This is a genomic window from Pseudomonas sp. 43(2021), assembly GCF_017490805.1.
Lineage (GTDB): Bacteria > Pseudomonadota > Gammaproteobacteria > Pseudomonadales > Pseudomonadaceae > Aquipseudomonas.
In genome coordinates, this window is the sequence record NZ_JAFGYJ010000001.1 from 229831 (window position 1) to 287072 (window position 57242).

Annotated in this window: 51 protein-coding genes and 2 tRNA genes (2 of these 53 only partly in view); 40 read left to right on the plus strand and 13 right to left on the minus strand. The window is 62.8% G+C overall.

The features are described 5' to 3' along the window. The 4 genes from J5M71_RS00975 to J5M71_RS00990 form a co-directional block, all read left to right on the plus strand. Positions 1 to 549: the 3' portion of an esterase-like activity of phytase family protein gene (locus J5M71_RS00975; RefSeq protein ID WP_207828656.1), read on the plus strand. It extends 438 nt beyond the left edge of the window; only the last 549 of its 987 coding nucleotides appear in the window; its start codon lies off the left edge, out of view; it ends in the stop codon at positions 547 to 549. Beyond that, entirely contained in the window at positions 546 to 1064 is a 519-nt protein-coding gene (locus tag J5M71_RS00980) for a TIGR02281 family clan AA aspartic protease (protein ID WP_207828658.1), read from the plus strand. The genes J5M71_RS00975 and J5M71_RS00980 overlap by 4 nt, the downstream gene beginning before the upstream one ends. A 10-nt stretch (positions 1065 to 1074) precedes the next feature. Continuing rightward, positions 1075 to 3333, plus strand: a complete 2259-nt coding sequence (parC, locus tag J5M71_RS00985; protein WP_207828660.1) for a DNA topoisomerase IV subunit A — start codon at positions 1075 to 1077, stop codon at positions 3331 to 3333. Between the two features lie 172 nt (positions 3334 to 3505). After that, on the plus strand, positions 3506 to 4216 hold the full coding sequence (locus J5M71_RS00990) for a PqiC family protein (protein WP_063911940.1): 711 nt from the start codon (positions 3506 to 3508) through the stop codon (positions 4214 to 4216). A 160-nt stretch (positions 4217 to 4376) separates the two neighbouring features. Here the strand turns inward: J5M71_RS00990 and J5M71_RS00995 are convergent, their stop codons facing one another. Continuing rightward, positions 4377 to 5834, minus strand: a complete 1458-nt coding sequence (locus tag J5M71_RS00995; RefSeq protein ID WP_207828663.1) for an AhpA/YtjB family protein — start codon at positions 5832 to 5834, stop codon at positions 4377 to 4379. A gap of 135 nt (positions 5835 to 5969) precedes the next feature. On the opposite strand from J5M71_RS00995, the gene serB reads away from it, so the two are divergent. Further along, a complete protein-coding gene (serB, locus tag J5M71_RS01000; protein WP_063911938.1) occupies positions 5970 to 7184 on the plus strand; it encodes a phosphoserine phosphatase SerB in 1215 nt (404 codons plus the stop codon). Positions 7185 to 7281: 97 nt separating this feature from the next. Here serB and asd read toward each other — a convergent pair whose 3' ends face one another. From asd to J5M71_RS01010, 3 genes are read right to left on the minus strand one after another with little or no spacing between them, the layout of a single operon-like run. Further along, positions 7282 to 8145 carry an archaetidylserine decarboxylase gene (gene asd / locus J5M71_RS29175; RefSeq protein WP_063911937.1) on the minus strand — a complete coding sequence of 288 codons (864 nt, stop codon included), beginning with the start codon at positions 8143 to 8145 and terminating at the stop codon, positions 7282 to 7284. Between the two features lie 9 nt (positions 8146 to 8154). Further along, positions 8155 to 8964 carry a rhodanese-like domain-containing protein gene (locus J5M71_RS29180; protein ID WP_233687336.1) on the minus strand — a complete coding sequence of 270 codons (810 nt, stop codon included), beginning with the start codon at positions 8962 to 8964 and terminating at the stop codon, positions 8155 to 8157. A gap of 44 nt (positions 8965 to 9008) precedes the next feature. Next, positions 9009 to 10544 (minus strand): HDOD domain-containing protein, encoded by a 1536-nt coding sequence (locus tag J5M71_RS01010; RefSeq protein ID WP_207828671.1) that lies wholly within the window; start codon positions 10542 to 10544, stop codon positions 9009 to 9011. Positions 10545 to 10674: 130 nt separating this feature from the next. Between J5M71_RS01010 and motA the strand changes: the two genes are divergently transcribed. Both motA and motB read left to right on the plus strand, forming a co-directional pair. Further along, the gene (motA, locus tag J5M71_RS01015; RefSeq protein ID WP_015272014.1) at positions 10675 to 11526 is read left to right on the plus strand and encodes a flagellar motor stator protein MotA; all 852 of its coding nucleotides are present in this window, start codon (positions 10675 to 10677) and stop codon (positions 11524 to 11526) included. Positions 11527 to 11529: 3 nt separating this feature from the next. Next, positions 11530 to 12543: a flagellar motor protein MotB gene (gene motB / locus J5M71_RS01020; protein ID WP_207828673.1), complete on the plus strand. Its 1014-nt coding sequence runs from the start codon at positions 11530 to 11532 to the stop codon at positions 12541 to 12543. 159 nt (positions 12544 to 12702) lie between these two features. Here motB and rsgA read toward each other — a convergent pair whose 3' ends face one another. Then, positions 12703 to 13734, minus strand: coding sequence for a small ribosomal subunit biogenesis GTPase RsgA (gene rsgA / locus J5M71_RS01025; protein ID WP_063911933.1), 1032 nt, complete (start codon positions 13732 to 13734; stop codon positions 12703 to 12705). Positions 13735 to 13879: 145 nt separating this feature from the next. On the opposite strand from rsgA, the gene orn reads away from it, so the two are divergent. Continuing rightward, entirely contained in the window at positions 13880 to 14422 is a 543-nt protein-coding gene (gene orn / locus J5M71_RS01030; protein ID WP_003258152.1) for an oligoribonuclease, read from the plus strand. Between the two features lie 100 nt (positions 14423 to 14522). Beyond that, positions 14523 to 15134, plus strand: coding sequence for a trimeric intracellular cation channel family protein (locus J5M71_RS01035; RefSeq protein WP_063911932.1), 612 nt, complete (start codon positions 14523 to 14525; stop codon positions 15132 to 15134). 297 nt (positions 15135 to 15431) lie between these two features. On the opposite strand, the gene queG is transcribed toward J5M71_RS01035, so the two are convergent. Then, a complete protein-coding gene (gene queG / locus J5M71_RS01040; protein WP_207828675.1) occupies positions 15432 to 16496 on the minus strand; it encodes a tRNA epoxyqueuosine(34) reductase QueG in 1065 nt (354 codons plus the stop codon). 65 nt (positions 16497 to 16561) lie between these two features. On the opposite strand from queG, the gene J5M71_RS01045 reads away from it, so the two are divergent. The 17 genes from J5M71_RS01045 to J5M71_RS01125 all read left to right on the plus strand — a co-directional run bounded on the left by J5M71_RS01045 (position 16562) and on the right by J5M71_RS01125 (position 34920). Then, positions 16562 to 17422, plus strand: coding sequence for an NAD(P)H-hydrate dehydratase (locus J5M71_RS01045; RefSeq protein ID WP_207828677.1), 861 nt, complete (start codon positions 16562 to 16564; stop codon positions 17420 to 17422). Continuing rightward, positions 17410 to 17883: a tRNA (adenosine(37)-N6)-threonylcarbamoyltransferase complex ATPase subunit type 1 TsaE gene (gene tsaE, locus J5M71_RS01050; protein ID WP_063911929.1), complete on the plus strand. Its 474-nt coding sequence runs from the start codon at positions 17410 to 17412 to the stop codon at positions 17881 to 17883. The genes J5M71_RS01045 and tsaE overlap by 13 nt, the downstream gene beginning before the upstream one ends. 11 nt (positions 17884 to 17894) lie before the next feature. Further along, a complete protein-coding gene (locus tag J5M71_RS01055; RefSeq protein ID WP_063911928.1) occupies positions 17895 to 19331 on the plus strand; it encodes an N-acetylmuramoyl-L-alanine amidase in 1437 nt (478 codons plus the stop codon). Continuing rightward, entirely contained in the window at positions 19328 to 21226 is a 1899-nt protein-coding gene (gene mutL / locus J5M71_RS01060) for a DNA mismatch repair endonuclease MutL (RefSeq protein WP_207828679.1), read from the plus strand. Before J5M71_RS01055 ends, mutL begins: the two co-directional genes overlap by 4 nt. Position 21227: 1 nt before the next feature. Next, on the plus strand, positions 21228 to 22199 hold the full coding sequence (gene miaA / locus J5M71_RS01065) for a tRNA (adenosine(37)-N6)-dimethylallyltransferase MiaA (protein WP_063911926.1): 972 nt from the start codon (positions 21228 to 21230) through the stop codon (positions 22197 to 22199). 94 nt (positions 22200 to 22293) lie between these two features. Further along, complete coding sequence (hfq, locus tag J5M71_RS01070; protein WP_003258160.1) at positions 22294 to 22554, plus strand: RNA chaperone Hfq; 261 nt, start codon at positions 22294 to 22296, stop codon at positions 22552 to 22554. A 12-nt stretch (positions 22555 to 22566) separates the two neighbouring features. Next, a complete protein-coding gene (gene hflX / locus J5M71_RS01075) occupies positions 22567 to 23868 on the plus strand; it encodes a ribosome rescue GTPase HflX (protein WP_015272005.1) in 1302 nt (433 codons plus the stop codon). Between the two features lie 96 nt (positions 23869 to 23964). Next, positions 23965 to 25146, plus strand: a complete 1182-nt coding sequence (hflK, locus tag J5M71_RS01080) for an FtsH protease activity modulator HflK (RefSeq protein WP_063911925.1) — start codon at positions 23965 to 23967, stop codon at positions 25144 to 25146. Further along, positions 25146 to 26015 carry a protease modulator HflC gene (hflC, locus tag J5M71_RS01085; protein WP_063911924.1) on the plus strand — a complete coding sequence of 290 codons (870 nt, stop codon included), beginning with the start codon at positions 25146 to 25148 and terminating at the stop codon, positions 26013 to 26015. Before hflK ends, hflC begins: the two co-directional genes overlap by 1 nt. A gap of 302 nt (positions 26016 to 26317) precedes the next feature. Continuing rightward, entirely contained in the window at positions 26318 to 27505 is a 1188-nt protein-coding gene (locus J5M71_RS01090; RefSeq protein WP_207828681.1) for an ATP phosphoribosyltransferase regulatory subunit, read from the plus strand. 56 nt (positions 27506 to 27561) lie between these two features. After that, positions 27562 to 28854, plus strand: a complete 1293-nt coding sequence (locus tag J5M71_RS01095; RefSeq protein WP_063911922.1) for an adenylosuccinate synthase — start codon at positions 27562 to 27564, stop codon at positions 28852 to 28854. 214 nt (positions 28855 to 29068) lie between these two features. Beyond that, complete coding sequence (locus J5M71_RS01100) at positions 29069 to 31003, plus strand: methyl-accepting chemotaxis protein (RefSeq protein ID WP_207828684.1); 1935 nt, start codon at positions 29069 to 29071, stop codon at positions 31001 to 31003. A 98-nt stretch (positions 31004 to 31101) separates the two neighbouring features. Next, the gene (locus tag J5M71_RS01105) at positions 31102 to 31593 is read left to right on the plus strand and encodes a DUF2867 domain-containing protein (RefSeq protein WP_207828686.1); all 492 of its coding nucleotides are present in this window, start codon (positions 31102 to 31104) and stop codon (positions 31591 to 31593) included. Between the two features lie 231 nt (positions 31594 to 31824). Continuing rightward, on the plus strand, positions 31825 to 32313 hold the full coding sequence (locus J5M71_RS01110; protein ID WP_207828688.1) for a type VI secretion system tube protein Hcp: 489 nt from the start codon (positions 31825 to 31827) through the stop codon (positions 32311 to 32313). 9 nt (positions 32314 to 32322) lie between these two features. Next, a complete protein-coding gene (locus tag J5M71_RS01115) occupies positions 32323 to 33297 on the plus strand; it encodes a hypothetical protein (protein ID WP_207828697.1) in 975 nt (324 codons plus the stop codon). Further along, positions 33294 to 33671 carry a hypothetical protein gene (locus tag J5M71_RS01120; protein WP_207828699.1) on the plus strand — a complete coding sequence of 126 codons (378 nt, stop codon included), beginning with the start codon at positions 33294 to 33296 and terminating at the stop codon, positions 33669 to 33671. Before J5M71_RS01115 ends, J5M71_RS01120 begins: the two co-directional genes overlap by 4 nt. A 592-nt stretch (positions 33672 to 34263) precedes the next feature. Then, on the plus strand, positions 34264 to 34920 hold the full coding sequence (locus tag J5M71_RS01125) for a Bax inhibitor-1 family protein (protein ID WP_207828700.1): 657 nt from the start codon (positions 34264 to 34266) through the stop codon (positions 34918 to 34920). Between the two features lie 50 nt (positions 34921 to 34970). Here J5M71_RS01125 and J5M71_RS01130 read toward each other — a convergent pair whose 3' ends face one another. From J5M71_RS01130 to J5M71_RS01145, 4 genes are all read right to left on the minus strand, one after another. Further along, positions 34971 to 36536 (minus strand): iron ABC transporter permease, encoded by a 1566-nt coding sequence (locus J5M71_RS01130; protein WP_207828709.1) that lies wholly within the window; start codon positions 36534 to 36536, stop codon positions 34971 to 34973. Next, entirely contained in the window at positions 36536 to 37549 is a 1014-nt protein-coding gene (locus J5M71_RS01135) for an extracellular solute-binding protein (RefSeq protein ID WP_207828719.1), read from the minus strand. Before J5M71_RS01135 ends, J5M71_RS01130 begins: the two co-directional genes overlap by 1 nt. A gap of 426 nt (positions 37550 to 37975) precedes the next feature. After that, positions 37976 to 38062: transfer RNA gene (locus tag J5M71_RS01140), tRNA-Leu, on the minus strand. Between the two features lie 88 nt (positions 38063 to 38150). Then, a tRNA-Leu gene (locus tag J5M71_RS01145) sits at positions 38151 to 38237 on the minus strand. Between the two features lie 271 nt (positions 38238 to 38508). On the opposite strand from J5M71_RS01145, the gene rnr reads away from it, so the two are divergent. The 8 genes from rnr to J5M71_RS01185 all read left to right on the plus strand — a co-directional run bounded on the left by rnr (position 38509) and on the right by J5M71_RS01185 (position 48195). Next, the gene (rnr, locus tag J5M71_RS01150) at positions 38509 to 41085 is read left to right on the plus strand and encodes a ribonuclease R (protein WP_207828728.1); all 2577 of its coding nucleotides are present in this window, start codon (positions 38509 to 38511) and stop codon (positions 41083 to 41085) included. Then, positions 41082 to 41828, plus strand: a complete 747-nt coding sequence (gene rlmB / locus J5M71_RS01155) for a 23S rRNA (guanosine(2251)-2'-O)-methyltransferase RlmB (RefSeq protein WP_063911916.1) — start codon at positions 41082 to 41084, stop codon at positions 41826 to 41828. The genes rnr and rlmB overlap by 4 nt, the downstream gene beginning before the upstream one ends. A gap of 305 nt (positions 41829 to 42133) precedes the next feature. Further along, complete coding sequence (gene rpsF, locus J5M71_RS01160; protein ID WP_013974420.1) at positions 42134 to 42559, plus strand: 30S ribosomal protein S6; 426 nt, start codon at positions 42134 to 42136, stop codon at positions 42557 to 42559. Between the two features lie 28 nt (positions 42560 to 42587). Next, positions 42588 to 42818, plus strand: coding sequence for a 30S ribosomal protein S18 (rpsR, locus tag J5M71_RS01165; RefSeq protein ID WP_003249563.1), 231 nt, complete (start codon positions 42588 to 42590; stop codon positions 42816 to 42818). A gap of 33 nt (positions 42819 to 42851) precedes the next feature. Then, positions 42852 to 43715 (plus strand): hypothetical protein, encoded by an 864-nt coding sequence (locus tag J5M71_RS01170; protein WP_063911915.1) that lies wholly within the window; start codon positions 42852 to 42854, stop codon positions 43713 to 43715. A 20-nt stretch (positions 43716 to 43735) separates the two neighbouring features. Continuing rightward, positions 43736 to 44182, plus strand: a complete 447-nt coding sequence (gene rplI / locus J5M71_RS01175; protein WP_003249568.1) for a 50S ribosomal protein L9 — start codon at positions 43736 to 43738, stop codon at positions 44180 to 44182. 112 nt (positions 44183 to 44294) lie between these two features. Beyond that, positions 44295 to 45692: a replicative DNA helicase gene (gene dnaB / locus J5M71_RS01180; RefSeq protein WP_015271992.1), complete on the plus strand. Its 1398-nt coding sequence runs from the start codon at positions 44295 to 44297 to the stop codon at positions 45690 to 45692. A gap of 202 nt (positions 45693 to 45894) precedes the next feature. Beyond that, on the plus strand, positions 45895 to 48195 hold the full coding sequence (locus tag J5M71_RS01185; protein WP_207828736.1) for a YgiQ family radical SAM protein: 2301 nt from the start codon (positions 45895 to 45897) through the stop codon (positions 48193 to 48195). A 135-nt stretch (positions 48196 to 48330) separates the two neighbouring features. On the opposite strand, the gene J5M71_RS01190 is transcribed toward J5M71_RS01185, so the two are convergent. Next, positions 48331 to 48918, minus strand: coding sequence for a TIGR00730 family Rossman fold protein (locus J5M71_RS01190; RefSeq protein ID WP_207828744.1), 588 nt, complete (start codon positions 48916 to 48918; stop codon positions 48331 to 48333). 349 nt (positions 48919 to 49267) lie between these two features. On the opposite strand from J5M71_RS01190, the gene azu reads away from it, so the two are divergent. Next, positions 49268 to 49717 (plus strand): azurin, encoded by a 450-nt coding sequence (azu, locus tag J5M71_RS01195; protein ID WP_233687342.1) that lies wholly within the window; start codon positions 49268 to 49270, stop codon positions 49715 to 49717. A gap of 111 nt (positions 49718 to 49828) precedes the next feature. Here azu and nadE read toward each other — a convergent pair whose 3' ends face one another. Together nadE and pncB are read right to left on the minus strand one after the other, a co-directional pair. Next, positions 49829 to 50656 (minus strand): ammonia-dependent NAD(+) synthetase, encoded by an 828-nt coding sequence (nadE, locus tag J5M71_RS01200; protein ID WP_063911911.1) that lies wholly within the window; start codon positions 50654 to 50656, stop codon positions 49829 to 49831. A 3-nt stretch (positions 50657 to 50659) separates the two neighbouring features. Continuing rightward, positions 50660 to 51865: a nicotinate phosphoribosyltransferase gene (gene pncB / locus J5M71_RS01205; RefSeq protein ID WP_207828748.1), complete on the minus strand. Its 1206-nt coding sequence runs from the start codon at positions 51863 to 51865 to the stop codon at positions 50660 to 50662. 467 nt (positions 51866 to 52332) lie between these two features. On the opposite strand from pncB, the gene J5M71_RS01210 reads away from it, so the two are divergent. The 5 genes from J5M71_RS01210 to J5M71_RS01230 all read left to right on the plus strand — a co-directional run. After that, positions 52333 to 53469, plus strand: coding sequence for a branched-chain amino acid ABC transporter substrate-binding protein (locus J5M71_RS01210; RefSeq protein ID WP_063911909.1), 1137 nt, complete (start codon positions 52333 to 52335; stop codon positions 53467 to 53469). A gap of 155 nt (positions 53470 to 53624) precedes the next feature. Next, complete coding sequence (locus J5M71_RS01215; protein WP_207828751.1) at positions 53625 to 54539, plus strand: branched-chain amino acid ABC transporter permease LivH; 915 nt, start codon at positions 53625 to 53627, stop codon at positions 54537 to 54539. A 2-nt stretch (positions 54540 to 54541) separates the two neighbouring features. Next, entirely contained in the window at positions 54542 to 55843 is a 1302-nt protein-coding gene (gene livM / locus J5M71_RS01220; protein ID WP_063911907.1) for a high-affinity branched-chain amino acid ABC transporter permease LivM, read from the plus strand. Next, positions 55840 to 56715 carry an ATP-binding cassette domain-containing protein gene (locus J5M71_RS01225; RefSeq protein ID WP_207828759.1) on the plus strand — a complete coding sequence of 292 codons (876 nt, stop codon included), beginning with the start codon at positions 55840 to 55842 and terminating at the stop codon, positions 56713 to 56715. Before livM ends, J5M71_RS01225 begins: the two co-directional genes overlap by 4 nt. Beyond that, positions 56712 to 57242: the 5' portion of an ABC transporter ATP-binding protein gene (locus tag J5M71_RS01230; protein ID WP_016712243.1), read on the plus strand. The gene runs 186 nt beyond the window's last position; 531 of the gene's 717 nt are visible here — the first part of the coding sequence; it begins with the start codon at positions 56712 to 56714; its stop codon lies beyond the right edge, outside the window. The genes J5M71_RS01225 and J5M71_RS01230 overlap by 4 nt, the downstream gene beginning before the upstream one ends.

Here is a 57242-nt window from a genome sequence, read left to right on the forward strand (position 1 = left end):
CCTGCCATGGTTCGTCAGGCCCGGGCCAGCGGCATGCTGCTGAACTTCAACGCCTTGTTCGAAGGCCTGGCGATCAACCCGGCGGGCGACCGCCTGTGGCTGGCCGCCGAGCGCGAACGCCGTGGCCTGGTGGCCATCGAACGCCAGCAATCGGTGTGGACCTGCGGACGCAGCTGTGTGCTGCTGAGCGAGGCTGGCGTCGAAATGCAGCCGGCGCAGATGCCCAATGCCCAGGCACTGTCGCGCGACTTCGCCGACCTGGCCTGGTTCGAGGGCAAGTTGTTCACCCTGGAACGCAACGCCTACCGGGTCTGCCGGCGGGATACCGACAGCGGCAAGGTCGAGCGCTGCTGGTCGTTCGCTGCCGATGCCCTGGTCGAGTCGCGCCGCTATCAACAGCCGTTTGGCCTGGCCGAGGCCCTGGTGATCGACGCCAAGGGCGCCTGGATCGGTGTGGACAACAACAACGGCGCCCGCGCCGATGGCGAGACACGCCCGATCGTCTGGCGCTTCGACGCGCCGGAAGGCGGATGGAGCGCCAAGCCATGAGCCAGGCACCGGGCAAGCGGGCTGGCAAGGTATTGATGATCGTCGCCTGGGCGGCGGCGCTGTTTCTTGCCACGCGCTTCTTCGGCCAATGGGAAGACAGCCAGCGCAACCCCAATGCCCAGGTGCAGTCGTCGCATGGCGAAGGCTTTATCGAGGTGCGCCTGCTGGGCAACGGCCAGGGCCACTTCGTGGTGGATGGCGCGATCAACGGCCAGATGGTGCATTTCATGCTCGACACCGGGGCTACCGACGTGGCCATCCCCGAGGCGTTGGGCCGCGAGCTGGGCCTGGAGCGCGGCAGCCCGGTGCAGCTCAGTACCGCCAACGGCCGTACCGAAGGCTACCGCACGCGCCTGGCCAGCCTGCAGCTGGGGGATATCCGCCTGCAGGACGTGCGCGCCATCGTGGTGCCGGGCCTGGACGGGCAGACTGTATTGCTGGGCATGAGTGCCTTGAAACAACTTGAATTTACCCAGCGCGGCGGCACCATGCTGCTGCGCCAGAACCTGAAATGACGAGGCCCGCATGAGCGACTCACTGGAACTCAGCCTGGACGGCGTAGAACGCCGCTCGCTGGCTGACTTCACCGAACAGGCCTACCTCAACTACTCCATGTACGTGATCATGGACCGCGCCCTGCCGCACATCGGCGACGGCCTGAAGCCGGTGCAGCGACGCATCGTCTACGCCATGAGCGAGTTGGGGCTCGATGCCGATGCCAAGCACAAGAAGTCGGCGCGTACCGTCGGTGACGTGCTCGGCAAGTTCCACCCCCACGGCGACTCGGCCTGCTACGAGGCCATGGTGCTGATGGCGCAGCCGTTCAGCTACCGCTACACCCTGGTCGACGGCCAGGGCAACTGGGGTGCGCCGGACGATCCGAAATCGTTCGCCGCCATGCGTTATACCGAAGCGCGTCTGTCGCGCTACGCCGAAGTGCTGCTCAGCGAAGTCGGCCAGGGCACCGTGGACTGGGTGCCGAACTTCGACGGCACCTTGCAGGAGCCGGCCGTGCTGCCGGCGCGCCTGCCCAATATCCTGCTCAACGGCACCACGGGTATTGCCGTGGGCATGGCCACCGACGTGCCGCCGCACAACCTGCGTGAAGTGGCCGCGGCCTGTGTGCGCCTGCTCGACGAGCCCAAGGCCAGCATCGAGCAGCTGTGCGAGCACATCCAGGGGCCGGACTACCCGACCGAGGCCGAGATCGTCACGCCGCGGGCAGAAATCCTCAAGATGTACGAAAGCGGCCGTGGCTCTATCCGCATGCGCGCCGTGTACCGCGTCGAGGATGGCGACATCGTCGTCACCGCGCTGCCGCACCAGGTCTCCGGGGCCAAGGTGCTGGAGCAGATTGCCGCGCAGATGCAGGCCAAGAAGCTGCCGATGGTCGCCGACCTGCGTGACGAGTCGGACCACGAGAACCCGTGCCGCATCGTCATCATCCCGCGCTCCAACCGCGTGGACGCCGATGAACTGATGCAGCACCTGTTCGCCACCACCGACCTTGAGAGCAGCTACCGGGTCAACGTCAACATCATCGGCCTGGACGGCCGGCCACAGCTGAAGAACCTGCGTGCGCTGCTGCTGGAGTGGCTGGAGTTCCGTACCACTACCGTTCGTCGCCGTCTGCAGCACCGCCTGGACAAGGTGGAGAAGCGCCTGCACCTGCTGGAAGGTTTGCTGACCGCGTTCCTCAACCTGGATGAGGTTATCCACATCATCCGTACCGAGGACCAGCCCAAGCAGGCCCTGATTGCCCGTTTCGACCTGACCGAGATCCAGGCCGACTACATCCTCGAGACCCGCCTGCGGCAGCTGGCGCGCCTGGAAGAGATGAAGATCCGCGGCGAGCAGGATGAACTGCTGAAAGAGCAGGCCAAACTGCTCGCCCTGCTGGGCAGCGATGCCAAGCTGCGCAAACTGGTACGCAGCGAGCTGATCAAGGATGCCGAAACCTATGGCGACGACCGCCGCTCGCCGATCGTCGAGCGTGCCGAAGCCAAGGCCCTGTCGGAAAACGAGCTGATGCCGACCGAGCCGGTCACCGTGGTGCTGTCGGAGAAGGGCTGGGTGCGCTGCGCCAAGGGCCACGATATCGATGCCACCGGCCTGTCATACAAGGCCGGCGATGGCTTCAAGGCTGCCGCCGCCGGGCGCTCCAACCAGTTTGCCGTGCTCATCGACTCCACCGGTCGCAGCTACTCGCTGGCCGCCCATAGCCTGCCTTCGGCGCGTGGCCAGGGCGAACCGCTGACCGGGCGCCTGACGCCTCCACCGGGGGCCACCTTCGAGTGCGTGCTGTTGCCGGACGACGACGCGCTGTACGTGGTGGCCTCGGACGCCGGCTACGGCTTCGTGGTCAAGGGTGAAGACCTGCAGGCCAAGAACAAGGCCGGCAAGGGCTTGCTCAGCCTGCCCAACGGCGCCAAGGTCATGACCCCGCGCCCGGTGGCCAACCGCGAGCAGGACTGGCTGGCGGCGGTGACCACCGAAGGCCGTCTGCTGGTGTTCAAGGTCAGCGACTTGCCCCAGTTGGGCAAAGGCAAGGGCAACAAGATCATCGGTGTGCCGGGCGACCGGGTGGCCAGCCGTGAAGAATTTGTTACCGATCTGGCCGTGATTGCCGAAGGCGCGACACTTGTATTGCAAGCCGGCAAGCGTACCCTATCTCTGAAAGCTGACGACCTGGAGCATTACAAGGGCGAGCGAGGACGGCGCGGCAGCAAGCTGCCACGTGGGTTCCAGCGGGTCGATGGGTTGCAGGTGGAAGTGCCGGCGTAACCGGTAGAAATGTCTGGAACGGCAATTTCAGCGTCGTTCCGGGCAGAAATGCTGGAGTCGGACGGTTATTTCGCGGATGATATGGCCCTTGCGGTGCCGGCGTGGCCGTGTGCCCGTTTGAATCTACATGTATCACTGCGGTTGGCCTGATGGCGACCGCCTGGATGGGATGATGAAATTTCTGCGCCTTCCATTTGCGCTGTTGATGACTGGCCTGCTGGGCCTTGGCGGGTGCACCATGCACCAGCCGGTTGCCCTGTACCAGCTCGACAGTGGTGATCCTGGCCAGCCTTCGCAGAGTGCAGGCATGGCCGTGGTACTCGGCCCGGTATCGGTGGCCGATTACCTGCAACGCGAGACGTTCCTGCAGCGTCAGGCCGACGGCAGCCTGACTTCGGCGACCGACGGTCGTTGGGCTGGCAGCCTTTCGTCGGATATCGACCAGCTGCTGGTGCGCCAGCTCGCCTGGCGCCTGGACAGCCAGCGCGTGGTGCTGGCCCCGGCGGCTGCCGGTTTCAACCCGGATGTACAAGTGCTGCTGTCGATCACTCGCCTGGACTCGGGCAAGGACCAGCCGGCCATTCTGGATGCCCAGTGGCGCCTTCTGGACCGCCGTGGCCATGTGCGTGACAACCGCATCGTTCACCTTGAGCAGCCGCACGCGGGCAGCGAGGCGTCGCAGGTGCAGGCCCAGGGCCAATTGCTGCAGAAGCTGGCCGAACAGCTGAGCACGGCGGTCAAGCCGCTGGCCAACCAGCCAGCGATTGCCGAAGAGTCGCCTAAGAAGCCAGCTGCGCCGGTACAGGTGAAGAAGACGCCAGAGAAATCCAAGATCCCGATGGCTGCACCAATTCGTACCGATATGGAAGTCTATCGGTTCTGATTGGACTGCCAGATACGAAAAAGCCCGCATTGCTGCGGGCTTTTTCGTATCTGCTGTTTTTGTACTGCCTGTAGCGGCCTCTTCGCGGGTAAACCCGCTCCCACAGGTTCGGCGCAGGTCCTGTGGGAGCGGGTTTACCCGCGAAGAGGCCAGCCCGGTATCAGGCCCGGCGTTCGTGCATCCGCGCCAACTGCCGCTCCAGCATCGACGGGTAGGGCTCCATCAGGCGCTCCACGCAGCAGGCGCCTTCCGGGCTGGCAATCGGGCGAATGCGGGCGCGCTGGCGAATCAGCGTGTCATCGCTGATCTGCCGCTCCACCAGCAACAGGTTGCGGCTGTGCTGCGACAGCGCCAGGGCGTCCTGGGCCTTCTCGGCCATCAGCAGGTCCACCAGCTCCAGCCCTTGCAGGTCGTTGCCCAGGGCCAGGCCCAGTTGCAACTGCAGGGTAATGCCGCTGTCCGCCACCTCGATCTGCAGGGCATGGCCCAGGGCGCGCAACAGTTCGCCGCAGCAGATGGCGTTGGTCAGGTAGTCCTCGCCACAGTCGCGGCTGTGGAACAGCACCAGGGTGCTGCCGTCGTTGAGCGTGTGGGTTTCACCGTCGTAGAGCGAGGCCGCGTGCTCCAGGCAATCGCGGTAGCGCTCGGTCAGTTCGGTCAGGCGCGTGCGTGGCAGGCGGCGCAGCTGCTCCTGCGACCCCAGTTGCACGGCGAGCACGGCGCTGTACTGCGGTTCGTCGGATTCGACCACGGTGGCCTTGGGCGCGCTGTCGTCGTCCAGCAGGCCGGCGAAGGCTTGTTCGTCATCCTCGTCTGCCTGGGCGGCAAACTTGGCGCGCGGTGCGGTCTTGGCTGCCGGAGTGGCATCGTGCAGGTCGTCGTACTGCTCGTCGTCCTCTTCCTCAGGCTCTGGCTCAGGTGGCGGCGGAGGGGCCAGGCGCGCATGCAGCTGGCGAGCGATGTCGCCGATCTCGTCCTGGCGGTCGGTGGCCGGGGTATAGGGTTGCGGGTCGCGCAGCCACACCCGCAGCTGCAGCAGCGGCAGTGTGATGAAGCGGCCTTGGCGCAGGCTCAGGGTCAGCGCCAGTACCAGCAGGATGGCGGCAAGGATGCCCATGCTCTGCAGGCTGATCAGCATCGGCTGCTGGAACTGGCTCATGTCCAGGCTGATGCGCAGTTGCCCGGCAGTCACGTCCTGGAAGGTGATCTTGGTCTGGTACAGGCCTTCGGCCTCGCCCAGCAGGCTGTTGCGCGGGCGCTGGCCGGCCTCGGCGAGGATGCGGTTGTCCACGCTGTAGATCGCCGCATGGGCCACCAGCGGGTTCTTCACCAGATTGCCGAGCAGCACGTTGAGGCTGAGGATGTCGTTGGCCACCAGCAGCTCGGTCGCCGAGGTGGCGGTCTGGGTGGTCAGGCTCTGGCCCAGGGCATCGGCCTGCTCGTGCATGGCCTGCTTGAACTGCAGGCCCATTACACAGGCGTAGATCACCAACGCCAGCGCCACCAGGAATATGTTGGTGCAGGCGATGCGCAGTGCCAGTGGCACGCGACGTTGACTCAGGGCGCGATAGATCATCAGGAAGAAGTTGTCTGCTTTGACGGGCGTGGGCCGGTTCACTGAGCTCGGCTCTTAATGGCATGAAAGTGTGGGGCAGTATAGCGAGCCGGGTTTTGTCGGCAAAGTATCGTTGGCGCCCGATGGTCACGGAAAATCGGTAGAATGCGCATTTTTCATCGAAGTCGGAGCCAGGTTGTGCGCGAAATCGTCCTGATCAACATCACCGGTGAGGACCGTCCCGGTCTCACTGCGGCTATCACCGGCGTCCTGCTGCAGGGCGGTGTGAGCATCCTCGACATTGGCCTGGCAGTCATGCACGGTACCTTGTCGTTCGGCATTCTGGTCGATATCCCGGACAACGAAGTGGCTACCGCCCTGCTGCAAAGCGTGCAGGCCAAGGCCCACGAACTGAACCTGCAGGCCCGCTACACGCCGATTTCCGAGGCGGACTACCAGCACTGGGCCGATGGCCAGGGCGAGGCGCGCCACATCGTCACCCTGCTCAGCCGCAAGATTACCCCCGAGCAGCTGCAGCGGGTGAGTGCAGTGATCAGCCATTATGGCCTGACCATCGAGCGTATCGAGCGCCTGTCGGCCCGTGTGGCGCTGGATGCCGAGACCGACAAGGGCAAGGCGGCCATCGAGATCTCCGTGCGTGGCGTGCCAAGTGACTCCCAGGCTCTGCGTGCCGATTTCTTCGCCTTGGCTGAAGAGCTGAGCGTCGACATTGCCTTCCAGAAAGATGACCTGTTCCGCCGAAACCGCCGCTTGGCGGTGTTCGACATGGACTCGACGCTGATCGAAGCCGAAGTCATCGACGAGCTGGCCAAGGCCGCTGGCGTGGGCGAGCAGGTGGCTGCGATTACCGAGCGCGCCATGCGCGGCGAACTGGACTTCCGCGCCAGCTTCAAGGAGCGCATGGCGCTGCTCAAGGGCCTGGATGTGGGCGTGCTGGACGAGATCGGTGCATCGCTGCGCCTGACCGAGGGGGCCGAGAACCTGTTTGCCGAGCTCAAGCGCCTGGGTTACAAGACTGCGATCCTGTCTGGTGGCTTTACCTACTTTGCTCGCCAGGTGCAGGCGCGGCTGGGTATCGACTATGTGTTCGCCAACGAGCTGGAAGTGGTTGATGGCAAGGTGACCGGCGTGGCCGTGGAGCCGATCGTCGATGCCCAGCGCAAGGCCGAGCTGCTACAGAAGCTGGCCAGCGAAGAAGGCTTGCAGCTGGAGCAGACCATTGCCGTGGGTGACGGTGCCAACGACCTGCCGATGCTGTCGCTGGCCGGCCTGGGCGTGGCGTTCCGTGCCAAGCCGCTGGTGCGCCAGTCGGCCAAGCAGGCTATTTCCACCCTGGGGCTTGATGGCGTGCTGTACCTGCTGGGCTTGCGCGACCGCGACGCGCGCGGCTGATCGGGACTTTGGGGCTGCTGTGCAGCCCTTCGCGGGCACGCACAGCGGACCCAATAAAAAGGCCCTGCAATGCAGGGCCTCTTTCATACTGCTCGAATCAAGCCTGCGCAGGCGCCGCCAACTGCTGCCCCATGCGCACCGCAGAACCAGCACCCAGGTTCTCAGCCCACTTCACCTGCTCCGGCCCGAACAGCACGATAGCGGTCGAACCCAGCTTGAAACGGCCCAGTTCGGCACCTTTCTCCAGATGGATCGGCGCGCGGCTGGCCTCGTCGTAACGGAAGGTCTTCAGCTCACGCTTGGGCGGCGTCACCAGCCCTGCCCACACGGTTTCGATCGAAGCGACGATCATCGCGCCAACCAGCACCACGGCCATCGGCCCGCGTTCGGTATCGAACAGGCAGACCACGCGCTCGTTGCGGGCGAACAGCTCGGGGACGTTCTCCGCGGTGGTCTGGTTGACCGAGAACAGGCGGCCCGGCACGTAGACCATTTCACGCAGGGTACCGGCCAGCGGCATGTGCACGCGGTGGTAGTCCTTGGGCGACAGGTAGATGGTGGCGAACTCGCCGCCCATGAACGGCGCGGCCATGGCCGGGTCACCGCCCAGCAGTTCCTGCGCGCTGAAGCCGTGGCCCTTGGCCTGGAAGATGCGGCCGTGCTCGATCGGGCCAAGCTGGCTGACGGCACCGTCGGCCGGGCACAGGATCGCGCCCGGGGTCTCGTCCAGCGGGCGGGCACCTGGCTTCAGGGCACGGGTGAAGAATGCATTGAAGTGCTCGTAGGCGCTCAGGTCTTCGACCATGGCTTCGGCCATGTTCACCTGGTAGCGCTTGGCGAACCAGGCGGTGAAGGCGTTCTTGAACCAGCGCACGCGGCACTCGGCAATGCAGCCGGCCAGCCGTGACAGCAGGTGGTGCGGCAGCAGGTACTGGCTGATGATGAACAAACGGGATTTCATGCAGGTTCCTTAGACTTCTACAGGCGTGTCCGGGTGGTTGCCCCATTCGCTCCACGAGCCGGCGTAAGCCTTGACGCGTGGGTAGCCGAGGGCCTTGGCCACCAGGTAAGTGAAACCGGAGCGGCGGTGGGTCTGGCAGTGGGTGATCACTTCCTTGTCGGGGGTGATGCCCAGGTTCTGCAGGACTTCGGCGATGTCCTGGCGGATGCGCAGGTGGTCGTTGAGGTCCATGCCGGCGGTCCACTCGAAGTTGATCGCGCCGGGGATGTGGCCGCCTTTGGCTGCCAGCACTTTCTCGCCGCTGAATTCCTGCGGGCCACGGGCGTCCCAGATGACCAGATCGTCGGCGCCCAGGCGGCTTTGCAGGTACTCGCGAGTAGCGGTGGGCTCACTGTCGATGCGCAGGTGCACAGGCGTGTTGCCGCTGGCGGGTACTTCGGTGGAGAGCTTGTCGGCCGGCCAGGCCTGGATGCCGCCATTGAGGTAGTGGTAACGCTTGTGGCCGATCACGTCGAGCAGCCAGATGAAGCGCCCGGCCCAGCCGCCACCTTCATCGTCATACACCACATACACGGCATCGTCGCGGTGGCCGAGTTCGCTGAACAGTTTTTCCAGCTCGCCCAGGGCCGGCAGCAGGCCGGGCGCGGGGGGCTGGCCGAGCTGGGTACGCTTGCCTTCGACGAAGCGTGCGCCGGGAATATGCCCGCTGACATAGCGGTTGGTGCTGCTCAGGTCGACCAGGATCAGCTGTGGCGAATCCAGGCGTTGCAGCAGGTCCGCGGCTTCGATTACCAGGGGCAGGCCGGAAAAGTCAGTCATCCACGGTCTCCAGTGTGGAAAGAGGGCCGATTGTAGCGCAAGGCTCAGGCCTTGCGGTTGGCAAACACCGACAGCGCCCGCTCGGTGCATTGTGCGGTCTTGCCGAAGGCTTGCACGCTGATATCGGCCAGTGGCCGGCAGCCCTGGTCAGCCACCATCAGCATCAGCACCTGGTCGTTCACCGCCAGCGAGCGCAGCAGCACGTGCTCGCTGCGGAACAAGGCGCGCAGCGGGGCCGGCAGCAGGGCCGAGAACTGGCTGTGGTTTTCCGGGGTGATGCGCAGTTGTCCAGCCTGGGCCAGCAGCTTTTGCAGCAGTTTGTTCTGCGATACCTGCAGGGCCAGGGCCCCGGCCTCCTTGGGCAGGCCGGCGAGTTGCTGTACTCGCAGGTAGTCGCTGGCCTTGTCCAGGCTCAGCAGCAGGATGCGCTGCATGCCGCAGGCCAGCAGGGCTTCGATGGCCTGGGTGGCCAGGTGCACGGTGTTGGTGAACGGGCTGGGCTGGGCCAGCAGGTGCTGGCACAGCTTGCGCCAGCGCGCCAGGTCGTCGCTGCTGGGCGGTGGCGGTGCCAGCATGTCCGGGTGCGGGCGACGCTGGTGCCAGGGCCAGATCAGCGCTTCGGCCGGGTGGAACAAGGCATGCTGGGCATGGCGGCGGGCGCTGGCCGCAGCCTGCTGGTGCACTTGCTGCTGCACGTCATCCAGCGAGGTCTGCAGGTACAGCGCGGTCAGCAGTTGCCAGCGCAGCAGGTGCGGGTTGTCCCAGCCCACCTGGGCCGCAAGGGCCAGGTTATTGGCCAGCAGCACGGTGTTGGCCGGCTGGTTGAACCAGCGGCGCAGGCCGGGCTCGGCATCCAGGCGGTGTTGCTGGCTGAGCAGGTCCTGGTCACGGGCGATATTGAGCACCTGGGCCAGCTGTTCGCGTTCTTCCAGCAGCAGGCGGTATCCCTGGGTCACCCATTGTGGCAGGCGCCAGTACTCCGCCATGGTCTGGCACAGCGCGATGATGCGCACGCCAAACAGCTCTTCCTCGACATGGGTGGCGTCCTCGCCCTTGTGGATAACCCGCAGCTCCCAGGTGTCGAGCAGCTTGGGGTAGGCCAGCGCCAGCGGCCAGAGTGGCGACAGGAACAGCAGGCTACCCCAGTGGATCTCCTGCCACAGCCGTGCCAGGCGGCTGGCGAACAGGCCGCTGGCCTGCTGCGAAGCGTGCTGGCTGATCAGCTGGAACTGGCACAGTACCGGCGGGATCTCTTCGACGGGTACCGCAGGCAGGCGCTTGAGCAACTGTTCGCTGCGCTCCAGACCCAGGCGGTTGAGGGCGACTTCCAGGCTTTCGGCTGGCTCGGCCAGGCTGGCATTGGTGGGGTGATTGGCTTCGCGCATCACCGACAGCACCAGTGCCGGGCTGTCCTGCATCAGTTCGGCGATATCGCGCAGCGAGCGGCGGCTATCGTGGATGGCGGCCATGACCCGGTCGTAGCTGTGCTTCGGCACGGGGATGCGAACACTCTCGAGCAGCTTTACCCAGGCCTCTAGCGTACGTGGAGCCTGAGCGGGCACCTTGGTTTCAATTGGCATTTTGACATCAGTCCGAACTGGCTTTTCGCATTGAGTGGCTATAGTCTGGCGCAGTTCTGCCGATAAGTAGAAGAAGAGTTTTAAAGCTCCCGCCTCTTCCCCTGACCACGACAGCAAGTGCTTTGAACCTATGGCTAAAATTATCGGCATCATCGTCGTATTCGCGAGCGTGCTCGGCGGATACGTGCTCTCCCACGGCAAGATCGCAGCGCTGATCCAGCCGTTCGAAGTACTGATCATCGGCGGTGCGGCCTTTGGTGCATTCCTGCAGGCCAACCCTGGCCACATGACCATGCACGTCATCAAGAAGTCGATGAAGATGTTCGGCTCGCGCTTTACTCACGCCTTCTACCTGGAAGTGCTGGGCCTGGTGTACGAGATCCTCAACAAGAGCCGTCGTGAAGGCATGATGGCCATCGAGGCCGACATCGAAGACGCCGCCGCCAGTCCGATCTTCGCCAAGTACCCGACGGTGCTCGCCGATGAGCGCATGACCGCGTTCGTCTGCGACTACCTGCGCATCATGTCCACCGGCAACATGGCCCCGCACGAGCTCGAGGGCCTGTTCGACATGGAACTGCTGAGCATGAAGGAAGAGCTGGAGCACCCCTCCCATGCGGTGACCGGCATTGCCGACGGCATGCCCGGCTTCGGTATCGTTGCGGCGGTACTGGGTATCGTGGTGACCATGGCCTCGCTCGGTGATGGTGACCAGGCCTCCATCGGCCTCCATGTGGGTGCGGCGCTGGTGGGTACCTTCTTCGGTATTCTGGCGGCCTACGGCTTCTTCGGCCCGTTGGCCAAGTGCCTGGAGCACGATGCCAAGGAAGAGCTGAACCTCTACGAATCGATCAAGGCTTCGCTGGTAGCCTCGGCCTCGGGCATGCCGCCTTCGCTGGCGGTCGAGTTCGGGCGCAAGGTGCTGTACCCCAAGCACCGCCCAAGCTTCGCCGAGCTGGAACAAGCGGTTCGCGGTCGCTGAGTCATGGAGAACAATCAGCCCATCATCGTCAAGCGCGTCAAGCGCTTTGGCGGCGGCCACCACGGCGGCGCCTGGAAAATCGCCTTCGCCGACTTCGCCACGGCGATGATGGCGTTCTTCCTGGTGCTGTGGCTGTTGTCCACGGCCACGCCGGAGCAGAAGATCGCCATTGCCGGCTATTTCAAGGACCCGATCGGCTTCTCGGAAAGCGGCACGCCCTACGTCATCGACCTGGGCGGCTCGCCTCAGCTGGCGCCGGAAAAGACCATCAACCCCGAAGCCAAGTCCGAGCCGACGCCCGATACCAGCATCCAGCTGGACAAGGACCAGGTGGAGACCATGGCCGAGCAGGTCGAGCGTGAGCGCCTGGAGTTGCTGCTGCAGGAACTGCAGAACAAGGTGGAAGAGAACCCGCAACTGCAGAAGTTCAAGGACCAGATCCTGTTCGAGATCACCCAGGACGGCCTGCGCATCCAGATCATGGACGCCGAGAACCGGCCGATGTTCGACATTGGCAGCGCGCGCCTGCAGCCGTACTTCGAGGACATCCTGCTGGCCATGGCAGACACCATCAAGGCGGTGCCGAACAAGATCAGCATCAGTGGCCACACCGACGCCAAGCCGTATGCCGGCAGTGGCGAGTTCGGCAACTGGGAACTGTCGGCCAACCGTGCCAACGCCGCGCGCCGTGCGCTGGTGGCCGGTGGCTACCCGGATGGCCAGGTGGCACGGGTGGTGGGTTACGCGTCGTCGTCGCTGTTCGACCGCAAGAACCCGTTCAACCCGGTCAACCGCCGCATCGACATCATCGTGCTGACCAAGAAGGCCCAGCGCAACATCGAGGGTGAGCAGGGGACGCCGGAAGCACCGGCTGCTACGCCCGCAGCGCCGGGCGCTGCTGCACCGGCTGCGCCAGGGGAGACCGAGCAGGCACCCATGCAGCCGCGCGAGCTGCGCCAGAAGCTGAACATCTTCGAAGAGGGGACGCTGAAGATGGATGAGGCCAAGGACCAGTAAACCCTCTTTCGTCCTGCGCGGTCCCTTGTGGGAGCGGGCTTGCCCGCGAACACGGGCGAAGCCCGTGCCAACCACCGAGGTGCCTGCTTCGCGGGCACGCCCGCTCCCACAGGATTGGCGTAGCCCTCGAGCCTTGTGCAGAGCCTGTGGAGCAGGCGGTCAGTAGGCGTCTTCGGGCAAACTGGCAATGATCGAGCGGTAGCTGTTCATCCGTTGCTGCTTGATACGCCCCTCGTCCAGCGCCTTGAGCAGTGCACAGCCCGGTTCGCGATCATGCTTGCAGTCGCGGAAGCGGCACGTGCCGAACAGGTCGCGGAACTCGATGAAGCCATCCTCCACATCACTGCGGCTGACGTGACCCAGGCCGAACTCGCGGATGCCCGGTGAGTCGATCAGGTCGCCACCGTTGGGGAAGTGGTACAGCCGCGCGGTGGTGGTGGTATGGGTACCCTGGCCAGACCATTCCGACAGGTCGCCGACACGGGTGCCGGCGTCCGGCAGCAGGCTGTTGACCAGCGACGACTTGCCCACCCCCGACTGGCCGACGAACACGCTGATGTGGCCGTCAAGCATCTGCTGCAGGCGTTGCATGCCGTCACCGTGGTGCGCTGAAACCTCCAGCAGCGGGTAGCCCAGCTCGCGGTACACCTCTAGCAGCGCATGCAGGCCCGGGCCGTTCTCGTCGTTGATCAGGTCGGCCTTGTTCAGCAGCAGCAGCGGGCGAATGCCGGCATGTTCCGCCGCCACCAGGTAACGGTCGATCAGGTTGGGGTGCGGTTCGGGCGCGGGGGCGAAGACGATCACGATCAGGTCGACGTTGGCCGCCACCGGCTTCAGCTGGCCGTGGTTGTTCGGCCGGCACAGCTCGGTGCTGCGCGGCATCTGCGCGACGATCACGCCAATGCCCTGATTGCCCGCACGCCATACCACGCGGTCGCCGGTAACCAGCGCCGGCAGGTTGGCGCGCAAGTGGCAGCGGAACACCTGGCCGGCGACTTCGCCGTCCTGGGCTTCCACTTCTACCTGCACGCCGAAGTGCGCAATCACCAGGCCCAACTGCTCCGGCCCCAGGTCGCCACCCTCCAGTTCCTGCAGTACGTGCTGTTCGCGTTTGGCCGCACGCGCGGCGCGCTCGTTCTGGATTTTTTCGATGCGCCAGTTCTGGCGGCGATTGAGCTGGCGTTTGGCCATGAAGGTTCCGTGCGTGGAGGGGCAGGTTGAAAACGGCAAGCAGTTTAGCACGCCAGGCGCCGGACCATTTCGCTTACCTTCGTGCCGTGAATGGGCGTGCCTTGGCCACTACGCTAATATGACGGCCTATACGAGGAGCCCCCGCATGCAAAACCCACAGAATCTGATCTGGATCGACCTGGAAATGACCGGCCTGGATCCGGACAGCGACGTCATCATCGAGATGGCCACCATCGTCACCGACAGCGAGCTGAATACCTTGGCCGAAGGCCCGGTGATCGCCATCCACCACAGTGATGAAGTGCTGGCGCGCATGGACGAGTGGAACACCCGCACCCATGGCGCTTCGGGGCTGACCCAGCGCGTACGCGAGAGCAAGGTCGGCATGGCCGAAGCCGAGGCGCAGACCATTGCGTTTCTCGAGCAGTGGGTGCCGAAAGGCAAGTCGCCGATCTGCGGCAACAGCATCTGCCAGGACCGCCGCTTCCTCTACCGCCACATGCGCAACCTGGAAAACTACTTCCACTACCGCAACCTGGATGTCTCGACCTTGAAGGAGCTGGCCGCACGCTGGGCGCCTGACGTGCGTGACAGCTTCAAGAAGGGCAACACCCACCTGGCACTGGATGACATCCGCGAATCGATTGCCGAACTGCGCCACTATCGCGAGCACTTCATCAAGGTGTGAGCCGAAAGGGCGCAGATATTGTATCTGCGCCCCCTTTTGGTGCCATGGGCAACTGGTTAGACTGCGCGCCTTTCTCGCTCGCCCGCACGGACCCCGCACCATGTTGTTGATGCTCTACCTTATCGCCATCACCGCCGAAGCCATGACCGGCGCGTTGTCTGCTGGCCGCCGCGGCATGGACTGGTTCGGCGTGGTGCTGATTGCCTGCGTCACCGCCCTGGGTGGCGGCTCGGTGCGTGACGTGCTGCTCGGGCATTACCCGCTGACCTGGGTGAAGCATCCGGAATACCTGGTGCTGACCAGCTGTGCGGCGCTGCTGACCATTTTCATCGCACCGATGATGCGCCGACTGCGCTCGCTGTTCCTGGTGCTCGATGCCCTGGGGCTGGTGGCCTTTACCCTGATTGGCTGCATGACTGCACTGGAGATGGGGCAGGGCATGCTGGTGGCGTCGATCAGCGGGGTGATCACCGGGGTATTTGGCGGGATCCTGCGGGATATCTTCTGTAACGACATTCCCCTGGTGTTCCGCCGCGAGCTGTACGCCAGTGTCTCGTTCGCTGCGGCGTGGTTCTACCTGGGCTGCGTGTACTTCAAGGTGCCGGCAGAGCAGGCGATGCTGCTGACCTTGTTTGGCGGGTTCCTGCTGCGGTTGCTGGCGATTCGGTTCCATTGGGAAATGCCCAAGTTCCACTACAACGACCAGCAGTAGCCTTGACATGCGTTCCCTGTGGGAGCGGGTTCACCCGCGAACACGGGCGCAGCCCGTGCCATCCACCGTGGTGGCTTCTTCGCGGGTAAACCGCTCTCATGCTGCACATTACTCGTTGAATTAGCAGGGACCCTGTGGGAGCGGCTTTAGCCGCGAACACCGGCGTAGCCGGTGCCATGCACCGCGTTGGATTCTTCGCGGCTAAAGCCGCTCCCACAGGGTACGAGGATCGCTTGCGAATTCAGTTGTCTGTGCAACAGCGCAGCCTAAAGCGCTGGGCAATCTCCCACAGGGGGGCTACGAAATGCCGTGCTGCGCCAGCGCCCACTCCACATGCTCGCGCACCAGCTCCGATGCATCCTCGCGTCGCGCCTTCAGCGCTTCGATCACCGGGATCGTCGAAGGCGCATTGCCCAACCCTATCGCCAGGTTGCGCAACCAGCGCTCATAGCCGGCCCGGCGCAGCGGCCCGCCTTCGGTCTTGCGCAGGAAGGTCCGTTCATCCCACAGGAACATCTCTGCCAACTCGGCATTCTCCAGCCCGTGCCGTGGCTGGAAGTCCTGTTCCTGGCTGTGCCTGGCAAAGCGGTTCCACGGGCAGACGATCTGGCAGTCATCGCAACCGAACACCCGGTTGCCCATCTTCGAACGCAACTCGACGGGGATCGGCCCCCGCAGTTCGATGGTCAGGTACGAGATGCAGCGCCGTGCATCCAGCACATAGGGCCCGACGAAGGCCTGGGTCGGGCAGATGTCCAGGCAGGCCTGGCAACGCCCGCAATGTTCGCTGGTGGTGGCTTCGTCCACCGGCAGTGGCAGGTCGACGAACAGCTCGGCGAGGAAGAAGTAGCTGCCCGCCTTGCGGTTGAGCAGCAGGGTGTTCTTGCCGATCCAGCCCAGCCCGGCCTGCTCGGCCAAGGCCTTTTCCAGCACCGGAGCGCTGTCGACAAAGGCGCGGTAACCGAACGGGCCGATAGCCTCCTGAATGCGATCGGCCAGGAACTGCACGCGCTTGCGCACCAGCTTGTGGTAATCCCGGCCCAGGGCGTAGCGCGACACGTAGGCTTTTTCCGGCTGTGCCAGGCGCTGCGCCATCTGTGTGTCGCCGGGCAGGTAGTCCATGCGCAGCGATACCACGCGCACCGTGCCGGGGATCAGTTGCTCTGGGTGTGCGCGCTTGCTGCCGTGGGCGCCCAGGTATTCCATCTCGCCCTGGTAGCCGGCGTCGAGCCAGCGCTGCAGGTGGTGTTCGTGTTCGCCAAGGTCGACCCCGGCGATGCCGACGTGGGCAAAACCGAGTTCTTGGCCCCAGATCTTGATCGATTGGGCCAGTTGGGCGAGGTCAGGCGTACAGGCGGACATGGATGGGCAAGGCAATACGGGCTCAGGTGCGTATAATTCTGCCAGACATTGGAGCCTTTGACCCCATGCCGCAGACCAAACACCCCAGCCATACCCCACAATTGCTCAGCAGCGTGACTGTCGCGCACCTGCCGGCACGGCATGCGCATGCCCATAAAGGCGACTTCGGCCATGTGCTGGTGGTCGGTGGCGACCTCGGTACCGGTGGCGCCGTGCTGCTCAGTGCCGAAGCCGCCTTGCGCTGTGGTGCCGGACTGGTCAGCGTGGCGACCCGGCCCGAGCACGTGGCCGCCAGCCTGGCGCGCCTGCCCGAGGTCATGTGCCTGGGCGCCAGTTCGGCCAACCAGCTGATGGGCGTGCTGGAGCGCGCTTCGGTGCTGGTGGTCGGTCCCGGTCTGGGCCAGGCAGCCTGGGGTCGCAGCCTGCTTTCGGCGGTGGCCAATGCCGAGCGCCCGCAGGTGTGGGACGCCGATGCCCTGAACTTGCTGGCGCGTACCCCGCTGGCCCTGCCCAGTGGCAGCATCCTTACCCCGCACCCGGGGGAGGCGGCGCGGCTGCTGGGCATTTCCACCGAGGCTGTGCAGGCGGACCGCCCGGGGGCTGCTCGCAAACTGGCGCGCCGTTACAACAGCGTCTGCGTGCTCAAGGGGGCCGGCACTCTGGTCGCCGACCCGGCCGGGCAACTGCTGCTGTGCGAACGCGGCCACCCGGCCATGGCCGGCGCCGGCCTGGGCGATGTGCTGACCGGTGTGTTGGCGGCGCTGCTGGCCCAGGGCCTGGATGCCTGGCATGCCGCGGGGCTGGGGGTATGGCTGCACGCCTGTGCCGGCGAGCGTCTGGGCGTTAAAGGTAGAGGCCTGGCTGCCAGCGATCTGGCGCCGGTCATTCGTGAGTTGTTGGAGGAGCATTCTGCGTGTCTGGCTTAAACCTGTTTCTGGCCGATGAAGCGGCCACGGTCAAATTCGGCGCACACCTGGCCGAGGTGACCGGCGGTCACGGCGTGATTTTTCTGGAGGGTGACCTGGGTGCGGGCAAAACCACGCTGTCGCGTGGCCTGATTCGTGGCCTGGGCCATACTGGTGCAGTGAAAAGCCCGACCTTCACGGTGGTCGAGCCTTACGAAATCGGTGAGGTGCGGGCGTTCCATTTCGACCTGTATCGCCTGGTCGATCCGGAAGAGCTGGAGTTCATGGGCATTCGTGACTATTTCGAGGGCGACCCGCTGTGCCTGTTCGAGTGGCCACAAAAGGGTGCGGGCGTTTTGCCAAAGCCCGACCTGACCATTACCATAAGCCCCCAAGCGGGCGGACGCTCGCTGATCCTTTCGCCGCAGGGGGCTCGCGGCGAGGCCTGGTGCGTTGCACTGGCCGAACACTATAAACAGTAAGTGGGGTAGGTATGCGCATACGCGCACTGGTCGCCATCGTTGGGCTGCTGCTGACAACGGTGACCGTTGACGCTCTGGCCGTCACTCAAGTCAAGAGCATGCGCCTGTGGCGCGCGCCCGACAACACGCGGCTGGTCTTCGACCTGTCTGGCCCTGTGCAGCACAGCGTCTTCACTCTGAGCGCACCTGATCGCCTGGTTATCGACATCAATGGCGCGACCTTGGCCGCGCCGCTGAACGTGGCTACCTCCAATACGCCGATCAGCAGCGTGCGTTCGGCCCAGCGCACCCCGACCGACCTGCGCGTGGTGGTCGACCTGAAGAAGTCGGTCACCCCCAAAAGCTTCACCCTGGCGCCCAATGCCCAGTACGGCAACCGCCTGGTGGTCGACCTGTACGACCAGGAAGCCGACGCCGTCGCGGCCAGCGCGCCGCCTCCGGCACCGGTACCAACGCCTGCAACCACGCCTGCTACCACCCCGGCAGTGCCGGTGACCCCGGCCCAGCCCGCCATCAAGCTGCCGCCGGTACCCAGCGGCAAGCGTGACATCGTGGTTGCCATCGACGCCGGCCACGGCGGCGAAGACCCGGGTGCGTCCGGCTCGCGTGGCCAGCATGAAAAAGACATCGTGCTGCAGATCGCCAAGGAACTGCAGCGCCAGATCAACAGCGAGAAAGGCTTCCGGGCCGAGCTGACCCGTACCGGCGACTACTTCATCCCGCTGCGCAAGCGCACGGAAATCGCCCGCAAGAAGGGGGCCGACCTGTTCATCTCGATCCATGCCGACGCCGCGCCATCCCGCGCCGCCTTTGGTGCCTCGGTGTTCGCCCTGTCCGACCGTGGCGCCACCTCCGAGACCGCGCGCTGGCTGGCCGACACGGAAAACCGTTCCGACCTGATCGGTGGTGCCGGTAACGTCAGCCTCGACGACAAGGACCGCATGCTGGCCGGCGTGCTGCTCGACCTGTCGATGACCGCCACGCTCAGCTCCAGCCTCAATGTCGGGCAGAAGGTGCTGGGCAACATGGGCCGCATTACCTCGCTGCACAAGCAGCGGGTGGAACAGGCCGGCTTCATGGTACTGAAGTCGCCGGATATCCCGTCGATCCTCGTTGAAACTGGGTTCATCTCGAACAACAACGAAGCCGCCAAGCTGGCCACCGCCAGCCATCAGCAGGCCCTGGCTCGCTCGATCCACACCGGTGTGCGCCAGTACTTCCAGCAGAACCCGCCGCCTGGCACCTATATCGCCTGGTTGCGCGACACCGGCAAGATCGCCGCCGGGCCGCGTGAGCACACGGTGCGCCCTGGCGAAACCCTGGCGATGCTCGCCGTGCGCTATCAGGTCAGCGCGGCCAGCCTGCGTAGCACCAACGGCCTCAAGACCGATGAGCTCAAGGTTGGCCAGCGCCTCGATATCCCTGCCACCACATTGGCCTCGCAATGAGTGGTGGCTCGCGCATCCAGCTGCTCAGCCCGCGGCTGGCCAACCAGATTGCCGCCGGCGAGGTTGTCGAGCGGCCGGCCTCTGTCGCCAAGGAGTTGCTGGAGAACAGCCTGGACTCCGGCGCCCGGCGTATCGACGTGGAGGTGGAGCAGGGCGGCGTCAAGCTGTTGCGGGTGCGGGACGATGGCAGCGGCATTTCCGCCGACGACCTGCCGCTGGCCCTGGCCCGTCACGCCACCAGCAAGATCCGCGAGCTGGAAGACCTCGAAGGGGTATTGAGCCTGGGCTTCCGGGGTGAGGCCCTGGCCTCGATCAGCTCGGTGGCGCGCCTGACCCTGACTTCGCGTACCGCCAGCGCTACCGAGGCCTGGCAGGTGGAAACCGAAGGCCGCGACATGACCCCGCGGGTGCAGCCGGCGGCACACCCGGTGGGGACTTCGGTGGAAGTGCGCGACCTGTTCTTCAACACCCCGGCCCGGCGCAAGTTCCTCAAGGCCGAGAAGACCGAATTCGATCACCTGCAGGAAGTCATCCGGCGCCTGGCGCTGGCGCGCTTCGATGTCGGCTTCCACCTGCGTCACAACGGCAAGAGCATCCTCAGCCTGCACGAGGCCCACGATGAAACTGCCCGTGCGCGGCGAGTGGGCGCCATCTGTGGCCCGGGCTTCATGGAGCAGGCGCTGCCGATCGACGTGGAACGCAACGGCCTGCGCCTGTGGGGCTGGGTCGGCCTGCCAACCTTCTCGCGCAGCCAGGCAGACCTGCAGTACTTCTTCGTCAACGGCCGTGCGGTGCGCGACAAGCTGGTCGCCCATGCCGTGCGCCAGGCCTACCGCGATGTGCTGTTCAATGGCCGCCACCCGACCTTCGTGCTGTTCCTGGAGCTGGAGCCCAACGGCGTCGACGTCAACGTGCACCCGACCAAGCACGAAGTGCGTTTCCGCGAGGGGCGCTCGGTGCACGACTTCCTGTATGGCACCCTGCATCGCGCCTTGGCCGATGTGCGCCCGGAAGACCAGTTGGCTGCGCCTGTCGCCGTGCCCGAGATGGTCCGCCCCACGGGCCAGCAGGCCGGCGAGTTCGGCCCCCAGGGCGAAATGCGCCTGGCCTCGCCGGTGCTTGAACAGCCGCGTGCCCCGCAGCAGTCGTTTTCCAATGGCGGCAGTGGCGCGGGTTACCAATACCAGTACACCCCACGCCCCTCGCAGCCGCTGCCGGCCGCCGAGGCACAGGCGGTGTATCGCGAGTTTTACAAGCCGCTGGATGAAGGCGCGGCGCCGACGACGGCGTTGCCCGAAAGCCAGGGTGACATTCCCCCGCTGGGCTACGCGCTGGCGCAGCTCAAGGGCATCTACATCCTGGCCGAGAACGCCATCGGCCTGGTGCTGGTAGATATGCACGCCGCTCACGAGCGCATCATGTACGAGCGCCTGAAGGTGGCCATGGCCAGCGAAGGCCTGAGCGGGCAGCCGCTGCTGGTGCCGGAGACCCTGGCCTTGAGCCAGCGTGAAGCAGACTGCGCCGAAGAGCACGCGCAGTGGTTCCAGCGGCTGGGCTTCGAACTGCAGCGCCTGGGCCCCGAGACCCTGGCCATCCGCCAGATCCCGGCTTTGCTCAAGCAGGCCGAGGCCAACCGGCTGGTGCAGGATGTACTCGCAGACCTGATGGAATACGGCACCAGCGACCGTATCCAGGCGCACCTCAACGAGCTGCTCGGTACCATGGCCTGTCACGGTGCCGTGCGCGCCAACCGGCGCCTGGCGATCCCCGAGATGAATGCCCTGCTGCGTGACATGGAAAACACCGAGCGCAGCGGCCAGTGCAACCATGGTCGCCCCACCTGGACCCAGATGGGCCTGGACGACCTGGACAAACTCTTCCTGCGCGGTCGATGAAATGAGTGGCAAGCCCCCTGCAATATTCCTGATGGGCCCGACAGCGGCCGGCAAGACCGACCTGGCCATCGAGCTGACCAAAGTACTGCCGTGCGAGCTGATCAGCGTCGATTCGGCGCTGGTTTACCGCGGCATGGATATCGGCTCGGCCAAGCCGTCGAAAGAAATCCTCGCCGCTCACCCGCACCGGTTGATCGATATTCGCGACCCCGCCGAAAGCTATTCGGCTGCGCAGTTCCGTACCGATGCCCTGGAGGCCATGGCCGAAATCACCGCGCGCGGCAAGATCCCGCTGCTGGTGGGCGGCACCATGCTCTATTACAAGGCGTTGATCGATGGCCTTGCCGACATGCCGGCGGCCGATGCCGCGGTGCGTGCCGAGCTGGAGGCACAGGCCGAAGCCCTGGGCCTGGCCGAGTTGCACCGCCAGTTGGCCGAGGTCGACCCCGAGTCGGCGGCGCGTATCCACCCCAACGACCCGCAGCGGTTGATCCGGGCTCTGGAGGTGTACCGGGTGAGTGGCGAGAGCATGACAGCACATCGCCAACGTCAATTCGCGGAAAGTCGCGGCGCAGACGCAGGCGCTGGCGGGCATTTGCCCTATACTGTCGCGAGTTTGGCGATTGCTCCTACAGATCGTCACATTTTGCATCATCGAATTGCGTTACGATTTTCACAGATGCTGGAACAGGGCTTCGTCGACGAGGTCCGATCGCTGCGAGCCAGAAGTGACTTGCACGCCGGGCTGCCGTCTATACGGGCAGTGGGGTATCGGCAGGTCTGGGACTACCTCGACGGCAAGCTGACCGAGAATGAGATGCGTGAGCGCGGTATCATTGCTACCAGGCAGTTGGCCAAGCGGCAGTTCACATGGTTGCGTGGCTGGCCTGAAGTACACTGGCTTGACAGCCTGGCCTGCGACAATCTGTCCCGCACCTTGAAATACCTTGGGGCCATCTCCATATTGGGCTGAGTCCCTGCTGATTGCCGTCTATTCTTGCGAAGGGGCGGCCTAATTTATCGATTTTCTTGATTTTCTATTATTTATCCTTACAGGAGTGCGGCATATGTCAAAAGGGCATTCGCTACAAGACCCTTACTTGAACACCTTGAGAAAAGAAAAGGTCCCGGTATCCATCTACCTGGTCAACGGCATCAAACTGCAGGGTTCGATCGAGTCCTTCGACCAGTTCGTGGTACTGCTGAAGAACACCGTCAGCCAGATGGTCTACAAGCACGCCATCTCGACTGTGGTTCCTGCCCGTCCGGTTCGCCTGCCAAGCCCGTCCGATTCCGAACACGGCGACAGCGAGCCAGGCAACGCCTGATAGGAGCCTGCATTGTTCTTTGAGCGCCACGGTGGTGGTGAGCGGGCGTTGCTCGTTCACTTGGAAGGTCAGAACCCTGAGGCGCGCGAAGACCCGCAGGAGTTCCAGGAGCTTGCATTGTCGGCCGGTGCCGACATCGTCTCGCTGGTCACGGTGGCAAGGCATCAGCCTTCCGCCAAATACCTGATTGGCAGTGGCAAGGTCGAAGAGTTGCACGACCTGGTCCATGCCGAACAGGTAGACCTGGTGATTTTCAATCACACCCTCACGCCCAGTCAGGAGCGCAACCTTGAACGTGTGTTCGAGTGTCGTGTGCTCGACCGTACCGGGCTGATCCTCGATATCTTTGCCCAAAGGGCGCGTACCCATGAAGGCAAGCTGCAGGTCGAACTGGCCCAGCTCGAGCACATGAGCACGCGGCTGGTGCGCGGCTGGACCCACCTTGAGCGTCAGAAGGGGGGTATCGGCCTGCGCGGCCCGGGTGAAACCCAGCTGGAAACCGACCGCCGCCTGTTGCGGGTGCGCATTCGCCAGATCAAGTCACGCCTGGAGAAGGTGCGCAGCCAGCGCGAGCAGGCGCGCCGCGGGCGCAAGCGCGCGGATATCCCGTCGGTGTCGCTGGTGGGTTATACCAACGCCGGCAAGTCCACGCTGTTCAACGCCCTGACCGAATCCGAGGTGTATGCCGCGGACCAGCTGTTCGCCACCCTCGACCCGACCCTGCGCCGGCTCGAGCTGAACGACCTGGGGCCGATCGTGCTGGCCGACACCGTGGGCTTCATTCGCCACCTGCCGCACAAGCTGGTCGAGGCATTTCGGGCTACGCTCGAAGAGTCGAGCAACTCCGACTTGCTGCTGCATGTGATCGACGCCCATGAGCCGGAGCGCATGGAGCAGATCGAGCAGGTGCTGGCGGTGTTGGGCGAGATTGGTGCCGAAGGGTTGCCGATCCTCGAGGTGTATAACAAACTCGACCTGCTCGAAGATGTCGAGCCGCAGATCCAGCGCAATGCCGATGGCAAACCGGAACGGGTCTGGGTATCGGCACGCGATGGGCGTGGCCTGGAGCTGGTCGGCCAGGCGATTGCCGAGTTGCTGGGGGATGATCTGTTTGTCGGTACCTTGTGTCTGGAGCAGCGTTTTGCCCGCTTGCGCGCGCAATTCTTTGCCCTGGGTGCCGTGCAGAGTGAAGAGCATGATGAAGAAGGGCGCAGCCTGCTGAGCGTGCGACTGCCCATGGTCGAACTGAATCGCCTGGTCAGCCGCGAAGGCATGGAGCCGCAAGTGTTTGTCGAGCAACACACTTTGCAATAAATGCTCGTCGAGGTCGCCGGGCAGCAATGACAGGCATTCTGTAGCATTGGACGGCGCGCCGTGGGCGCGTCTTTGCTTTATCAGATGGAGAGCGCTATGGCTTGGAACGAGCCGGGTGGCAACTCGAACAATCAGGATCCCTGGGGCGGCCGCCGGAATGGCGGTGGCGGCGGTGGTGACAAGAAAGGTCCACCGGACCTGGACGAGGCCTTCCGCAAATTGCAGGACAGCCTGAACGGCATGTTCGGCAGTGGCAAGAAACGTGGCGGCGGTGACCGCAATGTCGGCAAGGGCGGTGGCCTGGGCCTGCTGGGCATCGGCCTGGCGGTACTGGCTGCGATCTGGCTGTACAGCGCCGTGTACGTGGTCGACGAGCAGGAGCAGGCCGTGGTGCTGCGCTTCGGCAAGTACTATGAAACGGTCGGCCCCGGCCTGAACATCTACTTCCCGCCGATCGATCGCAAGTACATGGAGAACGTCACGCGCGAGCGTGCCTACACCAAGCAGGGCCAGATGCTGACCGAAGACGAGAACATCGTCGAGGTGCCGCTGACCGTCCAGTACAAGATCAGCAACCTGCAGGACTTCGTGCTCAACGTCGACCAGCCTGAGGTCAGCCTGCAGCACGCGACCGAGAGTGCCCTGCGCCACGTGGTGGGTTCCACCTCGATGGACCAGGTGCTGACCGAAGGCCGCGAGCAGATGGCCGTGGATATCCGCGAACGCCTGCAGCGCTTCCTCGACACCTACCGTACCGGTATCACTGTTACCCAGGTCAACGTCCAGAGCGCGGCAGCCCCGCGTGAAGTGCAGGAAGCCTTCGACGACGTGATCCGTGCCCGCGAAGATGAGCAGCGTGCCCGCAACCAGGCCGAGTCCTACGCCAATGGCGTGGTGCCGGAAGCCCGTGGTCAGGCCCAGCGCATCATCGAGGACGCCAACGGTTACCGCGACGAAGTCATCGCCCGTGCCAAGGGTGAAGCCGACCGCTTCACCAAGCTGGTCGCCGAGTACCGCAAGGCACCTGACGTGACCCGTCAGCGCCTGTACCTGGAAACCATGCAAGAGGTCTACAGCAATTCGAGCAAGGTCATGGTGGCAACCAAGGACGGGCAGAACAACCTGCTCTACCTGCCGCTGGACAAGATGGTCGAAGGCAGCCGCAACCCGTCCGCGCCGACCACTGGCGTGTCGCCATCGGTCAACGATGCGGCCGCCCGTGCGGCGCAGGACCTGCAACAGCAACAGCAGCCGCTGCGCACTAGGGAGAGCCGCTGATGAGCAACAGATCGCTGATCGCCCTGATCGCCGCCGTGGTCCTGGCCATCGTGGCCTGGAACAGCTTCTACATCGTGTCCCAGACCGAGCGTGCGGTATTGCTGCGCTTCGGTAAGGTAGTCCAGGCGGATGTACAGCCGGGCATGCACGTGAAGATTCCGTACGTGAACCAGGTGCGCAAGTTCGACGCCCGCCTGATGACCCTCGACGCCCCGACCCAGCGGTTCCTGACCCTGGAGAAGAAAGCGGTGATGGTCGACGCTTACGCCAAGTGGCGCGTCAAGGACGCCGAACGCTTCTACACCGCCACGTCCGGCATGAAGCAGATTGCCGACGAGCGTCTGTCGCGTCGTCTGGAAAGCGGCCTGCGTGACCAGTTCGGTAAACGTACCCTGCACGAAGTGGTTTCCGGTGAACGTGACGCGCTGATGGCTGACATCACTGCTTCGCTGAACCGCATGGCTGCCAAGGAGCTGGGTATCGAGGTGGTCGATGTGCGCGTCAAGGCCATCGACCTGCCGAAGGAAGTCAACCGCAGCGTGTTCGACCGCATGAGCACCGAGCGTGAGCGTGAAGCCCGCGAGCACCGCGCCAAGGGTAACGAGCTGGCTGAAGGTATCCGTGCCGATGCCGACCGTCAGCGCCGCGTATTGCTGGCTGAGGCCTATCGCGAAGCAGAGGAAACCCGCGGTGACGGCGACGCCCAGGCGGCCGCCATCTACGCCAAGGCCTACACTCAGGACCCTGATTTCTACGCGTTCTACCGTAGCCTGCAGGCGTACCGCGAGAGCTTCTCGAGCAAGAGCGACGTGCTGGTCCTGGACCCGAAGAACGAGTTCTTCCGCTTCCTGGACAAGAGCAGGCCGTGATGCTCAGGCCCTGATTCTCATGCAGCGGCGCCCCGCCTGGCAGCTAAAACACCAGGCGGGGTGCATCCTGAATGAAAAGGGGTGTATGATGAGGCAGCCGGGAAATTTCCCGGCTTTTTTGCGTCTGCAAGGTTGATTGGCAAACCGCCAGTTGACGGTTTGGTCAGGTCGCAAGGCAATTCGAGGGTGTCGGGTACGGTGGCTGCGCTGGGATCAGTGCTGCCCGCTGCTGTGCGCGATACCGGCTTTACTGACGGCTCGCCTGCTTGGCAAGCCGCCCGGACCAGAGGGGAAATGGCGTAATGGCAACGGTAGACCGCTGGCTGCTGCCAGATGGCATCGAGGAAGTACTGCCACCTGAGGCTGCGCGCATCGAGATCGCGCGCCGCCAGGTGTTGGACCTGTTCCAGAGTTGGGGCTACGAACTGGTCGTCACCCCGCATATCGAGTACCTGGAGTCGCTGCTTACCGGCGCCGGCCAGGACCTGGACCAGCGCACCTTCAAGGTAGTGGACCCGCAGTCCGGCCGCCTGATGGGCTTCCGCGCCGACTTCACCCCGCAGGTGGCGCGCATCGACGCCCACACCCTGCGCCGTGAAGGCCCTAGCCGCCTGTGCTATGCCGGCAGCGTGCTGCACGCCCAGCCGCGAGCCCTGTCCACCTCGCGCAGCCCGATCCAGCTGGGCGCCGAGCTGTACGGCGACGCCAGCCCCACCAGCGATGTCGAAGTCATCAGCCTGATGCTCGCCACGCTGCAACTGACCGATGTGCCGGATGTGCACATGGACCTCGGCCATGTCGGCATCTACCGCGGCCTGGCCCGTGCTGCCGGCCTGTCCGGTGCGGTCGAGCAGCAGCTGTTCGACGCCCTGCAGCGCAAGGCCGTGGATGAAGTGCAGGTGCTGACCGCCGACCTGCCGAAGGACCTGGGCAACATGCTGCGCGCGCTGGTCGAACTGTGCGGTGGCCGCGAAGTGCTGGCCGAAGCCCGCGTGCGCCTGGGGCGTGCCCCGGCCAGCGTGCTGGCGGCGCTGGACGACCTGCTGGCGATCGCCGATCGTCTGGCGGCGCGCTTCCCGGACCTGCCGCTGTACTTCGACCTCGGCGAGCTGCGCGGTTACCACTACCACACGGGCGTGGTGTTCGCCGTGTTCGTGCCGGGCGAGGGTCAATCGATCGCCCAGGGCGGGCGCTATGACGACATCGGCGCCGATTTCGGCCGGGCCCGCCCGGCCACCGGTTTCTCCACGGATTTGAAGACCCTGGTCACACTGGGGCGAGCGGAGGTCGTATTGCCAACTGGCGGCATCTGGATGCCGGACAGTGGCGACGCGGCCCTCTGGCAGCAAGTCTGCCAGTTGCGCAGCGAGGGCCAGCGTGTGGTCCAGGCCCTGCCTGGCCAGCCGTTGAGTGCTGCTCTCGAGGCGGATTGTGATCGGCAATTGATTCAGCAAGACGGGCGCTGGCAGGTTCTGCCGCTGGCCCAGTGAGTTTCTGCGCCGGCAACAGGCCGGCAACCAAGTTTGCGTGAATGAGGACCAATGTAATGGGTAAGAATGTCGTCGTCCTGGGCACCCAGTGGGGTGATGAGGGCAAAGGCAAGATCGTCGATCTGCTGACCGAACATGCTGCCGCCGTAGTGCGCTACCAAGGTGGCCACAACGCGGGTCACACCCTGGTGATCAACGGTGAGAAGACCGTTCTGCACCTGATTCCGTCCGGTATCCTGCGTGAAGGCGTACAGTGCCTGATCGGCAACGGCGTGGTCGTTGCCCCGGATGCCCTGATGCGTGAAATCACCAAGCTGGAAGAGAAGGGCGTACCGGTGCGCGAGCGCCTGCGCATCAGCCCGGCCGCGCCGCTGATCCTGTCGTACCACGTTGCCCTGGACCAGGCCCGCGAAAAAGCCCGTGGCGAAGCCAAGATCGGCACCACCGGCCGTGGTATCGGCCCAGCCTACGAAGACAAGGTCGCACGCCGCGGCCTGCGCGTGGGCGACCTGTTCCACCGCGAGCGTTTCGCCGCCAAGCTGGGTGAGCTGCTGGACTACCACAACTTCCAGCTGGTGAATTACTACAAAGAGCCGGCCATCGACTTCCAGCAGACCCTGGACGAATGCATGGCCTACGCCGAACAGCTCAAGCCGATGATGCTCGACGTCACCGCCGAGCTGCACAACCTGCGTCGTGCCGGCAAGGACATCATGTTCGAAGGTGCCCAGGGCTCGCTGCTGGACATCGACCACGGTACCTACCCGTACGTCACCAGCTCCAACACCACTGCTGGCGGTATCTCCACCGGTTCCGGCGTTGGCCCGATGTACCTGGACTACATCCTGGGTATCACCAAGGCCTACACCACTCGCGTAGGTTCCGGTCCGTTCCCGACTGAACTGTTCGACGAGACTGGCGCGACCCTGGCCAAGCGTGGCCATGAGTTCGGTTCCACCACCGGCCGTGCGCGCCGTTGCGGCTGGTTCGATGCCGTGATCCTGCGCCGCGCCATCGACGTCAACAGCATCTCGGGCATCTGCCTGACCAAGCTGGACGTACTGGACGGCCTGGAAACCATCAACATCTGCGTTGGCTACAAGAACGAGAACGGTGCCGTCATCGACGCGCCTTCCGATGCCGACAGCTACATCGGCCTGGAGCCGGTGTACGAAGAGATGCCAGGCTGGAGCGAATCGACCCTGGGCGTGAAAACCCTGGAAGAGCTGCCGGCCAACGCTCGCGCCTACATCAAGCGCATCGAAGCGCTGATCGGCGCACCGATCGATATCATCTCCACCGGCCCGGACCGCAACGAGACCATCGTGCTGCGTCATCCGTTCGCCTGATCTGCCTTCCAGGCTGATCTGACGCCGTGGCCCTGAAAGGGGCTGCGGCGTTTTCATTTGTGGGGTATGCCTGTCCCGGCGATAGGGCCAGTACCGGAAAACCCATTGCTAAACCTTGGCACTTATCCCTGCTGCCCCCGGCACAACCCTTGCTGTAAGAAGTTTCTGAAGATGCCATCAAAATAGTGGCGCCAGAAAACACGAGGGTTACACCGTGTCTGCCATTCTCTCACTGTTACGAAGCCGCCTTTTGCGGCCTGTGTTTGTTGCCCTTGGTATCGCTCTTTTGGTGCAGGTGCTGGTTGCCGTTGCGCTTACCCGAAGCACGGTCACCGCCCTGGAGGCCGACCTGGGTGAACGCCTGGGCAATGACAGCCGCCAACTCGCCAGTGAACTGGAGCAAGCCGGGCAAGATGTGCGCTCTGGTCTCGACGGCCTCTCCAGCAGTACCCGCCAGCGCCTGAGCGCAGGCTTGTCGGCGCGCCTGCAAAGTGAGCAGCAGCAACTGCGCAGCACGCTGGAAAAGAACCTCAAGGACTCCGCCAACGACATGGCCGAGCTGCTGGCCTCGGTCGCCCCACGGGCGATCTGGGACAACGACGTGCCGGTGCTCTCCGACTTCGCCCGGCGTGCCCAGCGCAACCCCAACGTGCTGTTCGTGATTTACGACGATGCCCAGGGCCAGCACCTGACCCGCTACCTGAACCGGCAAAACCCGATCAACCAGGCATTGATGGACAAGGGCCAGGGCGAGCGTGCGCTGGACAAGGTGATCGACGCGGCCCGGCGCGACCCGGCGGTGTACTTCGTCGAGGCCTCGATCAACCCCAATGGTGCAGAAATCGGTAAGGTGGTGATGGGCGTTTCCACTGCCGGCATCGATCAGGAGCTCAAGGCCCTCGACCAGCGCTTTGCTGCCCTGATCGCCAGCGGCGAGCAATTGGTCGGCGACAGCCTGGTCGGTGCTGCAGCCGACAGCGGCAAGACCCTGCGCGAGCGCCTGGAGAAGGCGCAGGGCAGTGCTGCCGCGATGCAGGCCAATACCGCACAGACCGTGCGTGATGCTGCCGCCGAACTGCGCTGGCGCATCGGCCTGGGCCTGATGCTGGTCGGCCTGGGTGTGCTGGTGGTGGTGGCTGTGGTGCTTGGCCGCCGGGTGCTGAGCAAGCTGCGCCTGCTGATTGCCGCCCTCGATGACCTGGCGGCTGGCGAAGGCGACCTGACCAAGCGTGTGCCTCTCGACAGCCGCGACGAAATTGGTGACATGGCTTCGGCGGTGAACCGTTTTGTCGACAAGTTGCAGCCGATCGTGCGCGAGGCGGGCGAGGTGGCGCAGCGCACCGGCGTGGAGATTGGCGCGATGGCCCAGCGCAATGCCGGCGCCGATGCTGCCGCTGCGCTGCAACGCGATGAAGTGGCGGCCAGCCTGCGCGACCTGTCGAGCATGGCCGACGAGGCCCAGGCTGAAAGCCACGCGATGCAGGCAGCCCTGCAGCAGGTGGTGGATATCCGCCAGGCAACTGACGAGAACAGCCGCACCTCGACCCAGCTAGCCGGTCTGATCGAGAACCTGGCCGGGCAGGTGGAGGCCGGCTCCCAGGTGATCGAGCGCCTGGCCAAGCAGAGCGAGCAGATCGAAGTGGTGCTGACGGTTATCCACGGCATCGCCGAACAGACCAACCTGCTGGCCTTGAACGCGGCCATCGAAGCCGCCCGTGCTGGCGAAACCGGGCGCGGGTTTGCCGTGGTGGCCGATGAGGTGCGGGCGCTGGCGAGCAAGACGCAAAGCTCCACGGGTGATATCCAGGCGCATATTGCCGCGTTGCAGAAGGGCGCCAAGGAGGCCGTGGCCACCATCAGTCAGGCAGGGCTGAAGGCCAGCGAGGGGCTTCTGGTGTTGCGTGACAACGAGCGCCGCCAGCAGTCGGTGCAGGCGGCAGTGGAGCAAGTACACGCAGCCATCGGCCTGGCCACCCGGGCGGCCGAGCAGCAGGCGAGCGGGGCGCAGGCCGTGCGTGGACGGGTGGAAACCATACACGCCCAGGCCGAACGCTCGGCCGAGGTGGTGATGCAGACCACCGCCAGCAGCAAGGTGCTGGATGACCTGGCTGCACAGCTGCGTGCCAGCCTGGGCCAGTTCAGAGCCTGATGCGGTCCCTGTAGGAGCGGCCTTGTGTCGCGAAAGGCCGTTCCTACAGCGAGTCATGTTGCTAAGCTGTCGGCGACACATGACAAAGGGAGTTGCTCATGTCCGCCCAACTGGTCGCCGCCAAGGCATGCCTGGATTTTCTCCACACTGACAGCGTGCAGCTGACGGTACCGCTGACCGCCCTGCAAGCCTACTGCGCCATGACCTCGGACGTCCCCGGCTGGCTGGCCTTGGCTTTTCACATTCGCGACTTCATCTCACGTCGTTTCAATGTCGACGATATCCACGGCTTCACTCGCCGCGATCCAGAGCATGTACCAGCCGTCGGCGAGGGGCTGGACTTCTTCACTGTCGAGGCCATCTGCGACCAGCAACTGGTGCTGACCTCGCGCGATACGCACCTGGCCGTCATGGTCTGCATGGATGTGTCGACAGGGGAGTGCGGCTTCCCGCAGTTGGACGTGACCACCTCGGTGAAGTGCTTCAACACCTTTGGGCGTTTGTACATGGTGCCGGTTGGATGGGTTCATGGCCTGATCGTGCGGCGGATGCTGAGCAACTTGCAGGGCCATCGTTTCGAGCGTCGATAAGCAGCAGATTCTTACCTGATAAATCAGAATTTTTACCTGATGTTGTAGGTAATTTCCCAAAGTTTGCTTTGGTTGGTGCGTGCTATTGCGTGGCTTGGCACCGGGAGCTAGTGTCAACCGCGCCTCGAGGCGATAGCGCTAAACCGCCGTGAGTTTTTCAGGCACAGCCGCAAGATGACAATGTCAGAGCGTTGTCGTTATCAGTCCAAACATTACCAGGGAGAGGTAAGCATGGCTTTCGATGCTTATATTCAAATCACCGGAATCGCTGGTGAAGCGCTGGACGAGCAGTTCACTAACTGGATCGAGATCGCTGGCTATAAGTTTGGTGCCAACCAGAGCACCTCTGCCACCGCCAGTTCTGCGGGCGGCGCATCATCAGGCCGCACCACCCTCACCAACTTCTCTTTCACCAAACACCTGGACAGCGCCAGCTGCAAGCTGCTGGAAGCCAGCTGTGCCGGCCAGCACCTGAAAGAAGTGAAGTTGGTGCTGTGCCGAGCGGGCGGCGACAAGCTCAAGTACTACGAAGTCGTCCTCGAAGAAGTGATCATCGCCGACTACACCCAGAGCGCCAGTGCTGGCGTGCCGATGGAGGTGGTGCAACTGAACTATGGCCGTATCAAGACCACTTACACACGGCAGAAGCGCCTCGATGGAAGCGCGGGCGGTAACGTGACCGGCGGCTGGGATCGCATCAGCAACAAGAAATATGCGTGAGGTGCGACCATGTCCGAGGCACGTAGCTTTATCAATCCCCAAGCGCAATCGTATGAGTCGCTGAAGGCCGGCACGCCGATGTCGGCCAATCAGCGGGCCAAGTTTGATGTGTTGAATGCGCATATTGCCAATAGCGTCGTTTTCCCTGGCGAACTCGTGATCGTGGGTGATCCAAGCACCCCCTCCTGCACTAGTCATGAAGCTTTTCTCATGGGTAAGGCGGTTGGAATACACCATGACATCGAAATCAACGGCGGAGGTGTTGACGGATTTTTTTTGGATAATTTCGAGATGCTTAAGAGTGTGTTAGCTCATGCCTCTATGGGGGTTGGCGCGGCTAGCGATGCCTGGAGCAGGAGTTTGAGTTTCATCAAAGGGACGCTAGAAGAGATTGAGCAACTACATCGCACATATATGGGAAGTGGGACGTTGAATGCGCGCGACCAGTTTTATGCCATGCGCACAGCACTATTCACGAAGCTGGAGGAGCAACTCGATAAAGTGACTGCCCATGGCGCAGGGCTTAAAAATCAGAGCTCTATAAAGAGAATGTTAGAAATTTCCACTAAGAGCTACCTTCGGACAGGGGAAATTTCGAGGTATGCGGAAAAAGTAACCGGTGTCGCGCGAGCTGCAAACCTGATAAAGCGAGGTGCGTACATAGGAACCGCGCTGGATGTTGCATCAGCAGGTTTGGAAATACATAGGGCTTGTGTAATTGGGCGTGAGGATGATTGTCGTAGGGTGAAATATGTTGAGGGAAGCGCCTTGGTGGGTAGTGTGGTGGTAAGTGGGTACGGTGGTACCGTTGGTGCATTTATAGGGACTACAGTATGTGCTGTTGTTCTCGGTATTCCAACCGGTGGGACCGGGGCATTGGCATGCGTCGTTGTAGGTGGTGCGGCGGGAGGAGTAGTGGGCGGAGAGATTGGAAGCATGGCAGGGGAGAGGGTTGGGACGATTTTGTATGAGAATACACGATGACGGATAATCAAGAGGCAGCGATTTGGCTATTTTTGTTCACAATCGTAATTTCTACTATGCTTGCTTGGCTTTATATCGGCTGGCGGTATGCTGAATACATTGAATCTTTTTTTTCTGAAAGCTCCTTTGTGTTGGGGAATAAAAAAATGTATTCCAGTGCTGGCTTGTTTGGCAAAGTTATGCGCGTTGGTTCTGTTGCACTGATGTTGTCTATGGCTGCGTTATATGTGCGTAGAGGTTTGGTGAGCGCTTCGGAAGTGCTAGCGTTCCCCGTTGGTGTCAAACGTACGTTGGTGGGTCTTTGGCTGGTTCATGTGTTAGTGTTTGGTGTTCTTATAATGTTTTATTTTTGGGTCGGACTTTGTCGAAGCTAAGTTTGGCAGGTTCTGTGTGGTTGATTGGTTGGGTCGGTAGCGTAGTGCCTATGTCAACCTGCTGTCGCTTTATCTTGTTAGTGGTTGCTGTTAAGAGCTTAATTGGTGCTGGGTTAAGTTGAGCGTTTGATAAGGGGATAAAAAGCCAGCTTGTGATCGGAGGTGCTCTTGGTGGTGCTGCTGGCGATGCCATGGGAGGTGGTGTAGGGGAAATGTCAGGTGAATTGTTGTATGGGGTGACACAGTGATCGGCTTTGATACAAGGTGGTTAGGCATTCCTCTGATGGGGCGATCCTTTTGGTCATTTGCATATGGGTCTATGTTTCCATTCGCTACGTGGGCTACATTGAGTCGCTGCTTTCGAACAGTTCCATGGTTTCCGGTAATAAAAAGATTTTCATTCGGGCGGTTTTGCTTGGGAAGTCATGCGTACGGGCTCGGCCTCCGTCATGCTCTCAGCCAGTAAATACACTGATAATCCTGAAGTCACGATTAACAACACCGCATAAGGCACCTCCATCGCGAAATAGCAGCCTTGAGCGCGCGATCGCGCTTGGTACTTGTAGAAATGGATCCAGGGGGCATAATAGATATGCTGGAGAACGAAACCTTCAATCGACTCGGAAGCAATCATAAAATATCGGCGAGCATCTACAATCTGATCCTCGGCGCAGTACTGCTGTGGGGTTTCTTCGTCAACTGGTATCTGGTAATTACGGTGCCGCCCGATATTGTTCGGTCCATCCCCATGATGCTGTTCCTGGTTGGCTACTTGATCACCGCGTTAGCGGGTGTCGCGATCATCTTCAAATCTGAAAAGCCGTTGTACAGTTTCCTCGGCTACAACCTGATCGTGATTCCGGTCGGGTTGCTGCTTGTCATCGTCCTCCCAAAGTACTCACATGAAAACATTGTGAATGCCTTGCAGGCGACCGTCTTGCTAACCGTTACCATGATGTTGCTGGGGGCTGCATTCCCCCGCTTCTTCAAGCGCATCAAGGCGTCATTATGTATAGCTTTGATAGCTGTGATCTTCGTTGAGTTGGCGCAGGTTTGGTTATTCGGTATCCATCTCGCGGTAATGGATTGGATCACTGCACTGATATTCTGTGGCTATATCGGGGTCGATTGGGGGCGTGCGAACCAGATCGAGCGGACCGTGGATAATGCGATAGACAGCGCTGCATCGCTGTATCTGGACATTATCAATCTGTTTCTGCGGGTCTTACGGATCGTATCCAGGAAGTGAATTGCCCTAGTGGCGTAATACCCAGGCCGTATGGCGGCCTGGGCAAGCTTTCAAGCCTTATTCAAATACATCCGGGTAGTCAGCAGATAAACCGGCAACCCCGAAACCACAATCAGCAACGCCGCATAAGGCGCCGCCGCCGCGAACTCGACGTTGGCCGTATGCGCCCACACCTCTGTGGCCAGGGTGGTCATGCCGGTCGGGCTGAGCAGCAAGGTGGCAGTCAACTCCTTCATGGCGTCCAGGAACACCAGGGCAAAGGCTGCCGCCATGGCCGGGAAGATGATCGGCAGGGTCACCCGGCAGAACGCGGCAAAGCTGCTCGCGCCCAAGGTCCGTGCCGCTTCCTCCAGGGTAGGTGAAGCCTTGTTCAGTGCGGTGCGCACCGGCGACTGCGCCAGCGGCAGGAACAGCAGCGCATAGGCCAGCAGCAACAGTGCCGTGGTCTGGTACAGCGCCGGCACGTAATGCAGGGCGAAGAACACCAGGGTCAGGGCAATCACCAGGCCTGGCAGGGCGTGCAACAGGTATGGCAGGCGCTCGGCCCAAATTGCCAGGCGGCCCTTGTAGCGCACCACCAGGAAGCTGATTGGCAGGGCTAGCAGCACGCAGAAACCGGCACCCCCCAGCGACACCGACAGCGAGGTGAGCAGCGCCTTGGAAATGGCTGCCACAGGGAATGCCGCCGATGAACCCACGCTCAACCAGTAGCCGAGCATGGCCAGCGGAATACCGCTGCCCAACACCGCCAGGCCCACGCAGAACAGTTGCGCCAGCACTGCCCAGCCACGCAGCCGCACCGGTTGTGCTCGCCGCGCCACACCCTGGCCGATGCGCACATGGCGGGCCTTGCCACGTACCCGCAACTCAAGCCACAGCATCACCAGGCACATCGCCAACAGTACGGCGGACAGCATGGCGGCGTTGGCATTGCTGAACTCCAGTTCGAACTGCTGGTAAATCGCCGTGGTGAAGGTTTGCAAGCCGAGGATCGACAAGGCGCCGAACTCCACCAGCATGTGCAGGGCGATCAGCAGCGCGCCGCCCAGCATCGATGGCCACAGCAGCGGCAGGGTGACCTTGATGAATACGCCCCAGCGGCTGCAGCCCAGCGTACGTGCCGATTCCTCCAGTGAGGTATCGAGGTTGCGCAGGGTTGCCGCCACCGGCAGGAACACCAGCGGGTACTTGGACAGGGCCATGACCATGATTGCCCCGCCCAGCCCTTCGAAGTCCGAGCTCAGCGACACCCAGGTGAAGCTGCTGACGAACGACGGCACGGCGAACGGCAGGCACAGCACCACGCCCCACAGCCGACGACCGGCCAGGTTGCTGCGCTCCAGCAGCCAGGCCAGGGCCATGCCGACCACCATGCAGGTCAGCGTCACCCCGGCCATCAACATCAGGGTGTTGCGCATCAGCCCCCAGACAAACGGCCGCCACAGCAGGTGCAAGGCTTCGCGCCAGCCGGCTTCCCAGGCTTTCATGGCAACGTACAGCAATGGCAGCAAGCTCATGGCCACCAGGAACAGCACAGGCAGCACCACCCAGATCGAGGGGCGCTTGCGGCGCGGTACGAAGCGTACCGGCACCGGCTCGGACAGGGCGGCAGTCATCAGAGCAGGCCGACCTCGCGCTCAAGCTCGATCGCTTCCTCGGCATTGCCCAGGTCGGCTGGCGAGATCTTCGGCGGGCGCAGGTCTTCGAACGGCTTCAGGCCACGGTCGGAGACCATGCCTTTATGCAGCGGGTACTCGGCGGTGGTCTGGGTGATCACGCGCTGGCCTTCTTCGCTGGCCATCCAGTTGAGCAGGGCCTGGGCTTCTTTCGGGTGCTTGCTGGCCTTGACCACGGCTGCGCCGGAAATGGTGACCAGGTTGCCGGCATCGCCATCGGCCAGGTAGTAGAGCTTGGTGTCCAGCTTGCCGCGCTCGCGCTCAAGCGCATACCAGTAGTAGTTGTTCACCAGTACCGCAGCCACTTCGCCTTTTTCCACGGCTTTCAGGGCGACCATGTTGTTGGTGTAGGGCTTGCCGAATGCCTTCAGGCCGGTCAGCCATTCTTCGGTGGCTTCTCGCCCGTGCATCTTCAGGATGGCCACGGCCTGCTCCTGGAAGGCGCCGCTGGTGGGCACATAGCCGACGCGCCCTTCCCACTCGGGGTTGGCGAAGTCCATCACTGTGGTCGGCAAGTCTTTCTCGTCGACCTTCTTCGGGTTGAACACGACGATGCGCGTACGGGCGGTGATGCCCATCCAGGTGCCGTTGGCGCCAACGTACTCCTTGGGCATCATGTTCGCGGTGGCGTCGTCGATTTTCGCCAGCAGGCCCAGCTCACCCAGGTTGTTCAGGGGAGGGGACTCTTCGGTATAGATGATGTCGGCCGGCGAGCGTTCGCCTTCCTCGATGATCTGGCTGGCCAGCTGGTTGCTGCTGCCCTTGCGGATATCGATATGAATGCCGGTCTTGGCCTCGTAGGCCTGGGCGATGGCTTCGCCGATTTCCTTGTGCTGACCGTTGTACATGGTCAGGGTGACCGGTGCGTCTGCCATGGCGGCCGGAGCGCCGATGGCCAGGCTCAGCACGGCGGCGGCCAAGGTACGCATCAGCGGTTGCGGGCGGATCGTCATGCGGGTACTTCCTCGCTTACGGCTACATATTTGGAAACAATGGTAAACGAAATCGTTTCTCAAGTGGCCGGGTGACGAGAAATTCATGGTCGGATTGCCTTGGGCCTTTTTGCGCCTGTGAGATCGAGCGCCGCCCGCGCGGCGCATCGCGGCTAAAGCCGCTCCTACATTTGTTGCAACGTGCCGAACCTGTTACGCCATGGTTGCCAGCCCTGGCTCATGACTTGAACCATGCAAACAAGGCTGACAACCATGGCTTCACAGGCATGGCCACGTTGCAACAAATGTAGGAGCGAATTTATTCGCGATGCGCCGCGCGGGCGGCGCTCGATCTCATAGACGCCAGAGCAGTCCGGGCAGGCGAGGAGGGAGAGACAAAAATCGCAGGCAAGAAAAAACCCACTAGCAAGCTAGTGGGTTTTTGTATGGTGCCCAGGAGAAGACTCGAACTTCCACGACCGTTAAGTCACTGATACCTGAAACCAGCGCGTCTACCAATTCCGCCACCTGGGCAAAGCTTTACATCATCTGGAGAAGGCGACTATCGTTCGCTTTCACACAGTAGTAACAGATCCTTGGTCATCTGTTACTTGAAAATATTTGGTGCCCAGGAGAAGACTCGAACTTCCACGGCCGTTAAGCCACTGATACCTGAAACCAGCGCGTCTACCAATTCCGCCACCTGGGCACACATTCGAGATTACTTGATGCTTTACAGCGCCGCTCATCTCTACTACAACTTCGGGGTTGTCCGTCGTTGTGGTGCGCACTATACGGACGGTCCGGGGGGCTGTAAACCCCCCAAGCGAAAAAAATTTCAAAAAATTCAACTTGTTGATTCCGCAGGCCTATTCCGGCTCGCCGGAGACGCCGGTGGGGCTGTCCAAGGCTGACATTTCCGGTTTCAATACGCCTATGCCAGAATTCCTATCTATATACCCCAAGGTGAACCCCTTCTGATGGCCGATTGGCAATCCCTCGATCCCGAGGCCGCTCGCGAAGCGGAAAAATACGACAACCCCATTCCCAGCCGTGAGCTGATCCTGCAGCGCCTTGCCGACCGTGGCGAACCGGCCGCACGCGAGGAGCTGGCGGCCGAGTTCGGTCTGTACGACGAAGACCAGATCGAAGCCCTGCGCCGCCGCCTGCGTGCCATGGAGCGTGATGGCCAGCTTATCTATACCCGGCGCGGCACTTATGCCCCGGTAGACAAGCTGGACCTGATCTGCGGCCGCGTCGCCGGTCACCGCGACGGTTTCGGCTTCCTTATTCCGGACGACGGCAGCGAAGACCTGTTCCTCAGCCCGTCGCAGATGCGCCTGGTGTTCGACGGCGACCGCGGCCTGGCCCGCGTCTCTGGCGTCGACCGCCGTGGCCGCCGTGAAGGCGTGCTGGTCGAAATCATCTCCCGTGCCCACGAAAGCGTGGTCGGCCGTTACTTCGAAGAAGGCGGTATCGGCTACGTGACCCCGGACAACCCGAAGATCCAGCAGGAAGTGCTGGTCACCGCCGGGCGCAACGGCGGCGCCAAGATTGGCCAGTTCGTCGAGATCAAGATCACCCACTGGCCGACCCCGCGCTTCCAGCCGCAGGGCGATGTGGTCGAGGTTATCGGCAACTACATGGCGCCGGGCATGGAAATCGACGTTGCCCTGCGCAGCTACGATATCCCGCACGTCTGGCCCAAGGACGTGATCAAGGAAGCGCGCAAGTTCCGCTCCGAAGTCGAAGAGAAGGACAAGGAGAAGCGCGTCGACCTGCGCCACCTGCCGTTCGTCACCATCGACGGCGAGGATGCCCGCGACTTCGACGACGCCGTCTATTGCGAGCCGCTGGGCAAGCTGCGTCTGTTCTCCGGTGGCTGGCGCCTTTATGTGGCCATCGCCGACGTGTCCAGCTACGTGCGCCTGGGCTCGGCCCTGGACGTCGAGGCCCAGCAGCGCGGCAACTCGGTGTACTTCCCCGAGCGCGTGGTGCCGATGCTCCCCGAAGAGCTGTCCAACGGCCTGTGCTCGCTGAACCCGCATGTCGATCGCCTGGCCATGGTCTGCGAAATGACCATGAACAAAGCCGGCCAGATGGTCGACTACCAGTTCTACGAAGGCGTCATCCACTCCCACGCCCGCCTGACCTACAACAAGGTCAGCAGCATGCTCGAGCACTCCCGCACCCGTGAGGGCAAGGCGCTGCGCGAGGAGTACAAGGCAGTCGTGCCGGACCTGAAGAACCTGTACAACCTGTACAAGGTGCTGCTGGATGCCCGTCACGCCCGGGGTGCCATCGACTTCGAAACCCAGGAAACCCGCATCATCTTCGGTGACGAGCGCAAGATCGCGGAAATCCGCCCGACCGTGCGCAACGATGCCCACAAGCTGATCGAGGAGTGCATGCTGGCGGCCAACGTGGCCACCGCCGAGTTCCTGCAGAAGCACGGCGTGCCGGCCCTGTACCGCGTGCACGACGGTCCGCCGCCGGAGCGCCTGGAAAAGCTGCGCGCCTTCCTTGGCGAACTGGGCCTGACCCTGCACAAGGGCAAGGACCCGTCGCCGAAGGATTACCAGGCACTGCTGGCGAGCATTGCCGGGCGCCCGGACTTCCACCTGATCCAGACCGTGATGCTGCGTTCGCTGAGCCAGGCGGTGTACAGCACCGACAACAACGGCCACTTCGGGCTGAACTACGAGGCGTACACCCACTTCACCTCGCCGATCCGCCGTTACCCGGACCTGCTGGTGCACCGCGCCATCCGCAGCATCATCCGTTCCAAGGTGGATACCCCGCACGTCAAGCGTGCCGGCGCCATGAGCATCCCCAAGGCGCGCATCTACCCGTACGACGAGAACACCCTGGAGCAACTCGGCGAGCAATGCTCGATGACCGAGCGCCGGGCCGATGAAGCCACCCGTGACGTGGTCAACTGGCTCAAGTGCGAGTTCATGAAGGACCGCGTGGGCGAGACCTTCCCGGGTGTGATCACTGCGGTGACCGGTTTCGGCCTGTTCGTCGAGCTGACCGACATCTACGTAGAAGGCCTGGTGCACGTCAGTGCGCTGCCGGGTGACTACTACCACTTCGACCCGGTGCATCACCGCCTGTCCGGCGAGCGTACCGGGCGCAGCTTCCGCCTGGGCGACACCATCGAAGTCAAGGTCATGCGTGTTGACCTCGACGAGCGCAAGATCGACTTCGAAGTGTCGGAGAAAACCCTCGCTGCGCCGATTGGCCGCAAACAGCGTGGCGCTGCGCCAGCCGCCGAGCAGCCCGCGCAGGCACCGGTCGAGGCCAAGGCTACGCCGAAACCACGCAGCCGCAAGAGCGAAACCGCCGAGGCATACTTCCCGAAAGATGCCGTGCAGCGTAACGCCGAGGTGCGCAAGAGCCGCGAAATGAAGAAGGCGCTGATGAGCGAGGCGCGCAGTGGCGGCCATGCCAGCAGCAAGTCGGACAAGGGCGGCAAGTCGTCCGGCAAGCCGACCAAGCACCGTAAAGGCCCGCCGAAGTCCGGTGCGCCACGCAAGAGCAAGAGCAAGTCATGAGTCAGCTGGAAAAGATCTACGGTGTGCACGCCGTGCAGGCATTGCTGCAGCACCATCCGAAGCGGGTCAAGCAGATCTGGCTGTCGGAAGGGCGCAGCGAGCCACGCCTCGAAACGTTGCTGGCGCTGGCTGCGGAGAACCGCGTGCCGGTTGGCCAGGCCGAGCGTCGTGAGCTGGATGCCTGGGTAGAAGGTGTGCACCAGGGCGTGGTCGCCGAGGTGAGCCCGAGCCAGGTGTGGGGCGAATTGATGCTCGAGGAGTTGCTCGAACGCACCGAAACACCACCGCTGATTCTGGTGCTGGATGGTGTGACCGACCCGCACAACCTTGGCGCCTGCCTGCGTACCGCCGATGCCGCCGGTGCCACGGCAGTGGTGGTGCCCAAGGACAAGTCCGCGACCTTGACGCCGGTTGTGCGCAAGGTGGCCTGCGGCGCGGCGGAGGTAATCCCGCTGGTGGCCGTGACCAACCTGGCGCGCACCCTGGAAAAGCTGCAGCAGCGTGGCCTGTGGGTGGTGGGCACCGCCGGCGAGGCCGAGCAGGAGATCTACCAGCAGGACCTGACCGGGCCACTGGTGATGATCATGGGCGCGGAAGGCAAGGGCATGCGCCGGCTGACCCGCGAGCATTGCGATTTTTTGGTGAAGTTGCCGATGGGCGGTAGCGTCAGCAGCCTGAACGTGTCGGTGGCGACTGGCGTGTGCCTGTTCGAGGCTGTGCGTCAGCGTCAGGCCAAGCGCTGATCTTCAGCCTGTACCGGCCTCTTCGCGGGTAAACCCGCTCCCACAGGGATCGCACAAGGCCTGAGCCCTGTGGGGTACCTGTGGGAGCGGGTTTACCCGCGAAAGGGCCGGCAGTCTGTAATGTGTTTCAGGCTGTTCAAATATTCACCAATCACCTTGCTTGTGCGCCCCGCCTTCTCTACAATTGCGCCCCTTGCCGAGCTGGCAGGCGCTCATGTGCCTCCCCTCCGTGCAAGACATACAGTGTCATTCACTCCTTGTCTGACCAGATTTACTGGCAGACTACTAACCCGTAAGGAGCATTCATGCGTCATTACGAAATCATCTTCCTGGTTCACCCGGACCAGAGCGAACAAGTCGGCGGCATGGTTGAGCGTTACACCAAGCTGATCGAAGAAGATGGTGGCAAGATCCACCGCCTGGAAGACTGGGGCCGTCGTCAACTGGCCTACGCAATCAACAATGTTCACAAGGCTCACTACGTGATGCTGAACGTTGAGTGCACCGGCAAGGCCCTGGCCGAGCTGGAAGACAACTTCCGCTACAACGATGCCGTTATCCGTAACCTGGTCATCCGTCGCGACGAAGCCGTTACCGGCCAGTCCGAGATGCTGAAGGCTGAAGAAAACCGCAGCGAGCGCCGTGAGCGTCGTGAACGTCCTGAGCATGCTGAATCCGCCGACGGCGACGACAGCAATGACAGCGACTCCAGCGATAACGCTGACGAGTAATCCACGGACCTTTAGAGGAGCCTATTAAATGGCACGTTTCTTCCGTCGTCGTAAATTCTGCCGCTTCACTGCTGAAGACGTGAAAGAGATCGACTTCAAAGATCTCAACACCCTGAAAGCTTACGTATCCGAAACCGGCAAGATCGTTCCAAGCCGTATCACCGGTACCAAAGCTCGTTATCAGCGTCAGCTGGCTACCGCTATCAAGCGCGCCCGCTTCCTGGCCCTGCTGCCCTACACCGACAGCCACGGCCGCTGAGACCGGGTCGTCGACAAGCAGTAAGGGATTAGCATGCGAGCGTTAGCAAGTTTCATCATGCGCGGTCGTGTGCAGGCCACCCTGGTGGTGGTCATCAGCGCGGTACTGCCGCTGCTGTTCTGGTTGAGTGCCGCTGCCGGCAGCCTTGTGCTGCTGCGGCGTGGGTTCAAGGATGCTACAACGGTCATCGCCGGCGGCCTGCTGGCCGGGCTGGCCGTGTGGGTCATGGGCGATCCCATCACCTTTCTGGTGATTGCGGGTGCCCTGGCCCTGGCCGCCATGTTGCGTGCCGAGCATCCCTGGAGCCGGGTGTTGCTCGCCAGTGCCGTGTTCGCCGTGGCTTTCAGCCTCGTGCTTGATCTGGCGCTGGCGCAAACCTTCGATGTGCTGGCCAAGGCGTTTGCCGAAGCCATGCCGAAAATCGAGGGGCAACCGGTGCTCTCTGGTGAGCTGATCCGCCCCGTGCTGGTCGCTTCCACAGCAGTGACGGTGCAATTGTTCAGTGTGCTGGCGTTGATGCTGGCGCGCTATTGGCAGGCAGCGTTGTACAACCCTGGAGGCTTCGGGCGCGAGTTTCGCGAACTGAAGTTGCCGAAACAGACCATGGCGGTCTTGGTGGCAGTGATGGTGGTGGCGCCGTTTATCGGCCCGCAGTTCATCATCCTGGCATCGGCCTCGAGCCTGGTACTGGTGCTGGCCGGCATCGCCTTGATGCACGGGCTGGTGGCGCAGGGGCGACTGGCCGGTTTCTGGCTGGTGGGCATGTACGTGACGTTGCCGCTGATCATGCAGCTGATTTATCCGTTGCTGGTGGTTCTGGCCATTGTCGACAGCCTGATTGATTTTCGCGGTCGCAAGTCCCCCAAGGGGAATGACTCCGCGAACGGTGAAGGTTAAAAGTTAAGAGGTTTTACCAAATGGAACTGATCCTGCTGGAAAAAGTCGCTAACCTGGGCAACCTGGGCGACAAAGTAAAGGTTAAGGCTGGTTACGGCCGTAACTTCCTGCTGCCATTCGGCAAGGCCACCGTTGCCAACGCCGCCAACCTGGCTGCGTTCGAAGAGCGTCGCGCCGAGCTGGAAAAAGCAGCTGCTGACAAGAAAGCTTCGGCTGAAAGCCGCGCTGCCCAACTGGCCGAGCTGGAAGTGACCATCACTGCCACCGCTGGCGACGAAGGCAAGCTGTTCGGTTCGATCGGCACCCACGACATCGCTGACGCCCTGACCGCCTCCGGCGTTGAAGTGGCCAAGGCTGAAGTTCGTCTGCCGAACGGCACCATCCGTCAGGTTGGCGAATACGACGTAGCCGTGCACCTGCACAGCGACGTTGAAGCCACCGTACGCGTGGTCGTCGTAGCTGCCTAAGCTGCGCTGACTGGCTGGCCCGTCAGGTGTCAGCCGGTTAACATCGGGCACGGTCCTGTTCATACAGGCCGTGCCCTTTGTCTTTTTCGTCCTCCTGAATTCTTTCGTGGCCATGAACGAGATCACCACCTCCGAACAGCTTGACCTGCAAACCGCAGCCCTGAAGGTGCCGCCGCATTCCATCGAGGCCGAACAGGCCGTGCTCGGTGGCCTGATGCTGGACAACAACGCCTGGGAGCGGGTGCTGGACCAGGTGTCGGATGGCGACTTCTACCGGCATGACCACCGCCTGATCTTCCGTGCCGTGCACAAGTTGGCCGACGCCAACCAGCCATTCGATGTGGTGACCCTGCACGAGCAACTGGACAAGGAAGGCCTTTCTTCGCAAGTCGGTGGGTTGGCGTACCTGGCCGAGCTGGCCAAGAACACCCCGTCGGTGGCCAACATCAAGGCCTACGCCGCGATCATTCGCGAGCGCGCCACCCTGCGCCAGCTGATCAGCATCAGTACCGACATCGCCGACAACGCCTTCAACCCGCAAGGGCGTAACGCCGAAGAGATTCTTGACGATGCCGAGCGGCAGATCTTCCAGATCGCCGAGGCGCGGCCGAAGACCGGCGGCCCGGTGGGGGTCAACGAACTGTTGACCATGGCCATCGACCGCATCGACACGCTGTTCAACTCCGACAGCGACATCACCGGCGTATCCACAGGCTTTACCGACCTCGACGAGAAGACTAGCGGCCTGCAGCCAGCCGACCTGATCATTGTCGCCGGCCGACCGTCGATGGGTAAGACCACTTTCGCCATGAACCTGGTGGAAAACGCCGTACTGCGTACCGACAAGGCGGTACTGGTGTTCTCTCTCGAGATGCCAGGTGAATCGCTGATCATGCGTATGCTCTCGTCCCTGGGCCGTATCGACCAGACCAAGGTGCGTTCCGGCCAGCTGGACGACGACGACTGGCCACGCCTGACCTCGGCGGTGAACCTGCTAAACGACCGCAAGCTGTTCATCGACGATACCGCCGGCATCAGCCCCTCGGAAATGCGTGCGCGTACCCGCCGCCTGGCCCGTGAGCACGGTGAAATCGCCATGATCATGGTCGACTACCTGCAGCTGATGCAGATCCCGGGCTCGGCCGGTGACAACCGGACCAACGAAATTTCCGAGATCTCCCGCTCGCTCAAGGCCCTGGCCAAGGAGTTCAACTGCCCGGTCATCGCCCTGTCGCAGCTGAACCGCTCGCTGGAACAGCGGCCGAACAAGCGCCCGGTGAACTCCGACTTGCGTGAATCCGGTGCGATCGAGCAGGACGCCGACGTGATCATGTTCGTGTACCGCGACGAGGTGTACCACCCTGAGACCGAGCACAAGGGCGTGGCGGAAATCATCATCGGTAAGCAGCGTAACGGCCCCATCGGCTTCGTGCGCCTGGCGTTCATCGGCAAGTACACCCGCTTCGAGAACCTTGCGCCGGGTATGTACAACTTCGACGACGACGAATAAGCCACTGGCCCCATCGCCGGCAAGCCAGCTCGCACAGGAGATCACTGCCTTGAGGCCGGTGGAGCCCCTGTGGGAGCTGGCTTGCCGGCGATGAGGCCGGTACAGGCAACCCATGAATCCGACAACCACCGTCGGATTTGGTCAAAATTTGTGCTATATTCCGCGCCCGCGATTTCCCTGCACACCAGAACCGGTCACTGACATGCAAGCAGCCAAACCACTCTACGACTATCCCAAGTACTGGGCCGAATGCTTCGGGCCAGCACCTTTCCTGCCGATGAGCAGGGAGGAGATGGATCTGCTCGGCTGGGATTCCTGCGACATCATCATCGTGACCGGTGATGCCTACGTCGACCACCCGTCGTTCGGCATGGCCATCATCGGCCGCCTGCTGGAGGCCCAGGGCTTCCGCGTGGGCATCATCGCCCAGCCGAACTGGCAGTCGAAAGACGACTTCATGAAGCTCGGCGAACCGAACCTGTTCTTCGGCGTGGCTGCCGGCAACATGGACTCGATGATCAACCGCTACACCGCGGACAAGAAGATCCGTTCCGACGACGCCTATACCCCAGGCGGTCTGGCCGGCAAGCGTCCGGACCGTGCCAGCCTGGTGTACAGCCAGCGCTGCAAGGAAGCCTACAAGCATGTACCGATCGTATTGGGTGGCATCGAGGCCTCGTTGCGCCGCATCGCTCACTACGACTACTGGCAGGACAAGGTTCGCCACTCGATCCTGATCGACGCCAGCGCCGACATCTTGCTGTTCGGCAACGCCGAGCGCGCGGTGGTCGAGGTGGCCCAGCGCCTGTCCAACGGCGAGAAGATCGAGACGATCACTGACGTGCGCGGTACCGCCTTCGTGCGCCGCGATACCCCCCAGGGCTGGTACGAGATCGACTCCACCCGCATCGACCGCCCAGGCCGTGTGGACAAGATCATCAACCCGTACGTGAACACCCAGGACACCCAGGCCTGTGCCATCGAGCAGGCCAAGGGCGAGGTGGACGACCCGAACGAAGCCAAGGTGGTACAGATTCTCGACAGCCCGCGGATGACCCGCGACAAGTCGGTAATCCGCCTGCCATCGTTCGAAAAGGTGCGTAACGACCCGGTGCTGTACGCCCACGCCAACCGTGTATTGCACCTGGAGACCAACCCCGGCAACGCCCGCGCCCTGGTGCAGAAGCACGGTGAGGTAGATGTGTGGTTCAACCCGCCACCCATCCCCATGACTACCGAAGAAATGGACTACGTGTTCGGCATGCCCTACGCCCGTGTGCCGCACCCGGCCTACGGCAAGGAGCGCATCCCGGCCTACGAGATGATCCGCTTCTCGGTGAACATCATGCGTGGCTGCTTTGGTGGCTGCACCTTCTGCTCGATCACCGAGCACGAAGGCCGCATCATCCAGAACCGCTCGCACGAGTCGATCCTGCACGAAATCGAAGAGATGCGTGACAAGGTGCCGGGCTTCACCGGCGTTGTCTCCGACCTTGGCGGCCCGACTGCCAACATGTACCGCATCGCCTGCAAGAGCCATGACATCGAGAAGCACTGCCGCAAGCCGTCGTGCGTGTTCCCGGGCATCTGCGAAAACCTCAATACCGACCACAGCTCGCTGATCGAACTGTACCGCAAGGCGCGTGCCTTGCCGGGTGTGAAGAAGATCCTGATCGCCTCGGGCCTGCGCTACGACCTGGCGGTGGAGTCGCCGGAATACGTCAAGGAACTGGTCACCCACCACGTCGGCGGTTACCTGAAAATTGCCCCGGAGCACACCGAGCGTGGCCCGCTGGACAAGATGATGAAGCCGGGCATCGGCACCTATGACCGCTTCAAGCGCATGTTCGAGAAGTTCTCGAAAGAGGCGGGCAAGGAGCAGTACCTGATCCCGTACTTCATCGCCGCGCACCCGGGCACCACCGACGAAGACATGATGAACCTGGCCCTGTGGCTGAAGGGCAACGGCTTCCGTGCCGACCAGGTGCAGGCGTTCTACCCGTCGCCGATGGCCTCGGCCACGGCCATGTACCACTCGGGCAAGAACCCGCTGCGCAAGGTGACCTACAAGAGCGAAGGGGTGGAGATCGTCAAGAGCGAGGAGCAGCGCCGCCTGCACAAGGCGTTCCTGCGTTACCACGACCCGAAGGGCTGGCCGATGCTGCGTGAAGCGCTGCAGCGCATGGGCCGCGCCGACCTGATCGGGCCGGGCAAGCACCAGCTGATCCCGCTGCACCAGCCGCAGACCGATACCTACCAGAGTGCGCGCCGCAAGAACTCGACCCCGGCGGGTAGCCACAAGGTGGGCAAGGACCAGAAGATCCTTACCCAGCACACCGGCCTGCCGCCGCGTGGCAGCGATGGCAGCAAGCCGTGGGACAAGCGTGAAAAGGCCAAGGCCGAAGCGTTTGCGCGCAACCAGCAGGCGGCCAAGGAGCGCAAGGAAGCGGCCAAGGGTGGCAAGGGCAACAAGAAGCCGCGTCAGCCAGTCATTCCGCGCTAACTGATCCATATTGGGACCGCTTTGCGGTCCTTTCGCGACACAAGGCCGCTCCCACATTGATCGGCGTACGCAGTGCTTTTGTGGGAGCGGCCTTGTGTCGCGAAAGGGCTGCAGAGCAGCCCCAAAATCTGCAAATCAATCGGGCTTCTTGTCGACCCACTTCGGCGCCACTGGCGCTACAAAGCTTTCCATCCCGTCCAGCAGCTCATCCGGCTGCTGCCCCAGCAGCAACATCGCCCGATGCTGCGGCCGCACGAAGCCTTCTTCGACGATATGGTCGAGGAACCCGCCCAGCTTCTCGTAGAAGCCGTTCACATCCAGCAGTCCCAGCGGCTTGGCGTGATAGCCCAATTGCCCCCAGGTCCATACCTCGAACAACTCCTCCAGCGTACCCAGCCCACCGGGCAGGGCGATGAAGGCATCGCTCAGCTCGGCCATGCGTGCCTTGCGCGCATGCATGCCGTCGACCACTTCCAGGCGGCTGAGGCCTTTGTGGCCGATTTCGGCATTCATCAGGCTTTCCGGGATGATCCCGATCACTTCGCCGCCGGCTGCCATGGCCGCGTCGGCGACGGTGCCCATCAGGCCGACCGCGCCACCACCATAGACCAGGGTCAGGCCGCGACGGGCAATCGCCTGGCCCAGCGCGATGGCCGCTTCACGGTAGGCAGGGTTGGCGCCGATACTGGCGCCGCAGAACACACAAACGGAACGTACGGGCATTGCTCATCTCCTGTCACTCAGGCTGACAGGGTAAGGTCCATGCCCTACAGTTCCAAGGCCGGTTTCACTCCGGTCGGGAGAATTCGCAGATGGCGCCAGTCGCTCCATGGGCGTAGGCCGCCAGCAGGCTGTTCATCAGGCTACCAAGGGTCATTTCGTATTGCTCCTAAATGAGAGGTTGTCCCATCCTCCAATAAAAGGGCATGATGTGCTCTTGAATTGGTTGTATACAATCGATTGAACAATTCTACTGGCTGGCCACTTGACACCCCCTTGACCCATATCAGCAGGGGGCTGAACGGTTTCAGGCAGTCTCGCAATTGATAAAACCCTGCCAAGGAGATTCATGATGTTTGCGAAAGCTGTAGCGGTATCCCTGCTGACCCTCGCCAGCGCCTCTGTCTTCGCAGCCGAGTGCTCGGTGACTGTCGACTCCACCGACCAGATGTCCTACAACACCAAGGAAATCAGCGTCGACAAGAGCTGCAAGGAATTCACCGTCAAACTGACCCACTCCGGCAACCTGCCGAAGAACGTCATGGGCCACAACCTGGTGATCAGCAAGACTGCCGACATGCAGGGCATTGCCACCGAAGGCATGAGCCAGGGTCTGGAAAAGGACTACATCAAGGCTGACAACGCCGCGATCATCGCCCACACCAAGATGATCGGCGCGCCTGAGAAGGAAACTGAAGTGAAGTTCGACACTACCAAGCTGGAAGCCGGTGGCGACTACAGCTTCTTCTGCACCTTCCCGGGCCACATCTCGATGATGAAGGGCAAGGTCGTCGTCAAGTAATCAAAGGCTGACGGTGAACCCTGTGGGAGCGGGTTCACCCGCGAATGCGTCGGTGGCTTCACCATCGTATTCGCGGGTGAACCCGCTCCCACAGGTCCTTCTATAGCCTTATCAAGGGGCGAACGGCAGTTCGCGCTTGTGCTGGGTCTTGCGGTAGGTGGCGACGATGATGTCGAACGCTGCCTGGTCAACCGGCTGCCCATGCAGGAAGGCATCGATCTGCTGGTAGGTCACGCCATGGGACGCTTCGTCCGGCTTGCCCGGCGCCAGGTCTTCCAGGTCCGCAGTCGGCACCTTCTCCACCAGTGACTCCGGCGCACCAAAGCTGCGCGCAATCGCCCGCACCTGGTTCTTCACCAGCCCGCTCAGCGGCGCCAGGTCGCAGGCGCCATCACCAAACTTGGTAAAGAAGCCCATCACCGCCTCGGCGGCGTGGTCGGTACCGATCACCAGGCCCGCGCGGGCACCGGCGATGGTGTACTGGGCGACCATGCGCGTGCGTGCCTTGACGTTGCCCACGACAAAGTCCACCAGCGTCGGCGAGCCATTCTTCAGTTCCACGACCTCAGCTGCCAGCGCCTTCACCGCCGGGGCGATATCGACGGTGTGCACTTCATCGGCCTTGATCACGTCCAGGCAGGCCTGGGCGTCATGCTCATCGTGCTGCACGTGATAGGGCAGGCGCACCGCGATGAAGGTATAGGCCTTGTCACCGGTCTCTGCGCGCAACTCGTTGATGGCGCGTTGGGCGAGCAGGGCGGCGGTCAGCGAGTCGACGCCGCCGCTGATGCCCAGCACCAGGGTCTTGAGCCGGGCGTTGGCCAGGCAATCCTTGATGAACGCCACGCGCCGGGCGACTTCGGCCTCGAGCGCGGCGGCGTCGGCGAACGGCGGCTGTACCTTCAGCGCCTGGGCAATCTCTTGCTGAACCGCTTGCATGGGTTACTCCTTGCTGGGGACTTTGAATACATGGCGCATGTAGGCGACGAAGTTCTCGTCGCGGCACTGGGTCTTGGCGGCTTCGTCCGAGATCTTCGCCACCGGCGCGCCGTTGCAGTCGGTCATTTTAAGCACGATGCTCATCGGGGCCACGCCCGGGATGTCACAGGTCAGGTTGGTGCCGATGCCAAAGCTGACGTTGATGCGACCGCGCAGGGCACGGAAGATTTCCAGCGAGCGGGTCAGGTTGAGGCCGTCGGAAAACACCAAGGTCTTGGTCATCGGGTCGATACCCAGTTTCTGGTAATGGGCAATGGCCTTTTCCGCCCAGGCCACCGGTTCGCCCGAGTCGTGGCGCAGGCCGTCGAACAGCTTGGCGAAGTACAGGTCGAAATCGCCGAGGAAGGCATCCATGGTGATGCAGTCGGTCAGGGCGATGCCGAGCAGGCCGCGGTACTCGCGCACCCAGCAGTCCAGCGCGGCGATCTGGCTGTCGATCAATCGCGGGCCGAGTTGCTGGTGGGCCATGATCCATTCATGGGCCATGGTGCCCAGCGGCTTGATATCCAGTTTCCATGCCAGGTCGACGTTGCTGGTGCCGACGAAGCGGCCCGGGAAATCGTCGCGCAGCACGCGCACCACTTCTTCCTGCACGCGGCTGGAAAAGCGCCGGCGGGTGCCGAAGTCGGCCACCTGCAGTTCGGCCAGTTCGTCGTCGCTGGCATGTGCGCGCAGCCAGTCGAACTTGCGGTACAGCTGGTCGCGGGCCTCGGCCAGGCGCATGCGCGGGTGCAGCTGGCGGTTGCGCACTTCACTGATGATCGCCAGTAGCGGCACTTCGAACAGGATCACATGCAGCCATGGGCCTTTCAGGCGCAGGCACAGCTGGTCGTTTTCTATCCCCAGGCGCACGTAGCGCAGGTTGAAGCGGAACAGGCGCAGAAAGCGCAGGAAGTCGGGCTTGAGGAAGGTGATGCGTTCGAGGAAGGCCAGTTGGCCGTCATCCAGGGTGAGGTCGCTGAGCCGCTCGAGCTGGTTGCGGATTTCGCCAAGATAGGGGCGCAGGTCCTCGCCGTTGCGGCAGCGGAATTCCCATTCGACGTCGGCGTCCGGGTAGTTGTGCAGCACGCCCTGCATCATGGTGAGTTTGTAGAAGTCGGTGTCGAGCAGGTTGTGCACGATGCGCTCGGCGAATGCGCTTTCGCTCATCAAGGGGGCTCCGGAAGCGGCGAATGGCGGACATTGTGCCAGCCTTTTCGGCCTTGTTGTGTCTGGGCTGGCCTCTTCGCGGGTGAACCCGCGCCCACAGGGCCGCGTATCGGCCAAAACCGGGTGTTTTTTTGTGCACCAGCTAGCCTTGAAACGGTGCCGCCTGTAGCAGTCGCGCACCAGCGGTGTGCAGTTCGGTGACGTCCGCTGTTACAGGGCGGTTGCACGTAAACACTTGCCAGGGTTGCAATGATGGCACTCGGCGGTTGCTCCTTGTCTGTACGTGTGGTGGCGCCTGCCGCGTGGCAGACGGTTGCACGCTCAATAAAGAAAAGGCCGTCGGTCGCCTGTTGGCGCCTGTCTCAGTGTGTTTTCCCGGAAGACAAACCGTATGGCACGGCCCTTGCTCAGAGCACAGGGCTGAGAAGTTGTAGTGCCAACCAAAAAAACTCTAGGAGCACCACCTCATGTCGCAGACGTTTTACAAGAAAGGTTTCCTGGCTCTGGCCGTAGCTACGGCACTGGGTGTTTCTTCGTATGTTCAGGCCGACGTCAAGATCGGTGTAGCGGGCCCGATGACCGGGGCTAACGCAGCGTTTGGCGAGCAGTACATGAAAGGTGCGCAGGCAGCGGCCGACAAGATCAACGCCGCCGGTGGCGTGAACGGCGAGAAAATCGTCCTGGTCAAGGGCGATGACGCCTGCGAGCCGAAGCAGGCCGTGGCCGTGGCCAACCGCCTGGTCGACCAGGACAAGGTGATCGGCGTGGTCGGCCACTTCTGTTCCTCCAACACCATCCCGGCCTCCGAGGTGTATGACGAGGCTGGCGTCATCGCCATTACCCCGGGCTCCACCAACCCACAGGTCACCGAGCGCGGCCTGGGTGCCATGTTCCGCATGTGCGGCCGTGACGACCAGCAGGGCATCGTCGCCGGCGACTACATCGTCGATGTGCTCAAGGGCAAGAAAGTCGCGGTGTTGCATGACAAGGACACCTACGGGCAGGGCCTGGCCGACGCGACCAAGGCACAGCTGGAGAAACGCGGCGTCAAGCCGGTGCTGTACGAAGGCCTGACCCGTGGCGAGAAGGACTTCAGCGCCGTGGTCACCAAGATCCGCTCTACCGGTGCCGACGTCGTCTACTTCGGCGGCCTGCACCCGGAAGCCGGCCCTCTGGTACGCCAGCTGCGCGAGCAGGGCCTGAAGGACGTCAAGTTCATGTCCGATGACGGCATCGTTACCGACGAACTGGTGGCCACCGCCGGCGGTGCGCAGTACGTCGATGGCGTGTACATGACCTTCGGCGCCGACCCGCGCCTGCTGCCAGACAGCAAGGCGGTGGTGGAGGAGTTCCGCAAGGCCGGTACCGAACCTGAGGGCTATACCCTGTACGCCTATGCCTCGCTGCAGGCGCTGGCCGCCGCGTTCAACGGCGCCAAGTCGAACAAGGGCGAAGCGGCTGCCGAGTGGCTCAAGGCCAACCCGGTACAGACCGTCATGGGCGAGAAAAAGTGGGACAAGAAGGGCGACCTGACCGTGTCCGACTACGTGGTCTACCAGTGGGACAAGGACGGCAAGTATCACCAGCTGGAAAAACAAAAATAATAACGGCCCACGGCCCGGGCGCAGCTGCCCCGGGCCCAAGCCCCGCGGTACCTGTCTTTATCCGTAGATCTGCACAGTACTGCGCTGCGAGGGCCGCCTGTCCCGGGCCCGCCGTGGTCGGCGCTCGTGCAATCTCAATCAGGTGAGATTGCGTTATGGATGGTATTTTCCTGCAGCAACTGGTCAACGGCCTGACCCTCGGGTCGGTCTATGGCCTGATCGCCATCGGCTACACAATGGTCTATGGCATCATCGGCATGATCAACTTCGCGCACGGCGAGGTGTACATGATCTCCGCGTACCTCGCGGCGATCAGCCTGGCATTGCTGGCTTATTTCGGTATCGAGTCGTTCCCTCTGTTGATGCTGGGCACCCTGTTGTTCACCATTGTCGTCACCGGCGTGTACGGCTTCACCATCGAACGCATCGCCTACAAACCCCTGCGTAACTCCACCCGCCTGGCACCGCTGATCAGTGCCATCGGTATTTCGCTGATCCTGCAGAACTACGCGCAGATCAGCCAGGGCGCCCGCCAGCAAGGCGTGCCGACCCTGCTCGAAGGCGCCATGCGCATCGAAGTCGGCACCGGCTTCGTGCAACTGACCTACACCAAGATCTTCATCCTGGTGGCGGCCTTTGTCGGCATGGGCCTGCTCACCTACGTAATCAAGTACACCAAGCTCGGCCGCATGTGCCGTGCCACCCAGCAAGACCGCAAGATGGCCTCGATCCTGGGCATCAACACCGATCGGGTGATCTCCTACGTGTTCGTCATCGGTGCGGTGATGGCCGCCCTGGCCGGTGTGCTGATCACCATGAACTACGGCACCTTCGACTTCTACGCCGGCTTCATCATCGGCATCAAGGCGTTCACCGCCGCGGTGCTCGGCGGGATCGGCTCCCTGCCTGGCGCCATGCTCGGCGGGATCATCCTGGGCATTTCCGAGTCGCTGTTCTCTGGCCTGATCAACTCCGACTACAAGGACGTGTTCAGCTTCTCGCTGTTGGTGATGATCCTTATCTTCCGCCCACAAGGCCTGCTGGGTCGCCCGCTCGTGGCTAAGGTGTGAACATGTCCATTGCCAAAACTGCCTCTGTTACCGAAACCAAGGGTTTCGACCTTAAACGCAGCCTGCTGGAAACCATCGTCGCCGGCCTGCTGGCACTCATCGTGTTTGGCCCGGTGGTCGGCGTAGTGCTCGACGGCTACAGCTTCAACGCCGAGCCGCGGCGAGTGGCCTGGCTGGTCGGCGGGGTGATGCTGGGGCGCTTCCTGCTCAGCCTGTACCTGCAGACCGCCGCCGGCTCGCGCATGCTCCAGGGCTTCGAAAGCGGTGGCTCGGGCGTGCATGTGCGCGCGCCGGACTACGTATCGCGCCTGCGCTACATCATCCCGGCGCTGGTGGTGATCGCCATCGTCTTCCCGATCTTCGCCAACAAGTACCTGCTGACCGTGGTCATCCTCGGTCTGATCTACGTGCTGCTGGGCCTGGGCCTGAACATCGTGGTCGGCCTGGCCGGCCTGCTCGACCTGGGTTACGTGGCGTTCTATGCCATCGGCGCCTACGGCCTGGCGTTGGGTTACCAGTACCTGGGCCTGGGCTTCTGGAGCGTACTGCCACTGGCGGCTATCGCTGCGGCGCTGGCAGGGTGCATCCTCGGCTTCCCGGTGCTACGGATGCACGGTGACTACCTGGCGATCGTGACCTTGGGCTTCGGCGAGATCATCCGCCTGGTGTTGAACAACTGGCTGTCGTTCACTGGCGGCCCCAACGGCATGCCGGCACCGTCGCCAACCTTCTTCGGCCTGGAGTTCGGCCGCCGGGCCAAGGACGGCGGGGTACCGATCCACGAGTTCTTCGGCTTCGAGTACAACGCCAACCTCAAGTTCGTGTTCATCTACGCGGTGCTGTTCATCGTCGTGCTGGCTGTGTTGTACATCAAGCACCGCTTGACCCGCATGCCGGTCGGCCGCGCCTGGGAAGCGCTGCGCGAGGACGAGATCGCCTGCCGTTCGATGGGCCTGAACCATGTGCTGGTCAAGCTTTCGGCGTTTACCCTGGGTGCCTCCACCGCCGGCCTGGCCGGTGTGTTCTTTGCCACCTACCAGGGCTTCGTCAACCCGTCGTCGTTCACCTTCTTCGAGTCGGCGCTGATTCTCGCCATTGTCGTGCTTGGCGGCATGGGCTCGACCGTGGGTGTGGTGATCGCGGCCTTCGTGCTGACCGTGGCGCCCGAGCTGCTGCGCAGCTTCTCCGAGTACCGCGTGCTGCTGTTCGGTGTGCTGATGGTGCTGATGATGATCTGGCGACCGCGTGGGCTGATCCGCATCAGCCGTACCGGTGTGACCCCGCGTAAAGGAGTGGCGCCATGAGCGACGATATCATTCTCTCGGTCGACAACCTGATGATGCAGTTCGGTGGCATCAAGGCGCTCAGCGATGTCAGCCTGAAGGTCCGGCGCAACCAGATCTTCGCCCTGATCGGCCCCAACGGCGCCGGCAAGACCACTGTGTTCAACTGCCTGACCGGCTTCTACAAGGCCAGTGGCGGGCGTATCGAGCTGAACGTGCGCGGCAGCCACACCAATGTCATCCAGCTGCTCGGCGAGCGCTTCCAGGCGGCGGACTTCGTCTCGCCGACGCGCTTTGCCAACCGCATGTACTACAAGATGTTCGGCGGTACCCACCTGGTCAACCGCGCCGGCCTGGCACGCACCTTCCAGAACATTCGCCTGTTCAAGGAAATGTCGGTGGTGGAAAACCTGCTGGTGGCTCAGCACATGTGGGTCAACCGCAACCTGCTGGCCGGGGTGCTCAACACCAAGGCTTACCGCAAGGCCGAGAGCGATGCGCTGGACCATGCGTTCTACTGGCTGGAAGTGGTCGACCTGGTCGACTGCGCCAACCGCCTGGCTGGCGAGTTGTCGTACGGCCAGCAGCGCCGCCTGGAAATCGCCCGGGCCATGTGCACGCGGCCGAAGATCATCTGCCTGGACGAACCGGCGGCTGGCCTGAACCCGCAGGAAACCGAGGCCCTCAGCCGCATGATCCGCGTGCTGCGCGACGAACACGACATCACCGTGGTGCTGATCGAACACGACATGGGCATGGTCATGAGCATTTCCGACCATATCGTGGTGCTCGACCACGGCAACGTGATTGCCGAAGGCGCGCCACAGGATATCCGCCACAACCCGACGGTGATCGCCGCCTACCTGGGTGCCGATGAAGAGGAACTGGTATGAGTGCACCCATTCTCGAACTGAAGGACCTGGACGTGTTCTACGGCCCGATCCAGGCGCTGAAAAAGGTCTCGATGCACATCAACGAGGGCGAGACGGTCAGCCTGATCGGCGCCAACGGTGCCGGCAAGTCGACCCTGCTGATGTCGATCTTCGGCCAGCCGCGGGCGGCGTCGGGGCATATCGTGTACCGCGGTACCGACATCACCCGCAAATCGTCGCACTACATCGCCTCCAACGGCATCGCCCAGTCGCCGGAAGGGCGCCGGGTGTTCCCTGACATGACTGTCGAGGAGAACCTGATGATGGGCACCATCCCCATCGGCGACAAGCATGCCGACGAAGACATGCAGCGCATGTACGAGCTGTTTCCGCGCTTGAAAGAGCGGCGTAACCAGCGGGCCATGACCATGTCCGGTGGCGAGCAGCAGATGCTGGCCATTGCCCGGGCGCTGATGAGCCGGCCGAAGTTGCTGTTGCTGGACGAGCCATCGCTGGGGCTGGCGCCGATCGTGGTCAAGCAGATCTTT

Excerpts from the sequence above, each read along its gene's own strand:
- J5M71_RS01135 (WP_207828719.1), bottom strand. The coding sequence starts at position 37,549 with ATGACGATCCGCCCGCAACCGCTGATGCGTACCTTGGCCGCCGCCGTG.
- J5M71_RS01035 (WP_063911932.1), top strand. The coding sequence starts at position 14,523 with ATGTTGTTGATGCTCTACCTTATCGCCATCACCGCCGAAGCCATGACC.
- hfq (WP_003258160.1), top strand. The coding sequence starts at position 22,294 with ATGTCAAAAGGGCATTCGCTACAAGACCCTTACTTGAACACCTTGAGA.
- rpsR (WP_003249563.1), top strand. The coding sequence starts at position 42,588 with ATGGCACGTTTCTTCCGTCGTCGTAAATTCTGCCGCTTCACTGCTGAA.
- azu (WP_233687342.1), top strand. The coding sequence starts at position 49,268 with ATGTTTGCGAAAGCTGTAGCGGTATCCCTGCTGACCCTCGCCAGCGCC.
- rpsF (WP_013974420.1), top strand. The coding sequence starts at position 42,134 with ATGCGTCATTACGAAATCATCTTCCTGGTTCACCCGGACCAGAGCGAA.
- pncB (WP_207828748.1), bottom strand. The coding sequence starts at position 51,865 with ATGAGCGAAAGCGCATTCGCCGAGCGCATCGTGCACAACCTGCTCGAC.
- hflC (WP_063911924.1), top strand. The coding sequence starts at position 25,146 with ATGAGCAACAGATCGCTGATCGCCCTGATCGCCGCCGTGGTCCTGGCC.
- miaA (WP_063911926.1), top strand. The coding sequence starts at position 21,228 with ATGAGTGGCAAGCCCCCTGCAATATTCCTGATGGGCCCGACAGCGGCC.
- orn (WP_003258152.1), top strand. The coding sequence starts at position 13,880 with ATGCAAAACCCACAGAATCTGATCTGGATCGACCTGGAAATGACCGGC.
- J5M71_RS01215 (WP_207828751.1), top strand. The coding sequence starts at position 53,625 with ATGGATGGTATTTTCCTGCAGCAACTGGTCAACGGCCTGACCCTCGGG.
- parC (WP_207828660.1), top strand. The coding sequence starts at position 1,075 with ATGAGCGACTCACTGGAACTCAGCCTGGACGGCGTAGAACGCCGCTCG.
- nadE (WP_063911911.1), bottom strand. The coding sequence starts at position 50,656 with ATGCAAGCGGTTCAGCAAGAGATTGCCCAGGCGCTGAAGGTACAGCCG.
- asd (WP_063911937.1), bottom strand. The coding sequence starts at position 8,145 with ATGAAATCCCGTTTGTTCATCATCAGCCAGTACCTGCTGCCGCACCAC.
- queG (WP_207828675.1), bottom strand. The coding sequence starts at position 16,496 with ATGTCCGCCTGTACGCCTGACCTCGCCCAACTGGCCCAATCGATCAAG.
- rsgA (WP_063911933.1), bottom strand. The coding sequence starts at position 13,734 with ATGGCCAAACGCCAGCTCAATCGCCGCCAGAACTGGCGCATCGAAAAA.
- J5M71_RS01170 (WP_063911915.1), top strand. The coding sequence starts at position 42,852 with ATGCGAGCGTTAGCAAGTTTCATCATGCGCGGTCGTGTGCAGGCCACC.
- J5M71_RS01090 (WP_207828681.1), top strand. The coding sequence starts at position 26,318 with ATGGCAACGGTAGACCGCTGGCTGCTGCCAGATGGCATCGAGGAAGTA.
- dnaB (WP_015271992.1), top strand. The coding sequence starts at position 44,295 with ATGAACGAGATCACCACCTCCGAACAGCTTGACCTGCAAACCGCAGCC.
- hflK (WP_063911925.1), top strand. The coding sequence starts at position 23,965 with ATGGCTTGGAACGAGCCGGGTGGCAACTCGAACAATCAGGATCCCTGG.
- J5M71_RS01190 (WP_207828744.1), bottom strand. The coding sequence starts at position 48,918 with ATGCCCGTACGTTCCGTTTGTGTGTTCTGCGGCGCCAGTATCGGCGCC.
- J5M71_RS01045 (WP_207828677.1), top strand. The coding sequence starts at position 16,562 with ATGCCGCAGACCAAACACCCCAGCCATACCCCACAATTGCTCAGCAGC.
- J5M71_RS01010 (WP_207828671.1), bottom strand. The coding sequence starts at position 10,544 with ATGCCAATTGAAACCAAGGTGCCCGCTCAGGCTCCACGTACGCTAGAG.
- J5M71_RS01225 (WP_207828759.1), top strand. The coding sequence starts at position 55,840 with ATGAGCGACGATATCATTCTCTCGGTCGACAACCTGATGATGCAGTTC.
- rlmB (WP_063911916.1), top strand. The coding sequence starts at position 41,082 with ATGAGTCAGCTGGAAAAGATCTACGGTGTGCACGCCGTGCAGGCATTG.
- rplI (WP_003249568.1), top strand. The coding sequence starts at position 43,736 with ATGGAACTGATCCTGCTGGAAAAAGTCGCTAACCTGGGCAACCTGGGC.
- livM (WP_063911907.1), top strand. The coding sequence starts at position 54,542 with ATGTCCATTGCCAAAACTGCCTCTGTTACCGAAACCAAGGGTTTCGAC.
- J5M71_RS01055 (WP_063911928.1), top strand. The coding sequence starts at position 17,895 with ATGCGCATACGCGCACTGGTCGCCATCGTTGGGCTGCTGCTGACAACG.
- J5M71_RS01185 (WP_207828736.1), top strand. The coding sequence starts at position 45,895 with ATGCAAGCAGCCAAACCACTCTACGACTATCCCAAGTACTGGGCCGAA.
- J5M71_RS01115 (WP_207828697.1), top strand. The coding sequence starts at position 32,323 with ATGTCCGAGGCACGTAGCTTTATCAATCCCCAAGCGCAATCGTATGAG.
- J5M71_RS00990 (WP_063911940.1), top strand. The coding sequence starts at position 3,506 with ATGAAATTTCTGCGCCTTCCATTTGCGCTGTTGATGACTGGCCTGCTG.
- J5M71_RS01105 (WP_207828686.1), top strand. The coding sequence starts at position 31,102 with ATGTCCGCCCAACTGGTCGCCGCCAAGGCATGCCTGGATTTTCTCCAC.
- J5M71_RS01125 (WP_207828700.1), top strand. The coding sequence starts at position 34,264 with ATGCTGGAGAACGAAACCTTCAATCGACTCGGAAGCAATCATAAAATA.
- rnr (WP_207828728.1), top strand. The coding sequence starts at position 38,509 with ATGGCCGATTGGCAATCCCTCGATCCCGAGGCCGCTCGCGAAGCGGAA.
- mutL (WP_207828679.1), top strand. The coding sequence starts at position 19,328 with ATGAGTGGTGGCTCGCGCATCCAGCTGCTCAGCCCGCGGCTGGCCAAC.
- motA (WP_015272014.1), top strand. The coding sequence starts at position 10,675 with ATGGCTAAAATTATCGGCATCATCGTCGTATTCGCGAGCGTGCTCGGC.
- J5M71_RS01095 (WP_063911922.1), top strand. The coding sequence starts at position 27,562 with ATGGGTAAGAATGTCGTCGTCCTGGGCACCCAGTGGGGTGATGAGGGC.
- motB (WP_207828673.1), top strand. The coding sequence starts at position 11,530 with ATGGAGAACAATCAGCCCATCATCGTCAAGCGCGTCAAGCGCTTTGGC.
- J5M71_RS29180 (WP_233687336.1), bottom strand. The coding sequence starts at position 8,964 with ATGACTGACTTTTCCGGCCTGCCCCTGGTAATCGAAGCCGCGGACCTG.
- J5M71_RS01120 (WP_207828699.1), top strand. The coding sequence starts at position 33,294 with ATGACGGATAATCAAGAGGCAGCGATTTGGCTATTTTTGTTCACAATC.
- J5M71_RS00980 (WP_207828658.1), top strand. The coding sequence starts at position 546 with ATGAGCCAGGCACCGGGCAAGCGGGCTGGCAAGGTATTGATGATCGTC.
- J5M71_RS01110 (WP_207828688.1), top strand. The coding sequence starts at position 31,825 with ATGGCTTTCGATGCTTATATTCAAATCACCGGAATCGCTGGTGAAGCG.
- J5M71_RS01210 (WP_063911909.1), top strand. The coding sequence starts at position 52,333 with ATGTCGCAGACGTTTTACAAGAAAGGTTTCCTGGCTCTGGCCGTAGCT.
- J5M71_RS01130 (WP_207828709.1), bottom strand. The coding sequence starts at position 36,536 with ATGACTGCCGCCCTGTCCGAGCCGGTGCCGGTACGCTTCGTACCGCGC.